The organism is Streptomyces sp. NPDC056527 (genome assembly GCF_042794475.1).
Lineage (GTDB): Bacteria > Actinomycetota > Actinomycetes > Streptomycetales > Streptomycetaceae > Streptomyces.
On sequence record NZ_JBHTTQ010000029.1, the window covers coordinates 1 to 54,865 of the forward strand.

The window sequence follows — 54,865 nt, forward strand, 5'->3', positions numbered from 1 at the left end:
CCCGGAAGGGGCGGCGGCCACGGCCGTGTGTACGGGAGGAGGGTCAGTCCTTCTTCGGCTCCTCCAGGCGCGGGAAGAGCACCGCGCCCTTCGTCACCGTCGTGCCCGCCGGGAGTCGGCCCCAGTCGCCCGCCGACTGGACCGGCTGGGTGGACAGGGCGCCCAGGGTCGCTTCCGCGCCCAGGGAGTCCCAGAGCTTCTGGGAGGTCTCCGGCATGATCGCGTTCAGCAGGACCGCGACGCCGCGCAGCGACTCGGCCGCCGTGTACAGGATCGTCGCCAGGCGGGCGCGGCCCGTCTCCGACTCGTCCTTCGCGACCTTCCACGGCTCCTGCTCCGTGATGTAGCCGTTGACCTGCTTCACGAAGTCGAAGATCGCCAGGATGCCGCCCTGGAAGTCCAGCTCCTCGCCGATCTTCTGGTCGGCCGTCGCGACGGCCTTCGCCAGGCCCTCGTGGATCGCCTTCTCCGCGTCGCCGTCGGCCGTCGCGGCCGGCAGGGCGCCGTCGAAGTACTTGCCGACCATCGCCGCGACCCGGGACGCCAGGTTGCCGTAGTCGTTCGCCAGCTCGCTCGTGTAGCGGGCGGTGAAGTCCTCCCAGGAGAACGAGCCGTCCTGGCCGAACGCGATCGCGCGCAGGAAGTACCAGCGGTACGCGTCCACGCCGAAGTGCGAGGTCAGGTCCTGCGGCTTGATGCCCGTCAGGTTCGACTTCGACATCTTCTCGCCGCCGACCATCAGCCAGCCGTTCGCGGCCACGCGGCCCGGAACCGGCAGGCCCTGGGCCATCAGCATCGCCGGCCAGATGATCGCGTGGAAGCGCAGGATGTCCTTGCCGATGAGGTGGACGTTGGCCGGGAAGGTCTCGTTGAACTTCTCCGGGTTCTCGTTGTAGCCGACCGCCGTCGCGTAGTTCAGCAGCGCGTCGATCCACACGTAGATCACGTGCTTGTCGTCCCACGGGACCGGCACGCCCCAGTCGAACGTCGAGCGCGAGATCGAGAGGTCCTCAAGGCCCTGCTTGACGAAGTTCAGCACCTCGTTGCGGGCCGACTCCGGCTGGATGAAGCCCGGGTTCGACTCGTAGAACTCGATCAGCTTCGGGCCGTACTCGCTCAGCTTGAAGAAGTAGTTCTCCTCCTTGAGGATCTCCACCGGCTTCTTGTGGACGGCGCACAGCTTCGTGCCGTCCTCGGCCTCGATGAGATCGCCCGGGAGCTTGTACTCCTCACAGCCCACGCAGTACGGGCCTTCGTACCCGCCCTTGTAGATCTCGCCCTTGTCGTACAGGTCCTGCACGAACTCCTGCACACGGTCCGTGTGCCGCTTCTCCGTCGTCCGGATGAAGTCGTCGTTCGCGATGTTCAGGTGCTCCCAGAGGGGCTTCCACGCCTCCTCGACGAGCTTGTCGCACCAGGCCTGGGGCGTGACGTTGTTCGCCTCGGCCGTGCGCATGATCTTCTGACCGTGCTCGTCCGTGCCGGTGAGGTACCACACCTTCTCGCCGCGCTGACGGTGCCAGCGCGTGAGCACGTCGCCTGCGACGGTCGTGTAGGCGTGGCCCAGGTGAGGAGCGTCGTTGACGTAGTAGATGGGGGTCGAGACGTAGAACGCCTTCGCCCCCTGCTTCTCGGATCCAGTGGCCGCCATGGTCGAAATCCTAACGGGCAGTTCAAGATCCACTCACATCGATAACCGAGGGGTGGGACGGGGCGCGGGAGCGTGGAGACCTTTCCGAAACGTTGGCCCCCGTAGAAAGAGCCGTGGCCACCGGCAGCGAGGAAGAGATCATGCGCGTACTTGTCGCCGAGGACGAGGAGGTCCTCGCCGAGCTCGTCGCCACCGGACTGCGGCGGGCCGGCTTCGCCGTCGACACCGTCTACAGCGGCGACGCCGCCCTCGCCTACCTGGGCCTGCACGACTACGACGTCGTCGTCCTCGATCGCGACCTGCCCCGCGTCCACGGCGACGACGTCGCCCGCCGGCTCGTCGCCCAGGCCGCCCGGACCCGGATCCTGATGCTGACCGCCTCCGCCTCGACCGAGGACCGTGTCGAGGGGCTCGACCTCGGCGCCGACGACTACCTCGGCAAGCCCTTCGAATTCCCCGAGCTGGTGTCCCGCGTGCGCGCGCTGCGACGGCGCAGCGCCCGTCCCGTACCGCCGCAGCTGGAACGGGCGGGGGTCGCCATGGACACCGTGCGGCGGACCGTGACCAGGGACGGCCGCGCGCTCGACCTCTCCCCGAAGGAGTTCTCCGTGCTGCAGGTCCTGCTGGAGGCGGACGGCGCCACGGTCTCCGCCGAGGAGCTCCTGGAACGCGCCTGGGACGCGCACACCGACCCCTTCACGGGAGCGGTACGGGTCTGCATGAGCAAGCTGCGCGCGAAGCTCGGCGAGCCCGCGCTGATCCGGACGGTGCAGGGCGTGGGGTACGCGCTGTGAGCGCCGGCCTCCTCGGAGCGGGATCCACGATCCGTACCCGGATCGCGCTCGTGTACGGGGGAGTGTTCGTCGTCCTCGGCGGCTGCCTGCTGGCGGTCGTCAACCTGCTGTCCCGGGCCGGTACGGACGGGGAGGCGGAGGCGATCGCCGCGCGGGTCCGGGTGGTGGCGCCGTTCGAGACGGTCACCGCGTACCGGCTGAGCGACGACGTCAGCCGGGCGGCGGGCGAGCAGTGGCTCATGTGGTCCTGCCTCGCCCTGGTCGTCATGGCCTTCGGCGCGGTCGTCGTGGGCTGGTGGACCGCCGGGCGGATGCTGCGGCCGGTCCACGAGATGACCGCGCGGGCACGGCGGCTCTCGGAGCGGAACCTGCACGTGGGGGTCCCGCCGGACGGAGCCTGGGGGAGGATCGCGGCAGTCGGGCCCGACGACGAGCTGAAGGAGCTCGGCGACACGATCGACGCGCTGCTGGGGCGTCTGGAGGCGGCGTTCGACAGCCAGCGGCGGTTCATCGCGAACGCCTCGCACGAGCTGCGGACCCCGCTCGCCACGCAGCGCACCGCGATCCAGGTCGGGCTGGACGACTCCTCCGAGGTCAAGCAGGTCCTGCTGGACAGCAACCGCCGCAGCGAGCGGCTCATCGAGGGGCTGCTGCTCCTGGCCCGGAGCGAGCGGGGTCTTGAGGCGCGGGAGGACGTACGGCTGGGGGAGGTCGTCGAGGAGGAGTGCGAGACGTACGGGGTGGGGTTGAGGGCCGGGGCGACGGCGGGGGCGGTGTCGTGGGCGGAGGCGACGGCGGAGGTCGGTGTCGTGGGCGAGGGTGGAGTGGCGCTTTCGGGGCCCGCCGCGGGTGCTTTCGCGCGGGGCGCGGCCGTGGCTTCTGAGGGGGGTGCCGGGGGTGGTGTCGCGGGTGGTGCCGCTGGGGGCGCCTCGGGCGGTGTCGCCGTGGCCTCTGGGGGCGGGGTCGTGCGCGGGAACCGGGTGCTGCTCGGGCAGCTCGTACGGAATCTCGTCGCGAACGCGGTCGCGTACAACGTGCCCGACGGGTCGGTGGAGGTGTCCGTCCGGGCAGGCGTGGTGACCGTCGTCAACACCGGGCCCGTGGTGGCGGCCGACGAGGTGCCGGGGCTCTTCGAGCCCTTCCGGCGAGGGGAGGGGCGCGACCGGATGGGGCCCGGGGCGGGGCTCGGCCTGTCGATCGTGCGGTCGATCGCGGCGGCGCACGGGGGGACGGTGGAGGCCGTGGCGCGGGGCGCGGAGGAGGGCGGGGGCCTGGTGGTGACGGTGACGTTGCCCGTCACCGTCACCACCGGGCACTGAGGCGTCGCGCCCCTGCTAGATCTGCCAGTCGGCGAGCAGCCCGCCGTAGAACGCGGAGTGCGCGGTCTCGGACGGGGTCGCGCCGGCGAGGAAGTGGCCGGTGCGAGGGGCGGTGAGCTTACGCAGGTAGTCGAAGGCCTTGTTGTCCTCCTCGCCCCAGGCCACGAACTGCCAGTGGATCGGGCGGTCGGCGGCCTCGGCGAGGGCCTGGGTGGCGGCGGTCTTCGACTCGGGGGCGCCGTCGGTCTGGAAGACGACGAACGCGGGTCGGGTCGGGTCGGCCTTCTCGTGGTGGGCGAGGACCTCTTCGACGGCGCGGTGGTAGTTCGTACGGCCCAGGCGGCCGAGGCCCGCGTTGATCTCGTCGATGCGGCCCTCGAGGCCCTGGGGGCGGAGCTCTGCGGTGCCGTCGATGTCGGTCGAGAAGAAGACCGTGGTGACGGTGGCGTCCTCGTCGAGGTGGGCGGCGAGGGCGACGGTCTGTTCGGCGATGCGCTGCACGGAGCCGTCCTTGAAGTACCCGCGCATCGAGCCGGACCGGTCGACGACGAGGTACACGGCGGCCCGCGCCCCGGCGAGCCCCTGCTTCTTGAGCACGGCCCCGGCGGCCTTGTAGGCGTCGACGAGGTGGGGGGCGTCGGCCTTGACCTCGGCGAGGGAGGTGGCGGGGGCGGCCTGCTCCTTCGGCGCGGGGGATTCGGAGACCGGAGCCTCCGCGGGCTCGGTGTCCGCGACGGCCTCCGGCTCGGGGGCGGTCTCGTCCGCGACGAGTACGGCCTCCGGCTCGGGGGCGGCGGCGTCGGCGGACGCGTCCGACTCGAACTCCGCCTCCGGCGCGGTCTCGACGGGAGCGTCGTCTGCGGCAGCCGCGACGAGCGCGTCCTGAGCCTGCGGCTCGGCCGCGTCGGCCTCGGTGTCGGTGTCGTTCTGTGCCTCAGCCTCGGGCTCGGCCGTTTCCTGCGCCGTGGTTGCCTCGGCGTCGTCCGCCGACGCCGTCTCGTCGACGGCTTCCGTCGCGAGCGGCTCGGCCTCGACCGCGACCTCGGCGGTCGGCTCTGCCGCGGTCGACGGCTCCGCCTCGGCGGCCTCCGTCGTGGGCGCCTCGGGCTCCGCCGCGGGCTCGGCCGTCTCGGCCTTCGCTTCGGCCTCGGCAGCGTCCGCAGCGAGCGCTTCCGCCTCCGGCTCGGCCACCGCCGTGGCGGGCACCTGAGGCTCCGCCTCGGGCTCCGCCGCGACTGCCTCCGGCTCGGCGTCGGCGGCAACCGTCTTCGGCTCCGTCGCTACCGCCTCAGCCTCAGCCGCTGCCGCCTCGGTCGCCTTCGGCTCCGCCTCGGCCACGACCTCCGTCTCTGCCTCGGCCGCTACTGCCTCCGGCTCCGCCTCAGCCGTGACCGGCTCGGTCGCCTTCGACTTCTCCGCCTCGGCCACCACCTCCGGCTCCACCTCGGCCTCGGCCACCGCTGTTACGGTCGCCTCAGCCTCGGCCTCAGCCGCTGCCGGCTCGGTCGCCTCCGGCTTCTCCGCCTCGGCCACAACCGCCTCAGCCGCGACCGGCTCCGTCGCCTCCGGCTCCACCTCGGCCGTGACCGGCTCCGTCGTGACCGGCTCCGTCGCGACCGGCTCCGTCGCCTCCGGCTCCGCCGACCTCGCTCCCGGGACCTTCGGGTTGTCGAAGGCCGCCGCCACGAGGTCGTCCGCCGCGCGCTGGGCCGCCGACTCCTTCGGGCGGGGGGCTGACGGCGTCGACGCCCGCGCCCGCTCCGGCTCCGCGGCCGTCCGCTCCCCGTCCGCCGGCGACGGCAGCGTCACCGATACCGGCTCGTCAGACGTCGCGCGGTCCGCCTGGGGCGGGACGGAGGTTGCCGGAGTTTCGTCGTGCTGGTCCGCACGGTCGCGTCCGAACACCTTGCGCAGCAAGCTCCGAATGCCCATGGGCGAGGCCTTTCGCATGAGTTGGGTGCGATGAATGTCCGTACTGGGAGGAATCATCCCTGGCCAGGGCGGACACGTAAGGTTAGCGGCCCCTGGTGTGTCGCCATCGGCGCCCCAAGCGGACCCACAAACGGTGCCCCAAGTGGCCTCCGGACGCCCGCCACGCGGGCCCGTGAGCCGCCCCGCGGGCCCGCCCGCCAGGCCCGCGCCCCAACCCGCTCCACCCATGGCCCCAGGCGCCCCCGGGTGCCCCGGGCCGTTCCCGCTCCCCCTCACCCGCGCCCCTGATCCGCCCCGCCTCCGCCCCCAACCGCCCCCGGTTCCCCCGCATTCATCCGACGTTCACTCCGGCGCCGCCCCCGTGCAGATGTGCACACATAACGTCACCGCGGATGGAATCCCGACACCATGTCGGGACCAAGGGGCGGCGCGGTACGCGCCGGAGGAGGACCAAGTGCGCAAACTGCTGCCGCTGCTGAGCACCAACCCGCACGGAGGCGGCCGTTCCGCCCTCACCTGTCGGTTCCGCTGTGGTGACGCCTGCTTCCACGAGGTGCCCAACACCAGCGACAACGAGTACGTCGGCGATGTCATAGCCGGCGCCTACTCCCGCCGTTCGATGATCCGCGCCGCCGCCGTCGTCACCGTCGCGGCCGCCGCCGGCGGTGCCGTGGTCGGTTCGGGCAGCGCCCCCGCCGTCGCCGCTCCGGCCGACGGCCAGGGATACGGGCACAAGCCCGGCAAGCCCACCGACGGCGCCCGTGGCCTGCGCTTCGCGCCCGTCGCGCCCAACACCGCCGACAAGGTCACGGTCCCCGCCGGTTACGAGCAGAACGTCGTCATCCGCTGGGGCGAGCCGATCCTCCGCGGTGCCCCGGCCTTCGACGCCGACAAGCAGACCGCCAAGGCGCAGGCCGGTCAGTTCGGCTACAACAACGACTTCCTGAGCCTGCTCCCGCTCCGCGGCGAGCACAACCGCCAGGTCCTCGTCGCGAACCACGAGTACACCGACGAAATCCTGATGTTCAAGGGTTACGACGCCGCCAACCCGACCCGCGAGCAGGTCGAGATCGCCTGGGCCGCCCACGGTCTCTCCGTCGTCGTGGTCCAGGAGGAGCACCGCTCCGGCAAGCTCACGCCGGTCAGCCGGCACCCGCTCAACCGCCGTCTCCACACCACCAGCGAGTTCGAGCTGACCGGCCCGGCCGCCGGCTCCGCGCTGCTGAAGACCTCCGTCGACCCGTCCGGCCGCAAGGTGCTCGGCACCCTCAACAACTGCGCCGGCGGCACGACCCCGTGGGGCACCACCCTCCACGGCGAGGAGAACTTCAACCAGTACTTCGCCAACGGATCCAGCGCCACCGACAAGCGCTACGGCATCGGCACCGGCGCCTCCGAGCGCAAGTGGGAGCGGTTCGACAAGCGCTTCGACCTCAAGCAGGAGCCGAACGAGGTCCACCGTCAGGGCTGGGTCGTCGAGCTCGACCCGTACGACCCCGACTCCACGCCGAAGAAGCGCACCGCGCTGGGCCGTTTCAAGCACGAGGCCGCGCAGCCCCGCCTCACCGAGGACGGCCGCCCGGTCGTCTACATGGGCGACGACGAGCGGTTCGACTACTTCTACAAGTTCGTCTCGTCGAAGCGGATGAAGAAGGGCGGCTCCCGCGCCGCCCGCGAGCACAACCTCACGCTGCTCGACGAGGGCACCCTCTACGTCGCCAAGCTGACCGGCGACAGCCCGGCCGCCGAGATCGACGGCACGGGCAAGCTGCCCAACGACGGTGAGTTCGACGGCAGCGGTCAGTGGATCCCGCTCGCCACCGGAGACGTCTCCCACGTGCCCGGCATGACCGCCGAGGAGGTGTACGTCTTCACCCGGCTCGCCGGTGACAAGGTCGGCGCCACGAAGATGGACCGCCCCGAGGACGTCGAGCCGTCCCCGCGCTCCGGCCGCGTCTACGTCGCGCTCACCAACAACTCCGACCGCGGCAAGGCCGGCAAGGCCGGTGCGGACGAGGCCAACCCGCGCAACCTCAACAAGCACGGCCAGATCCTGGAGCTCGCCGAGCACTGGGACGACCCGTCCTCCGACGGTTTCGCCTGGCGTCTCTTCCTCGTCGCCGGCGACCCGAACGACCCGGCCACGTACTTCGCGGGCTTCCCCAAGGAGAAGGTCTCCCCCATCTCCTGCCCGGACAACGTCGCCTTCGACCCGCACGGCAACCTGTGGATCTCCACCGACGGCAACCAGCTCGGCTCGCACGACGGACTCTTCGGTGTCGCCACGAAGGGCGAGCGCCGAGGTGAGCTCAAGCAGTTCCTGACGGTCCCGAAGGGCGCCGAGACCTGCGGCCCGATCATCCAGGACCGCCGCGTCGTGGTCGCCGTCCAGCACCCGGGCGAGATCGACGGCGCCTCCGTCGAGAACCCGAAGTCGGAGTGGCCCGACGGACCCGGCAAGATCGTCCGCCCGTCCGTCGTCGCCGTCTGGCGCAAGGACGGCGGTGACATCGGCGTCTGAGCCGGCCGAGAACGTGGTGTGGGGGGCGTGGCACCGCCCCTCACACCACCCCCAGGCCCTCCCTGAACCGTACGAACTGCTCCTCCGGATCCCCGGTGTACGACCACGGCACCCACGACGCCCGCGCCCCGAGCATCCCGAGCACCTCCCGTGCCACCTCCACCTGGCCCGCGTAACACGCCGCGTGTGCCAGGTAGTTGAGGTCGGGTACCTCCTCCGGTGCCACCGGGCGGCCCGGTTCCCGGCCGCCGATCCAGCGGGCGTGTGTCCGCCGGAGCTCCGTCACCGCCAGCTCGTGCTTCCAGTGCTGGTCGAAGCCGCGCACCGGGCCCCGGCCGAGCGCACCGTCCGCGATGTAGCGGTACTCCTCCACCCGCGCCACCTGGACCAGGATCGGCAGCGGCGAGCCCGGCGGCGCCACACCCGCCGCGTCCCGCGCGAAGTCGTACATCGCGCCGTGCGTGCCGTGCCACCGCGCCGACCAGTAGCGCAGCAGCTGCGCGTGACCCTCCGTGTTGTACGGGTCCCTCCGCCGCAACTCGTCGAACCACTGCCGTAGTTCGCGCCGCTGCACTCCGCCGTCGTAGAGCCGCGCCACCGACAGCAGCGACACCCAGGGCATCGGGTCCGCGGGCGCCGCCTGCGCCGCGCCGAGGCAGGAGTCGACCGTCGAGTCGAGCCGTCCCCGGTCCACGACGCTGCCCCGGCCGGCCGCGATGGCCGTGTCGAAGACCCGGACCACTTCGGTCGCGGCCCGCAGCACCGCCGCGTCCGGACTGTCCGGCTCGGCCGCCCGCCATGCCTCGACCGTCGAGCTCCCCGCGGCGGCGTGCGCCAGGAGCCGCAGCCGGTGCGTCCGGCGCGGCCAGTCCTCGCCCGTCGCCCGCAGCAGGTCCCGTACGCCCTGCCAGCGCCCGATGACCATGTCGTGGCGCGCCTCGGTGAGCGCACGGTCCCCGAAGTCCGGATCGAGGTCGGGCGTGAAGCGTGCCGAGCGCGACGAGCGCGACGGTCGGCGGAGAGCGGCCATCCGGGTCCTCCCTCGGAAACCAGTAGTTCAGTGACTAGTAGTTCAGTGACCAGCGGGAGTCCCGCGTCAGAAGTCCGTCGCCAAGCTCTCGTCCGCCCGCCGCGCCCGCGGCCTCGTCGGGCCGAACGGGTCCGCCGCCGCCAGCGCGCGCGCCGCGTCGAGTCGGGCCGGACGGTAGTACGCGCTCCCCTTCCGCCAGTACACGAGCATCGGGACGACCCCGGCGAGCAGTCCGCCGAGGCCGATGGTCAGGGAGGTCGTGGACAGCTCCCCCAGCGACTCCACGAACGCCCACAGCATGAACGCGGAGCCGAGGAGCGGCCAGGCGCCGCCGACGAGGAAGTTGCGTACGGAGGTCAGCAGCATCCCCTTGTACGCGACGACCGCGGCGATGCCCGCGAGGCCGTAGTAGAACGCGATCTGGAGGCCGATCGCGGAGACCGCGTCGCGGAGGATCGACGCCATGGAACCGGCGGCCGCGGCCGCGCCGAACATCACCAGCGCCGCGACCCCGACGGCGGCGATCGCCACCCATGGGGTGTTCCAGCGGCGGTGGACGGTGCCGAGCGCGGCCGGCATCGTGCGGTCGCGGCCCATCGCGAACAGCGAGCGGGTCACCTGGATGAGGGTGGTCTCCAGGGTGGCGACGGTGGACAGCAGCACCGCCATGATCAGCAGCTTTCCGCCGACGCCGGGCCAGATCTCCTGGCCGAGGACGGCCAGGACGTTCGCCCCGGCGGATTCGATCCGGCCCGCGCTGAGCAGCACGTTGACCGAGACGGTGAACGCCTCGAAGAGCAGGAAGACGACGCCGACGCCGACGAGGGCGGCGAGCCCGGCGGTGCGGCGGCTGTCGCGGGTCTCCTCGCTGAGGTTGCTGGTGACGTCCCAGCCCCAGTAGTAGAACGCGGCGATCAGCGCGCCCGAGGCGAAGCCGGCCGGGCCGTCGAAGTGCTCGAAGCCGAACCAGGACCAGTCGAAGGCGGTGGCGTGGCCGCGGTGCAGGACGACCGCGCCGACGAAGACGACGAGGATCAGCATCTCGACGCCCGACATGAGGAGTTGGGCCCGTACGGTGAGCCGGGCGCCGCCCAGGACCACGAGCAGCATCATCAGGAACCAGCCGGCGCCGACGGCGGCGGCCAGCGGGGTGTCGTCGGCGAGGTCCGGATCGATCAGGGAGAGCGTCATCGCGCCGGCGGGAAGCGAGCCGGCGACCATGAAGACGGTCGCGGAGACGACCAGGGCCCAGCCGGAGAGGAAGCCGAGGAAGGGGTGGAGGGTGCGTCCCACCCAGGAGTAGCCGGCGCCCGCGTTGACGTCGATGCGGCCGAGGCGGGAGTAGGCGAGGACGATGCCCAGCATCGGTATGGCGCAGTAGAGGAGCGCCGCCGGTCCGGCGAGGCCGACCGCGCCGAAGAGGACGGCGGTGGTGGCGGCCAGCGAGTAGGCGGGGGCGCTGCCCGCGACGGCCATGACGATCGTGTCGAACGTCCCGAGGACATTGGGCTGGAGGCCTCTGCCGGTGGTGGTGCGCATGGCGGATGTCCTTGGGGGCACGTGGGGGTGGCGCAGGACGAAGTGACCGTGTCGCCGGGTCACTTGTTCGCCGGAACGAGCACGGATCAAGGTGAATCGAGCGCATCGTAGTCGCACCTGTGGATTCCGGTAACGGCGGTATGGAGGGTTCCGTTCAGTGACCGCCGGTAAGGGCATCCGTACGCCCCGCGTCGGGTGTTTAGTCCGTCTCGCGCCGGGGAGTGGCGATGGCCCGGGCCGCGCTCACCTCTTGGCGCAGCGGGGCGAGCACCCCCTCCTCGTCGCCGTGCAGCTCCGTCCGTACCTCCACCAGGACGGCGCTGCTGCGCAGTCCGTCGGCGAGCTCCCGCAACTGCTGTTCCACTTCTTCCACTTCCGCCGGGGCGGGGGCGGGTGCGCCGTGGTTGACGCGGACCCGGGCGGCGGTCGTCGCGTCGACGATCCGTTCCACGGCGACGACCAGCGGCCACCAGGCGGAGGCGACGGTGCCGGTCGGCGGGGGTTCGGTCAGGGCGCGCTGGAACTCGGAGCGTACGGCCGACAGGTCGCGGTAGAGCCTGCGCCTGGCCCGGATCCGGGCGGCCTGGTCCGCCTGCTCGGGCGCACAGAACGCGCGGTTCACATAGGCCGCGGAGTCGGCGACGGCGTCCGCGAGCCGGTCGCCGATCCGGCTGTGCCAGGACTCGGGCCAGAGCAGATAGCCGGCGACCAGCGCGATCGCGCAACCGACGAGCGAGTCCCACAGCCGGGGGAGCACGAGGTCGAAGCCCTGGTGGTTGAGGAGGTCGGAGAGCAGCAGGATGACGGGGGTGATCGCCGCGGTCTGGAAGGCGTACCCCTTGGCGGAGAAGGCGGGGATCAGTCCGGCGAGCACCAGCATGATCGGGACGTACCACCAGCCGCGCGGGACCTCGGCGAAGACGAGGGCGGCGGTGACGAGCCCGACCGCGGTTCCGGCGGCGCGCAGCACGGCGCGGGAGAAGACGGAGCCGAAGTCCGGCTTCAGGACGAACGTGACGGTGAGGGCGACCCAGTAGGAGCGGGGTACGTCGATGAGCGAGACCAGCGCCTGGGCGAGGCCGATGCAGAGCGCGAGCCGTAGCCCGTACCGCCAGGACGCCTCGGAGAACATCACGGAGCGGGCCGTGCGGCGCACCCGCACGCGCAGGGCGGCGGGGCGTCCGAGGCGGTCGTCGACGTTGAAGGGGTTCGGTTCCGCTTCGTGGACGACGGTCGCCGCGTGGCGCAGTGCCTGGTCCACCGCCTTCTCGGACGGGCGTTCGGCCTCCGGGAGGTCGAGCACGGGGGTGCCGGTGCGGCCGCCCACCTCGATCGCGTCGGCCAGCCCGCGCACGGCGGCCGGGATCTCGGGGGGCAGCGGCCGGTGGAACCGCCGGGCCGCGAAGTGCGCGGCCGGGGCGGCCTCGACCAGCGGGATCACCACGTTGAGCTGCGCGAGCAGCCGGACGAGGGTGGGCGCGCGGCCGTGGAAGCGGGTGCGGCGGGCGAGGACGAGGTCGTAGGACTGGTTGAGGGAGGTGGTGACGGCCTGGCGCTTCTCCTCGTACGTCTCCGAGCCGGCGGCTTCGAGGACGTCGGCGACGGCCCGGTACGTGCCGGCCACCGCGGATCGCTCCGGGATGCCGCCGCGCAGTGGCCAGCCGAGCAGGGTGAGGAACAGGACCACGACCCCGCCGAGGGTGAGCAGCAGGGGCGCCTTCCACCAGGGCTCGGGCATGGGCAGGCCGGCGCCGACGACGGCGTTGAGGAGGAGCAGCAGGCCGGAGACGGAGGCGACGGCGCCGATCGAGGAGATCATCCCGGAGACGAGCGCGACGAGGGTCAGGACGATGACGGCGAGCCAGCCCTGGTCGAAGACGAGGGTGCCGAGGGTGACGCCGAGTGCGCCGAAGAGCTGGGGGACGGCGATGTTGTAGAACCGCATCCGGTACGCGTCGGCGGTGTCGCCGATGACGCCGGAGAGGGCGCCCATGGAGACGAGGGCTCCGTAGACGGGCTCGTCGATCGCGAAGCCGACGGCGAGGGGCGCGGCGAGGGCGACGGATGCGCGGGCGACGGCGGCCCAGGGGATGGGCGCAGGGCCGGGTCGTAGCCCGGCGGTGAGCCAGGGGGGCGGGGTGAGCCGGGGGGTACGCGCCATGCGACCAACTTACGGCGCGGAGCCTGCCACCCCCCGTCGTGGGCACCGCCCCAGGGGGTTTCAGCTGCGGTAGCTTTCCACCTCCGCGGCCGGGCGGAGGGCTGCCGTGTCCGGGTCCTCGCCGAATTCCGCCTTCGCTCGCCGCTGGCGCAGCAGGTCCCAGCACTGGTCCAGTTGCACCTCCAGCTCGGTGAGCCGGGTCCGCTCCTCGTCGAGCAGCCCGCCGACCCGCTGCCGCAGGGCCCGCTCCTCCTCGACGAGGGCGCCGATGTTCGCCAGGATCTGCTCGTCGTCGTACATCCGGTCCATGTAATCCAGCGTGGCCGATCAGCGGCCCGCGTGCAGGTCGAGCTCGGCGAGCACGGCCCGGTGGTCCGACCCCGCGAGGTCGAGGAAGCGCACCCCGCGCACCCGGAAGTCGTCGCTGACCAGCACATGGTCGATCTGGACGTACGGCGGCAGCGGCCCCTGTCCCTCCCGCGGCCAGGTCGGGGTCCGGGCGGCGCCCGCGAGCCGGGCTGCGTCGTGGAGCCGGCCGGCGTCCAGGACGGAGCGGAAGGCGGCGTGGTCCTGCGAGGCGTTGAAGTCGCCGGCGAGGATCACCGGCCCGCCGTCGCGCTGCGCGGCGGCGAAGTCCGCGACCCGTCCCAGTTCCCGCTTCCACGCGTCGACCTGGCGGGGGATGGGCGGCAGCGGGTGGGCGAGCCGGAGCTGTACGGTCCGGCCGCCGATCCGCGCGGTGGCGCCCGGCATCCCCATCACGGCCGGGATCGGGGGCTGCGCGGTCAGCGGGTACGCGCTGAGGACGACCGATCCCGTCGAGCCCTGGCCGTCCACGACCGCCCGGTGGGGGAGGTCGGGGCCGACGGCGGCGGTGAGGGTGCGGACACAGAGACGGTCGCACTCGGAGACGTACACGAGCTGCGGCCGCTCCCGGCGCACCGTCTCGACCAGCGCCTCCGTCCCCTGGCCGAACTCGACGTTGGCGGCGAGCACCCGGAGGCGTTCGACGACGGGACCGTGGGCGGTGGTGGTGTCCGGGCCGTACGGCAGGACGAACCAGCAGGTCGCCGCGAGGACGAGCACCGCCCAGCCCGCGAGCAGCCGCCGCCGAGCGAGCAGCGCCGGCAGCAGCGCGAGACCGGCCGGGAGGGCCAGCCAGGGCAGGAACGACAGCAACTGCGGTACGGGGGTGACCGCGTCGACGCCGATGAGCCGGCATCCGACCACCACGCTCGGCACGGCGACCAACAGCCCCGAGGCCCAGGCGGCGAGGCGCCGTCGGGGCCGTACGGGGGGAGGGAGGGGCGCGACGGCGGTACGGACGGAGGTCACGCCCTCAGTGTCGCAGCGCCTGCTGGATCTCCGCCGTCGTCTCCCCCGAGAGTGTGCGATTGCTGCGCGCCGTCCCGGTCTTGGACTTCCCCGGCTCGACGGCGTCGATGTTCAGGACGACGGCGTCGAGCAGATTGCCGGCGTCGTCACGGAAGTTGACCATGATCGTGTAGTCGGCGTTCTTGTCGAGCGGGTTGGTGGCGGTGATCTCGGCCGTGGTCCGGTCGCCGTCGACCTTGGTCGGGCCGGCCTTCACCTCGCCGGTGGCGTTCACTCCGTCCTTGACCTGGTTCATCTTCTCCTGGGCCGCCGAGGCGGCGGCCGCCGTGGCGGAGGACACGATGTCCTCCGCCGCCTGCTGGCTCTCCTCGGTGCAGCCGGTCGTGCCCGACACGGCCAGGGCGAGGAGGGCGGCGGTGGAGACGAGGGCGCGGCCGCGGATCACGCCACGCCGCTCTTCCGGAAGGAGGTGTCGTCCGTGGCCAGGGCCCAGATCACGAAGATCGAGACGGCCATCGAGAAGAGCGCCCACCAGGGGTGATACGGCAGGAAGAGGAACTGGGCGACGACGTTGAGGGAGGCCAGGGTGATGCCGCCCATCCGTCCCCACTCGGATCCCTTGAGAATGCCTGCGCCCGCGAGGCCGACGAGGATGCCGAGGATGAGGTGGACCCAGCCCCAGCTGGTGAGATCCCACTTGAAGACGTAGTCGCCGACGCGGGCGTAGACGTCGTCCTCGGCGATGGCCGCGATGCCCTGGAGGATGTCCAGGATGCCGATGACCACCATGAGGACACCCGCGAACAGGGTGCCGCTGGAGGCCGCCGTACCGCCGGAAGCGGCGTGCGGCGGACGGGGTGCGGTGTTCTGGCTCATGGGCTCATCGTCCGGCCGTTGCCCTGGAAGCGATCGTTCAGATGCGCCGATCGGGTGAGCGGAGGGCCGGGCTCACACGGCCGTCCGCTCACCGCGGCCGGGCTCGGACGGTGTCGAGGAACGCGGCGAGCGCCGCGTCGAACTCGTCGGGGCGCTCCAGGTTCGGCATGTGCGCGGCCCGTTCGACGACGACGAGCGTGGAGTCGGGAAGCAGGGCGTGCATCGCCTCCGCGTCCGCCACCGGGGTGTACGCGTCGTCGCGGCCCACGACCACCAGGGCGGGTACGGAGACGGCGCGGAGCACGTCGTCGTAGTCGGGGCGCTCGGCACGGCCGCGCAGCGCCGCCGCCGCGCCCTCGGGGTCGGTGGCGCACATCATCCGGTGGACGTGGGGCCGGGCATGGGTGTTGTACGGCGCGACCATCCGGTCGAGGACCTCGTCGGCGTACCCCTTCATGCCCTCCCGGACCAGCCGGTCGGCGAGTGCGCGGCGGCCTGCCTTCCCTTCCTCGGTCTCGGCGGAGGGGAAGGTGTCGGCGAGGACGAGGCCGCGGATGCGGTCGGGGAAGAGGCGGTGGCACTCCATGACGATCTGGCCGCCCATGGAGAGCCCGCCGAGGACGAACTCCTCGATGCCGAGGTGGTCGAGGAGCGCGGCGAGGTCCTCGGCGAAGGCGGAGAGCGGGGTGGTGCCGGGGACGACGGTGGTCGCTCCGTAGCCGCGCAGGTCGGGGGCGACGACCCGGTGCGTGGCCGAGAAGCGGTCGATCTGGGGCTGCCACATGGTGCGGTCGAAGGGATGGCCGTGGACCAGGACGAGCGCGGGGCCGGTACCCCGGTCCTCGTAGCCGATCGTGAGTCCGTTGATCTCTGCGGAGGGCATGGCCCGAGGCTAGGCAGAGCCCTTACCTCGGTGCAATGAGATCCTTTGCTCTCGGTGCAAAGAGGGAGGGAGCCGCTCTGATGGACGAGTACCGCAGGATCGCCGACCGGGTGGCGGAGCGGATCGCGGACGGGTGGCTGCGGCCCGGTGACCGACTGCCGCCGCAGAGGGTCTTCGCCCGTCGGCAGCGGATCGCCAACTCCACCGCGATCCGCGTGTACGGGGAGCTGGCGCGCCGCGGCCTGGTCGTCGGCGAGGTGGGCCGGGGCACGTTCGTCCGGGCGGCCCCGCCGCCGCCCGGTGCCGCGCTCGCGCTCGCGGAGGCGACCGGACGGGCGCCGGTCGATCTCCAGCTCAACTATCCGGTGGCGGACGGGCAGTCGGAGCTGATGGCGCGTGCGTTGACCGCCCTGGCGCGCCCCGATGTGCTGGCCGAGGCGACGAGCCGCCCGGCGGCGGCCGCGGGGACGCCGGAGGCGAGGGCGGCGGCGGTGCGGGTCCTCGCGCGGGCGGGCTGGGAGCCGGACCCCGACCGGGTGCTCTTCGCGGGCAACGGCCGCCAGGCCATCGCGGCGGCGGTCTCCGCGCTCGTACCGCCGGGCGGTGCGCTGGGTGTCGAGGCGCTGACGTATCCGCTGGTCAAGGCGGTGGCGGAGCGGCTCGGGGTACGGCTCGTGCCGATCGGGCTCGACGAGGAGGGGATGCGGCCCGACGCGCTGGCGGCGGCCCACCGCGCGGGTCCGCTCTCGGCCGTGTACGTCCAGCCGACGTTGCACAACCCGCTGTCCCTGACGGCTGGTTCGGGGCGGCGGGCCGAACTGGCGGGCGTCCTGCGGGAGTCGGGGCTCTTCGCGATCGAGGACACCACGTGGGCGTTCCTGGAGCCGGACGCCCCGGCGCCGCTCGCCGCCCATGCCCCGGAGCGGGTGGTCCTCGTGGACAGCCTGTCCAAGCGGCTCGCGCCCGGGCTGACCGTCGGCCATCTCGTCGCGCCGGAGGGCCGGGTGGAGGAGCTCGCCGGGGCGCTGCGCTCGGGCGCGTGGACGGCGGGGGGTCTGGCGCTCGCGGCGGCGACCCGGTGGGCGGCGGACGGGACCGTGGCGGAGGTCGGCGCGGCGAAGCGCGCGGACGCGGCGGCGCGGCACGCGCTGGTGCGGCGGCACCTGGGGGCGTACGAGATCCGTACGGCGCCGCACGCGTACTACTGCTGGTGGGAGCTGCCGGAGCCGTGGCGGGCGGAGACCTTCGTGGCCGCGGCGGCGGAGCGGGGCATCGCGCTGACCCCGGGCCCGGATTTCGCGGTGAGCGGGCGGACGGCGGGTCCGGGGGCGGGCTCCGGGGCGGCGGACGCCGTCCGGGTGGGGCTCGCCTCGCCGGCGCTTGAGGTCCTGGACGACGCGCTGCGGCGGCTCGCCGCGCTTGCATCCGAGATCCTGGACATCTAATATCCAGAACATGAGGATGAACGAGGGCGTCGAATGGGCGCTGCACAGCTGCCTCAATCTGGCCTGGATCGGGCCGGACCGGGCGGTCACGGCAGCGCGGCTCGCGGCGTACCACGAGCTGCCCGCCGCCTACCTCAACAAGCAGCTCCAGGCCCTCTCCCGGGCCGGGATCGTCAGCTCGGTCTCCGGCCCCAAGGGCGGCTTCCGGCTGGCGCGGCCGCTCGACCGGATCACCCTCATGGACGTCGTCACGGCGATCGAGGGCCCGGAGGAAGCGTTCCGCTGCTCCGAGATCCGGCAGCAGGGGCCCGGTGCCGGACCGGCCGGGAGTTACGCGGCCGAGTGCGCCATCGCCGGTGCGATGGGCGCGGCGGAGCTGGCCTGGAGGCGGGAGCTGGCGGCCCGCACCCTGGACGACGTACGGGAGCGGGCGGAGCTCCAGGCGCCCGCGGCCCCGGACCGTATCCGCCACTGGTTCGCCAACGCCTGAGTCCGCATCGGTTCGTTCGAGGCGCCCTCCCGGCCGGGAGGGCTTTTCAAGGGGGTTATTCTGGATGTTGGATATCCAGGTTAAGACGGAAGGGGCGTGGGCCCGGGTCGGAGCGGTCACGCTCGGCATCTTCACCGTCATGACGGCGGAGCTGCTGCCGGTCGGTCTGCTCACCCCGGTCGCGGCCGAGCTGGACGTGTCCGCCGGCACGGCGGGCCTGATGGTGACCGTCCCGGGTCTGGTGGCCGCGGTCTCCGCCCCGCTGATCGCCCTTCGGGCGGCCGGGGCCGACCGGCGCGCGACGCTCGTCGTCCTGATGGCACTCGTCGCCGCCGCGAACCTCGCCACCGCGGCCGCCGGACACTTCGCGGTCGTCCTCGGAGCCCGGGTCCTGCTCGGCGTCTCCATCGGCGGCTTCTGGGCCCTCGCGGGCGGCCTGGCACCCCGGCTCGTCCCCGCCCCCGACATCGGCCGGGCCACCGCCGTGATCTTCGGTGGGGTCTCGGCCGCCTCGGTGCTCGGCGTCCCGGTGGCCACCACGGCGGCGGAATGGACCGGCTGGCGTGGGGCGTTCGCCGCAGTGGGGGTGATGGCGGTGGTGGCGACGGGGGCTCTCGTGGCGCTGCTGCCGCGCCTGCCGGGCGGGCGGAGCGCTCCCGGACCCGGCGGCCGGTTCGGGAGGCTGCTGCGGCTGCCGCGCGACAACGCGCGCGTCCGCGCCGGGCTGCTCCTCACCCTCCTCCTCGTGACCGGCCACTTCCTCGCGTACTCCTTCGTACGGCCCGTGCTCGCCGAGCACGTCCATGTCTCCGAGGGGCTCGTCGGCGTGCTCCTCCTCGGGTACGGACTCGCGGGCGTGGCGGGGAACTTCCTCGTCGGCCCCGCGGCCGGCCGCTCCCCCCGCCGTACCCTCGCCGTCCTGTCCGCCGGACTGACCGCCGCGCTCCTCGCGCTCGCCGTCACCGGTGGCACGACCCCGGCCGGCGCCGCGCTGCTGCTCCTGTGGGGGCTCGCCTACGGCGGGGTCTCCGTCGGGCTGCAGTCCTGGTTCATGGCCGCCGCACCCGAGGACGTGGAGACGGCGACCGGCCTCTACGCCGGCGTCTTCTGCCTCTCGATCGCGCTCGGCGCCCTCCTCGGCGGGCTACTCCTCGACGCGACCACGCTCGTCGCGGTGCTCTGCACGGGCGCCGCGCTCACCCTGGCCGCCTGCCCGGCGGTCGTACTCCCCGGAAGGAAGCACACCTCATGACCGGCACCGACCAGCGCACGATCACCAACCCGGCGACGCTCCACGACCCGTCCCCCTTCGGTTACAGCCACGCCGTCTCCGCCCCCGGCGAACCGGTCTTCATCGGCGGCCAGTACGCCTCCGACGCGACCGGCTCCCCCGTCCCCGGGGACTTCGCCGCCCAGGTCGAGCTGTCCTTCACCAACCTCCGGCTCGCGCTGGAGGGCGCCGGGCTCGGCTTCGAGCACGTCGTGCGGCTCGGCTCGTACATCGTCGACCACGACCTCGCGAAGCTGGAGGTGCTGGGCAAGGCGCTGCACGGGGCCTTCGGCGACCGGCTGCCCGCGCAGACTCTCAGCGGGGTCGCGTCCCTGGCGCTGCCCGGGATGCTCTTCGAGATCGACGCGGTCGCGGTGCGACCGGCGGACTGATCCAGTTGCGGGGGCAGGGGCTTCGGGTGTGCCCTTGAGGATGGAGGGGGCGAGAGTGAAGGAGCTCCTGCCATGGCCGCACACGCAGCGGTGCCGACCCGACAGCCCATGAGTACCCACGGTCTGGGCCTGCCTGTGACGCTGGGCGTCATCTACGGCTTCTACGCGGCCTTCCTCCAGCGCGACGGCGGAGCGATCACCTGGGGACAGGTCCTGCTCGGCTTCGTCTCCGCGATCGTCCTCGCCGGGGCGACGTACGCACTGCGCCGCGGCGGTCGCGCACTGCCGCGCGAGCTGCGGGCCGCCGCATGGGCGGCGTTGGCGGGCGTCGCGATGGGGTTCCTGGTCAGCCTGTCCGACACGAGCGTGCTGTCGACGGTGATCCTGGCGCTGGTGGTGGCGGCCTGCATGGGCGGCACCGCGTTCTACTGGTTCTACACACACGAGGACACGCCCGCCCGGCCCCCGGCCCGCACGGCCTCGTAGGTCCCGTCGACCCCACCCGTACGTACGATCCCCCGTCCTCCCCCTGGCATCCCGGGCGGACCCGTCGGAGACTGGTTGAAGCGGTACCGACGCCGGGAGCCGGGAGGACAGCGCATGACCGACCTCGCCATCGAGACCGAGGGCCTGGTCAAGGTCTTCGGCGCGAACCGGGCCGTCGACGGCATCGATCTGCGCGTTCCCGCCGGCACCGTCTACGGCGTCCTCGGACCCAACGGTGCCGGCAAGACCACCGCCGTCAAGATGCTCGCCACCCTCCTCCGCCCCGACGGGGGCCGCGCCCGCGTCTTCGGCAAGGACGTCGTCAAGGACGCCGACACCGTGCGCGGCCGGGTCAGTCTCACCGGTCAGTACGCGTCCGTCGACGAGGACCTGACCGGCACCGAGAACCTCGTCCTGCTCGGCAGGCTCCTCGGGCACACCCGGCCCGCCGCCCGCGACCGCTCCGCGCAGCTGCTCGCCGCGTTCGGGCTCGCCGACGCCGCCGACAAGCAGATCAAGAACTACTCGGGCGGCATGCGGCGCCGTATCGACATCGCCGCGTCCATCCTCAACACCCCCGACCTGCTCTTCCTCGACGAGCCGACCACCGGCCTCGACCCGCGCAGCCGCAACCAGGTCTGGGACATCGTCCGCGCCGTCGTCGCCCAGGGCACCACCGTGCTGCTCACCACCCAGTACCTGGACGAGGCGGACCAGCTGGCCGCCCGTATCGCCGTCATCGACCACGGGAAGGTGATCGCCGAGGGCACGAAGGGCGAGCTGAAGGCCTCCGTCGGCTCGGGTTCGGTGCATGTACGGCTCCGGGATCCCGAGCAGCGCCAGGAGGCCGAGCGGATCCTCCGGAGCGCCCTGAAGGCCTCCGTGCAGCTCGAAGCCGACCCGGTCGCGCTCACCGCCACGGTCAACGGTCACGGCACCGACCTCGGCGCCGCCGAGCAGGCCGCGCGGGCGCTGGCGGAGCTGGCGCGGGCCGGGATCACGGTCGACAACTTCGGGCTCGGCCAGCCCAGTCTCGACGAGGTGTTCCTGGCGCTGACGGACCGGCCCGCGGACCCGACCGGCGCCGACGGAACCGAAGGAACCGACACCGACCGGAAGGGACCGACGGCATGACCACCGTCACCACCGGCAAGGACGCGCAGACCACCGACTCCCTCGACTTCGTCGCCCCGAAGGCGGACGAACTCGCGGCGCTGCTCGTGGGGCAGTCCCGTCCGCCGCGCCCCAGCGCGCTCTCCGCCTCGATGACCTTCGGCTGGCGGGCCATGCTGAAGATCAAGCACGTGCCGGAGCAGCTGTTCGACGTGACGGCGTTCCCGATCATGATGGTGCTGATGTACACGTACCTCTTCGGAGGCGCGCTGGCCGGCTCGGTCTCGGCGTACATCCAGTTCCTGCTGCCCGGCATCCTCGTGATGAGCGTCGTGATGATCACGATGTACACCGGCGTCTCGGTCAACACCGACATCGAGAAGGGCGTCTTCGACCGCTTCCGTACGCTGCCGATCTGGCGGCCCGCGCCGATGGTCGGCTATCTGCTGGGCGACGTCGTGCGGTACCTGATCGCCTCCGCGGTCATGCTCACCGTCGGCATGATCATCGGCTACCGGCCGGACGGCGGCCTCGCCGGCGTCCTGCTCGGGGTCGCGCTGCTGCTGGTGTTCTCGTTCGCGTTCTCGTGGATCTGGACCATGTTCGGTCTGATGCTGCGCAGCGAGAAGTCGGTCATGGGCGTCAGCATGATGGTGATCTTCCCGCTGACCTTCCTGTCCAACGTCTTCGTCGATCCGAGCACGATGCCGGGCTGGCTGCAGGCCTTCGTGAACAACAGCCCGGTGACGCATCTGGCGACGGCCGTACGCGAGTTGATGGCCGGGAACTGGCCGGCGGCGGACATCGCCTGGTCACTCGGTTGGTCCGCGCTGTTCGTGATCGTCTTCGGAGCGATCACGATGCGGCTCTACAACCGCAAGTAGCGCCGGCGCGAGCGGTCACCTGTCCCGCGGAGTCTTCTGCTGGACCGCCCACCGGTTGCCGTCCGGGTCGGCGAAGTAGACGAACGAGCCCCAGGGTTGGTCGTCGATCTCGCTGACCTCGATGCCCCGCGCGCTGAGGTCGGCATGCGCCTCCTCGATGTCGGTGACGACGACCTGCATGTTGTCGAGGGAGCCCGGGGCCATCGTGGTGATGCCCTTGCCGAAGGTGATCGAGCACGCCGATCCCGGCGGGGTCATCTGGATGAAGCGGATGTCGTCGTTGACGGGGATGTCGTGATCGGCGTGGAAGCCCACCTGCTCGTAGAAGGCCTTGGCCCGGTCGATGTCGGTGACGGGCACGCCGATCAGTTCGAGCTTGATGTCCATGAAGGCATCATGCGCCCGGTTCGTCCCGGGCGCATGATCTGGCGTCACCCACCGTGAACCGCTTGCGGTGGCGCACCTTTCGAGTCGGGCCGACGGGGGCCGCGAGTGGCGGCGATCAGTCGAGCCGCAGGTCGGCGAGTTGGCGCTCGAACGGCACGACCTCGTCGTCGTCCGCCTCCCCCGCCGGGCCCCGCGCCGCCACCAGGTCGGCGAGGTCGTGCCCGGCCCGGGCGATCCGCGACGGCAGCCCGTCGGTGTACTCGTCGCCGCCCGAACCCCAGTCCTCCGAGGCCGCGTACACGGCCGTCGGGACGACCAGCGCCCGCAGATAGGAGAAGAGCGGTCGCATCGCGTGGTCGAGCACGAGGGAGTGGCGGGCGGTGCCGCCGGTCGCGCCGATCAGCACCGGCTTGCCGGTCAGCGCCTCCGGGTCGATCAGGTCGAAGAAGGACTTGAACAGACCGCTGTACGAGGCGGTGAACACGGGGGTCACCGCGATGACCCCGTCCGCCCCCGTCACCGCGTCGATCGCCTCCTGGAGCTGGGCCGAGGGGAAGCCCGTCACGAAGTTCTTCGCGATGTCGACGGCGTGGTCGCGCAGCTCGACGACCCTGACCTCGACCACGTACTCCTGCTCGGTGAGCCGCTCCTGGGCCGCCTTGGCGAGCCGGTCGGCGAGCAGCCTCGTCGAGGACGGGGCGCTCAGCCCGGCGGACACGGCGACCAGCTTCAGGGTCTGCATGACTTACGCCTCCTGGGACGGGGTGCGGGTGACGGCGGGGTGGAGCGGGGCGGTCGCCGGGACGTCGGCCGGCCGCAGGTTGGCGAACTCCTTGCGGAGCACCGGGACGACCTCCTCGCCGAGGATGTCGAGCTGCTCCAGGACCGTCTTCAGCGGCAGGCCCGCGTGGTCGACCAGGAACAGCTGGCGCTGGTAGTCGCCGACGTACTCGCGGAAGGAGAGCGTGCGGTCGATGACCTCCTGCGGGGAGCCGACCGTCAGCGGCGTCTCACGGCTGAACTCCTCCAGGGACGGACCGTGGCCGTAGACCGGCGCGTTGTCGAAGTACGGGCGGAACTCCCGTACGGCGTCCTGGGAGTTCTTGCGCATGAAGACCTGTCCGCCGAGGCCGACGATCGCCTGCTCGGGGGTGCCGTGGCCGTAGTGCGCGTACCGCTGCCGGTAGAGCCGGATCATCTTCTCGGTGTGCTGCTTGGGCCAGAAGATGTGGTTGGCGAAGAAGCCGTCGCCGTAGTACGCGGCCTGCTCGGCGATCTCGGGGGAGCGGATGGAGCCGTGCCAGACGAACGGCGGTACGCCGTCCAGCGGGCGCGGGGTGGACGTGAAGCCCTGCAGCGCGCTGCGGAACTTCCCCTCCCAGTCGACGACGTCCTCCCTCCACAGCTTGTGGAGGAGCGCGTAGTTCTCGATGGCGAGCGGGATGCCCTGGCGGATGTCCTGGCCGAACCACGGGTAGACCGGGCCGGTGTTGCCGCGGCCCATCATCAGGTCGACGCGGCCGTCGGCGAGGTGCTGGAGGGTGGCGTAGTCCTCGGCGATCTTCACCGGGTCGTTGGTGGTGATGAGCGTCGTGGACGTGGACAGGATCAGGTTCTCGGTCCGGGCGGCGATGTGCCCGAGCAGGGTCGTCGGGGAGGACGGTACGAACGGCGGGTTGTGGTGCTCGCCGGTCGCGAAGACGTCGAGGCCGACCTCCTCCGCCTTGAGCGCGATGGCGACCGTGTTCTTGATCCGCTCGTGCTCGGTCGGCGTGCGGCCGGTGGTGGGGTCGGTCGTCACGTCGCCGACGGTGAAGATCCCGAACTGCATCGTGCTCACCTCTCGCTGGGGCGCCTCTGGGGCTATTGGTTGAACCTTAAACCATCATGCTCAACCGTCTGCCCGGGCCCTGTATTCCGTGGGGTCTCTCTCATTGCCCTCACCGTACCGGATAGCTATCCGTTTAACCAGGAGCTGCCGGGGCGCCCCTACTCCGGCCCGTACTCTGGTGGGCATGTCCGACTACGAGCGCTGGAAGGAGCGCGGCGTCCTGCTGCGCGTCTTCGTGTACGTCTTCGCCACGCACGCGTTCGCGGGCTTCGTCTGGCTGCTCTTCTACGTGGGGCAGAACGCCCAGAAGTAACCACGGTCACGAGGAGGGCGAACGGGCCCTCCCGTAGAGTTCGCCCACGTGAGCACCGTTCCCCCGCACGCGATATCGGTCGTCGGAATCGGCGCGGACGGCTGGGACGGCCTCCCCGAGAACGCCCGCCGGACCCTGCGCGCCGCCGAGGTCCTGATCGGCGGCCCCCGCCAGCTCCACCTGCTGCACACCGCGGAGTGCCCCGGCGAGCGCGTCACCTGGCCCTCCCCGCTGCGCCCCGCCGTCCCCGGACTGCTCGCCGCCCACGAGGGACGCAGGATCGCGGTCCTCGCCAGCGGCGATCCGACGTTCTACGGCATCGGCCGCACCCTCGCCGAGACCGTCGGCGCCGACCGGCTCCACGTCCTGCCGCACCCGTCCTCCGTCTCGTACGCCTGCGCCCGCCTCGGCTGGCCCCTGGAGGCCGTCGAGACCGTCTCCCTGGTCGGCCGGCCGCTCGCCTCCCTCACCGCCTCCCTCCACGACGGAGTCCGGCTCCTGGTCCTCAGCGAGAGCCGCCACACCCCGGCACTGGTCGCCGCCCTGCTGCGGGAGAAGGGGTACGGCGGCAGCCGGATGCGGGTGCTCGAACAGCTCGGCGGGCCCCATGAGCGGCTCGTCGACGGCACCGCCGACACCTGGTCCGACGACGATCGGCTCGACGCCCTCAACGTCCTCGCCCTCGACTGCGTACGGGCGCCCGACGCGCCGCGCCTCGGCGCCGTACCCGGCCTGCCGGACGAGGCGTACGAACACGACGGACAGCTCACCAAGCGGTACGTCCGCGCGGCCACCCTCGCGGCCCTCGCCCCCGCCCCCGGCGAACTGCTCTGGGACATCGGCGGCGGCTCCGGCTCCATCGGCATCGAGTGGATGCGCGCCGACCGCTCCTGCCGGGCGATCGCCGTCGAGAAGGACCCCGAGCGGGCCGCCCGGATCGCGCGCAACGCCACCTCCCTCGGCGTCCCCACGCTGCGGGTCGTCACCGCGGCCGCCCCCGACGGACTCGCCGGCCTCCCCACCCCCGACGCCGTCTTCATCGGCGGCGGTCTGACCGCCCCCGGCCTGCTCGACGCCTGCTGGGACGCGCTCCCGGCCGGCGGCCGGCTGGTCGCCAACACGGTGACCCTGGAGTCCGAGGCGCTGCTGGCCGAGCGCTACCGCCGGTACGGCGGGGAGCTGGTCCGGCTCGCCGTCGCCCAGGCCGTCCCGGTGGGCGGCTTCACCGGCTGGCGCCAGGCGATGCCGGTCACGCAGTGGTCCGTAACGAAAGCAGGAGTTGGAGCATGACCGTCTACTTCATCGGCGCGGGCCCGGGCGCGGCCGACCTGATCACGGTGCGGGGCGCCCGCACCCTCGCCGCCTGCGGCGTCTGCCTGTACGCGGGTTCGCTCGTCCCGCGCGAGCTGCTCGCCGAGTGCCCGCCGGACGCGCGGCTGGTCGACACGGCGGACCTGGACCTGGACCAGATCGTGGCCGAGATCGTCCGCGCCCACGAGGCCGGACAGGACGTGGCCCGGCTGCACTCCGGCGACCCGTCCGTCTTCAGCGCCGTGGCCGAGCAGATGCGCCGGCTCGACGCGCTGGACATCCCGTACGAGGTCGTGCCGGGCGTCCCGGCGTTCGCGGCGGCCGCCGCGGCGCTCAAGCGGGAGCTCACCGTCCCGACCGTGGGCCAGACCGTCATCCTCACCCGTATCGCCCAGCAGGCCACGCCCATGCCCGAGGGCGAGGACCTCGCCACGCTCGGCCGCAGCGGCGCCCTGCTGGTCCTGCACCTGGCCGCCCGCTACGTCGACCGGGTCGTGTCCGAACTGCTGCCCCACTACGGCGCCGACTGCCCGGCCGCGGTCGTGGCGATGGCGAGCCGCCCGGACGAGATCGTGCTGCGGGGCACCCTGGAGGACATCGCGGCGCAGCTGAAGGAGGCCGGCATCACCAAGACGGCCGTGATCCTGGTCGGCCGCACGCTGGCGGCCTCGCAGTTCCGCGACAGCCACCTCTACGACCCGGCGCGGGAGCGGCACGTCTGCTGATCTCCTGCCGCCCGGCGCCCTGCGGATGGGGCCCGACGCCCCCGTGACGCGCCCGGGCCGGACACCCGACAGGTGTCCGGCCCCGGTTGCTAGGCGTTCGGCCGCTTGCCGTGATTCGCCTTCTTCTTCTTGCGGGCGCGCTTCTTGTTGCCTCGCTTCGCCATCGGGCACATCCCTCTCTCGTGGGGGCCTTGCCCTCGCAAGCCTAGGTTCGCGCGGGAGACGGCGCATCCGGTGTCCGTGGGATGCGGCGGAACGGGCGTGTGACCGCACACGACATGGCACGCGCGCCGCCGGGCACGGTCAGGCGGGGCCCGGTCCCGCCGCCGATGAACGGCCCACCACCGTGCCCGCGCGGTCGATGCAGACGACGTCGACCGCCACCGGGGCGCCGCGGAGGACCGCGAGGGCCTCGTCCCGGGAGCGGGCGGCCACCAGGTCGCCCAGGGGGACCCCGGCCGCCTCGCAGAGACGGAGGGCCGCGAGGCCCGTGTTCGCCGTCGCGATCTCCTCGGCGAGAGCCTCCGACGCGCCGCCCGTACGGGCCAGGTCCGCCAGGAAGCCCTTGTCGACCTGCGAGCGGGCCGAGTGGAGGTCCAGATGGCCCGCCGCCAGCTTGGAGAGCTTCGCGAAGCCGCCGCAGATCGTGAGCCGGTCGACCGGATGACGGCGGATGTACTTCAGGACCGCCCCCGCGAAGTCCCCCATGTCGAGCAGCGCGATCTCCGGCAGGTCGTAGAGCGTCGACACCGTCTTCTCGGAGGTGGAGCCCGTACACCCCGCCACATGGGTCAGACCCGCCGCCCGCGCCACGTCCACCCCGCGGCGGATGGAGTCGATCCAGGCCGAGCACGAGTACGGCACGACGATGCCCGTCGTCCCCAGGATGGACAGCCCGCCCAGGATGCCGATCCGGGGATTCCAGGTGGAGCGGGCGATCTCCTCGCCGTGGTCGACGGAGACCGTGATCTCCACATCGCCCGTACCGCCGTGCGCCGCCGCGACCTCCGCCACGTGCGCGCGCATCATCTGCCGCGGGACCGGGTTGATCGCCGGTTCGCCCACCTCCAGGGGCAGGCCGGGCAGCGTCACCGTACCGACGCCCTGTCCCGCCCGGAAGACGACACCGGACCCGGCCGGCAGGATCCGCACCGTCGACCGGACCAGCGCGCCGTGCGTCACGTCCGGATCGTCGCCCGCGTCCTTCACGATCCCCGCCATCGCCGCGCCGGAGCCCAGCTCCTCTGCCGCCAGCGCGAACGCCGGACGCCCGCCCTTGGGCAGCGTGATCGTCACCGGGTCGGGAAACTCGCCGGTCAGCAGCGCCGTGTACGCGGCCGTCGTCGCCGCCGTCGCACAGGCACCGGTCGTCCAGCCCGGTCGCAGACCCGTGTGCTTGAGTTGGGCGTCGCGCCCGCCGCCCGGACTGCCGCCGGCACTCATGAATGGACTCCCGTGCACGTACTCATTCTCGGCGGGACCACCGAGGCCCGCGTCCTCGCCGGACTGCTGCACGGCGAGGTCCGGGTCACCAGCTCGCTCGCGGGCCGGGTGGCGAGCCCCCGGCTGCCGGCGGGCGAGGTTCGGATCGGCGGGTTCGGGGGCGTCGACGGTCTCGTGGAGTGGATGGCGGGGCACGCCGTGGACGCGGTCATCGACGCCACCCATCCCTTCGCCGAGCGGATCAGCTTCAACGCGGCCCGGGCGGCCGCCACCGCCCATGTTCCCCTGCTGGCGCTGCGCCGTCCCGGCTGGGTCCCGGGAGAGGGCGACGACTGGCGTCCGGTGGCGTCGCTGGAGGAGGCGGCCCGTGCCCTGGAGGGCCTGGGCGACCGGGTGTTCCTGACGACAGGCCGCATGGGCCTGGCGGCCTTCGCGGCCTGCCCGCAGTGGTTCCTGGTCCGTTCGGTGGACGCCCCGGACGCCCCGATGCCGGCCCGCACCGAGATCGTCCTGGACCGGGGCCCGTTCACCCTGGACGGCGAGCGGGAGATCCTGGCCCGCCACCGGATCGACGTCGTGGTGACGAAGGACAGCGGCGGCGCGGCGACCGCCCCGAAGCTGACGGCGGCCCGCGAGGCGGGCGTCCCGGTGGTGGTCGTCCGCCGCCCCCCGGTCCCCTCCGGCGTCCCGGTGGCGGCGACCCCGGAGGAGGCCGCCGCCTGGGTGGCTATGGGGTGACGGGCGTGCCGAGTTCGGTGACCTCGGCCCAGTTCAGGCTCGGGTCGTCGGCCCGGAGCATGTTCTCCCACTGGTCCACGGCGATGACGGTGTACATCACGTTCTCGCCGTCCGCCTCGCTCGGGTGCAGGAACGAGGTGGCCGTCTTGTAGAGGTACTCGACGCGGTGGGCGAGCCAGATGGTGCCGCCGTCGCCGTCGTCGTACTTCTCGGCCCGGTAGACCTCGTACCGCTTGAGGTCGGGCTCCGTGCTCGCGTCCCACTCGACGAGCACGCCGTCCTCGCGCGGCGTCGCCTTGAGGCCGGTGACGGGCGCCGGGGCGATCAGGTCGCCCTCGGTCGTGACCACGGCCTCGGCGGAGGCCGGGGACTCGTGGCCGGCCCGGTCGACCGCCGTGACCGTGTACCGGTACGTCGTGCCGTGCCAGAGGCCGTTCTGGTCGGTGTACGAGGGGGAGGAGGCGGTTCCGAAGAGGGAGCCGTTGCGGTAGACACGGTAGGAGGCCACGTCGGTGTCCGCCGGGGCGGTCCAGCGCAGGGCGAAGCTCCGGATGTGGCTGCCGGTGTCCACCGCGGTCAGGCCCGTGGGGGCCCCGGGCGCGTAGTCGCCGCGCGTGGCGGTGACGGCGGTGCGGGCCGAGGTGTTGCCGGCGGCGTCGACGGCCGAGACCCAGTAGGTGTAGCCGGTCCGCTCGGTGGCGGTGGTGTCCTTCCAGGTGGTGGCGGTGACACCGGTCGCGACCTGGGCGACGGGGTCGGTGGTGCCGGTGCGCTGCCGGTGGACGGTGTACGTCGCCGCGCCCGTGACCGGCTGCCACGCCAGGACGACGCCGGTGTCGCCGTCGGACGCGGCAACGCCCGTCGGGGCGGCGGTCGGGGTCCTGTCCACGGACACGACGGTCAGGTCGGCGCCGCCCGGGGACTCGTTGCCGGCCTTGTCGACGGCGCGGAGCTCGTACAGGTACGTCTGGCCGGTCGCCGGCGGGGAGTCGACGTACGAGGCGGCCGTGACCGGGGCGGTGGCGCTGCTGACCCTCGTCCAGGCGGTGGAGGTGCCGAGGCGCCGGTAGACGCGGTAGCCGGCGAGGTCCATCTCCTTGTTCGCCGCCCAGCGCAGGGTGACCTTGCCGAGGGCCTTGTCGTACGCGACGGTGGCGCCGGTCGGCGCGAGCGGACGCACCTTGTCCACGGTCGCCGAAGTGCGGGGTGCGTAGCCGAACTTGACGTTCGCGGCGCCGGTCCAGGCCGCGTAGTACACGGTGATGGTGTGGCGGCCGGCCGGAACGGTGAGGTCGACCGTCTTCGTCTGGGTGGTGGAGACGTTCCGCCACAGGTCGATCTTGCGGACGCCGTCGAGGTTGACGCGGATGCCGTCCTGCGCCGCGGCGGTGAAGGTGAAGGGACCGCCGGAGCCGAAGTCGCGGGTCACCGACCAGCGGACGGAGAAGTTGTCCCGCGGCAGCCTGCCGCCCGCCGGATCGCCGTAGCCGTAGTTCTCGGCGATGGCGCTGTCGCAGGAGGTCAGCTTGGGGGTGCCGCTGAACGTGGAGTTGGCGAAGAACTCCGCCTTCCACACCGGGGCCGTGCAGGTGACGGCCGCGGCGGCCGGGGTGGCGGTGAGCAGACCACCGGAGGCGGCGAGGGCGGCCGTGACGGCCAGGGCGCTCAGCCGGGTACGAGTCATCACAGGGGGAGGGCCCTTTCCGGACCTATGTGGAGCATGTGAAACGGGGGAACCCCTGTGTGACTCCTGAGGTGGGGGAAGGGTTGTGCCCGCCCCCCACCTCGGATCTCGCGCCCCGAATCTCAGCCGTACCGCCGCGGCGTCCACGTGATGGTGCGGCCGTCGCCCCGCTCGACCGCCCGCGTCTGCGAGGAGCCGATCAGGAGGAGGGTGCGCATGTCGACCTCGGAGGGGTCCAGGGTCTTGAGGGTGAGGACCCGGACCGACTGCTCGGGGCCGCCGACGTCGCGGGCGACGACCACCGGGGTCTCGGGGGAGCGGAGTTCGAGGAGGAGGTCGCGGGCGGCGGCCACCTGGTGGGTGCGGGACTTCGAGCCCGGGTTGTAGAGCGCGATGACCAGGTCGGCGGAGGCGGCGGCGCGGAGCCGGGCCTCGATGACGTCCCAGGGCTTGAGCCGGTCGGAGAGGGAGATCGTCGCGTAGTCGTGGCCGAGGGGGGCGCCGGCCGCGGCGGCGGCCGCGTTGGCGGCGGTCACCCCGGGGAGGACCCGTACGGGCACGTCCGCGTACTCCGGCTCGCAGGCGACCTCCAGGACGGCCGTGGCCATAGCGAAGACGCCCGGGTCGCCGCCGGAGACGACCGCGACCTTCCGGCCGCGCCGGGCCAGGTCGAGGGCGAACTCGGCGCGCTCGGACTCGACCTTGTTGTCGGAGCCGTGCCGGATCTGCCCGGGGCGCAGGACCGGCACCCGGTCCAGGTAGGTCGTGTAGCCGACGAGGACGTCGGCGTTGACGAGGGCGCCGCGCGACTCGGGGGTGAGCCAGGGCGCCCCGGCGGGGCCGGTGCCGACGACGGTGACCTCGCCCGTCTCCCGTACGGGAGGTTCCTGGTCGACACGGGAGGGGAGGACCGCGACGGAGAAGTACGGGACGGAGGCCGGGTCGACCTCGGACAGGACGCCCGTCCGCTCGCCCGCCATGAACGCCCGCTCCACGTACCGCGCGTCCTCCAGGCGGCCGGCGCGCTCCAGGGCGCGGCGGACGGTCGGGAAGGTGCGGCCGAGCTTCATCACGACCGCCGAGTCCGTGCCCGCGAGGCGGGCCGTCAGCTCGTCCTCCGGCAGCGTGCCGGGGATGATCGTCAGGACCTCCTCCGCCTCGCACAGCGGCTCACCGAGGCGCGCGGCGGCCGCGCTGACGGAGGTGACGCCGGGGATGACGGTGGTGTCGTAGCGGTCCGCGAGCCGCTTGTGCATGTGCTGGTACGAGCCGTAGAAGAGCGGGTCGCCCTCGGCGAGCACGGCGACGGTGCGGCCGGCGTCCAAGTGGGCGGCGAGGCGGGCCGCGGCCTCCTCGTAGAAGTCGTCGAGCGCGCCGCGGTAGCCGCCGGGGTGGTCCGTGGCCTCCACCGTGAGCGGGTACATCAGCCGCTCCTCGATGTGGTCCTCGCGGAGGTGCTCGGCGGCGATGGAGCGCGCGATGGACCGGCCGTGGCGGGCCGAGTGGTAGGCGACCACGTCGGCGGACGCGATGGCCTTCACGGCGGCGACCGTCATCAGGTTCGGGTCGCCGGGGCCGAGGCCGACTCCGTACAGCTTGCCGGGGGCGATGGCGCTCATGCCTGGATCTCCGCTTCCGTCGCGATGGCGTTGATCGCGGCCGCGGTCATCGCGCTGCCTCCGCGCCGGCCCCGTACGACGAGGTAGTCGAGGCCCAGGGTCTGGGCGGCGAGGGCGTCCTTGGACTCGGCGGCGCCGATGAAGCCGACCGGTATCCCGAGGACGGCCGCCGGGCGGGGCGCGCCCTTCGCGATCATCTCCAGAAGGTGGAAGAGGGCGGTGGGCGCGTTGCCGATGGCGACGACGGAGCCTTCGAGGCGGTCGCGCCAGAGTTCGAGGGCGGCGGCGCTGCGGGTGGTGCCGAGCTCGGCGGCGAGGGCGGGCACGGCGGGGTCGGAGAGGGTGCAGACCACGTCGTTGTCGGCGGGCAGCCGCTTGCGGGTCACTCCGCTGGCGACCATCTGCGCGTCGCAGAGGATCGGTGCGCCGGCGCGCAGGGCGGCGCGGGCGCGGGAGACGACCTGCGGCGAGTAGGCGAGGTCGCGGACGAGGTCGGTCATGCCGCAGGCGTGGATCATGCGGACGGCGACCGTGGCGACGTCGGCGGGCAGATCCGCGAGGTCCGCCTCGGCGCGGATCGTGGCAAAGGACTGGCGGTAGATCTCCGCGCCGTCCTTCTCGTAGGCGAACATCGTGTCGTTCTCGCTCATCTCGTTGTGCGGGCCGTTGCGACTGCTTCGGTCAGGGAGGTACGGGGGGTGGGGCGGCCGTTCACGAGGTAGGCGCCCTCGGCGGTGGCGAGGACGTCGACCCAGGTGCCGGGGGCGCCCGGGGGGTGGCCGCACCGGCGCTCGCACCCGGAGAAGTGGACGGGGAGGCCCGGAGTGCCGGGTACGGCGTCCGCGCGGACGTCGGCGAGGGACTTGGCGCAGCCGGGGCGTCCGGTGCAGGCGCCGACGCCGGCCCAGGGGTCGTCGGGGCGGGTGATCAGCCCGGCCGCGTCCAGCTCGGGAAGCCGTGTGCGGGAGGCCCCGACGACGACGGCTCCGCGCCAGGGCGTGAGCCGTACCTCGTCGGCGGGCAGCAGCGCGCGGAGCTGGGCGGCGGTCATCCGCCCGAGCGGCGCGAGCACGTGCAGCGCGTCGCTGCCGAGCGCTCCGGGCCGGGGCGGCGCGGCGTGCGGCAGCTGGGGTGCGGGGGTGACGGGATGGGCGTCGACCCCGGCCCGCGCGAGCGCGGCGGCGAGGTCGAGCAGGCCGGTGGCGGGTGCGGGTGCGGGTGCCGTGGGGCCGCCGACCGTTCCGGGACGGCCGGCGGTGCCCGGCAGCTCCTTCACGCGCCAGGCGCCGTTCCCGGCGGTCCGGGCGGCTCGCAGGAACGCGTCGGCCGCGGCGAGCGCGGCGCGCGGCGCGTCGGCGTCGGCGACGCGGAACGCCTGCGCGCCGACGTACAGAAGGGCGCCGCCACCGTCCGCCCAGGACCCCGCTGCGATCAAGGTCACATCTGCGCCCAGCCGCGCCACGTCGCCCCGGCCGTCGTCCAGGGCGAAGAGGAAGCGGCCCGACAGGGCGGCCGTCCAGGGGGCCGCGCAGAGCAGCTCGTCCAGTTCGCGGGACCACAACTGCACGTCCGCGTGGCCGAGTCCGTCCACTCCCGCCGTCGGGGAGGCGACGATGTTGCGGACGCGTTCGTGGGTGGTCGAGGGAAGAAGACCGGCTTCCGTCAGCCGGTCCGCCAGCTCCGCCCCGCAGCCCTCTCCGAGGCCCCGCAGCTCCACGTTCCCCCGGGACGTGACCGTGACCCGGCCGTCGCCCAAGGACTCCGCGGCCGACGCCAGGACCTCCACCTGATGTGACGTCAACAAGCCTGCGGGCAGGCGCAGTCGGGCCAGGCCGCCGTCGTCGGCGGGGTGCAGGCGCAGCGCGCCGGGGCAGGCATCGCCACGGTCCCGTATGGGAGGTTCGCCCCGGTTGGGCGTTGTGGGTGGGGTGGGCGACATGGCGGCGAGCATACCCACGTGGATCCGGGCGACCCCTGGGGACGACCCCTGCCCGCCGTGCGCACGATCTACTATGCAGACGGCATGGGGTCCCAGGACCCCGGGGAGGAAGCCCGGTGAGAATCCGGCGCGGTCCCGCCACTGTGAGCCAGGTCGCACCAGCGGCCCGGTGAGTCAGGAACTCCTGCCGTCCATACGACCACCCGGGGCGCGGACAACCCCGAGGAAGGCCTGCGCACGCATGCGAATTCTGTTGCTGTCGCACTCCGACACCGACCTGCTCAGCGCCCGCGCGGCCGGCGGCCCCGTCGAGTACCGGTTCGCCAATCCCTCCCGCCTCGCCCTGGACGACCTGCCCGGGCTCCTCGACGGCGCCGACCTCGTCGTCGTCCGTCTCCTCGGCGGTCTGCGCGCCTGGGAAGAGGGCCTGCAGGCGCTGCGGGCGGCGGAGATCCCGCTGGTCGTGCTCTCCGGCGAACAGGCCCCCGACGCCCAGCTCATGGAGACCTCCACCGTCCCCGTCGGCGTCGCCACCGAGGCCCACGCCTACCTCGCGCACGGCGGCCCGGCCAACCTGGAGCAGCTGGCCCGCTTCCTCTCCGACACCGTGCTGCTCACCGGCCACGGCTTCGACGCCCCGGCCGCCGCGCCGACCTGGGGCCCGCTGGAGCGCACGCCCCGGACGACCGACGGCCCGACGGTCGCCGTGCTCTACTACCGCGCCCACCACATGAGCGGGAACACCGCCTTCATCGACTCCCTCTGCGAGGCGATCGAGGACAAGGGCGCCCGGGCCCTGCCCCTGTACGTCGCGTCCCTGCGCGCCCCCGAGCCCGAGCTGCTCGACCGCCTGCGCGGTGCCGACGCGATCATCACGACCGTCCTCGCGGCCGGCGGCACCAAGCCCGCCGAGGCCCAGGCCGGCGGCGACGAGGAGGCCTGGGACGCGGGCGCGCTCGCCGCCCTCGACGTACCGATCCTGCAGGCGCTCTGCCTCACCGGTTCGCGTTCGGCCTGGGAGGAGAACGACGAGGGTCTCTCCCCGCTGGACGCCGCCAGCCAGGTCGCCGTCCCCGAGTTCGACGGCCGGCTCATCACCGTCCCGTTCTCCTTCAAGGAGATCGACGAGGACGGGCTGCCCGCGTACGTCGCCGACACCGAGCGCGCCGCCCGCGTCGCCGGGATCGCGGTCCGCCACGCGCGGCTCCGCCACATCCCGAACGCGGAGAAGAAGCTCGCCCTGGTCCTCTCCGCCTACCCGACCAAGCACTCCCGGATCGGCAACGCGGTCGGCCTGGACACCCCCGCCTCCGCCGTCGCGCTGCTGCGCCGCCTCCGTGAGGAGGGGTACGACTTCGGTCCGGTCGAGGAGATCCCCGGCCTGGTCTCCGGCGACGGCGACGAGCTGATCTACGCCCTGATCGAGGCCGGCGGCCACGACCAGGACTGGCTGACCGAGGAGCAGCTGGCGAAGAACCCCGTCCGCATCCCGGCCGCCGACTACAAGCGCTGGTACGCGCAGCTCCCGGCCGAGCTGCGCGAGGCCGTCGAGGAGCACTGGGGCCCGGCGCCCGGCGAGATGTTCCTGGACCGGTCCCGCAACCCCGAGGGCGACATCGTCCTCGCCGCCCTGCGGCGCGGGAACCTGCTGATCCTCATCCAGCCGCCGCGCGGCTTCGGCGAGAACCCGATCGCGATCTACCACGACCCCGATCTCCCGCCGTCCCACCACTACCTGGCCGCCTACCGCTGGATCGCGGCGCGCGCCGAGGACGGCGGCTTCGGGGCGGACGCGATGGTCCACCTCGGCAAGCACGGCAATCTGGAGTGGCTGCCCGGCAAGAACGCGGGCCTGTCGGCCGCCTGCGGTCCGGACGCGGCGCTCGGCGACATCCCTCTGATCTATCCGTTCCTGGTCAACGACCCGGGCGAGGGCACGCAGGCGAAGCGTCGTGTGCACGCGACGCTCGTCGACCACCTGGTGCCGCCGATGGCGCGCGCCGACTCGTACGGCGACATCGCGCGTCTGGAGCAGCTGCTCGACGAGTACGCGCAGATCTCCTCCATGGACCCGTCCAAGCTGCCCGCGATCCGCGCGCAGATCTGGACGCTGATCCAGGCGGCGAAGCTCGACCACGACCTGGGCCTGGAGGACCGCCCGGAGGACGACGGCTTCGACGACTTCCTGCTGCACGTCGACGGCTGGCTGTGCGAGGTCAAGGACGCGCAGATCAGGGACGGTCTGCATGTGCTCGGCGGTGCCCCGACCGGTCCCGAGCGCGTGAACCTGGTCCTGTCGATCCTGCGCGCCCGGCAGATCTGGGGCGGTACGCAGGCCCTGCCGGGTCTGCGTGAGGCCCTGGGTCTGGACGAGTCGGCCGCGACCCGCACCACCGCCGACGAGGCGGAGGCGAAAGCGCGCGAGCTGATCGAGGCGATGGAGGCGGCGGACTGGTCCGTGGACGCGGTCCCGGCGGTCGCCGGCGCGTACGGCACCGACGTCCAGGCCGTGCTCCGCTTCGCCTGCGAGCAGGTCGTCCCGCGGCTCTCCGCCACGACCGACGAACTCACCCACGCCGTCCACGCGTTGAGCGGCGGCTTCGTGCCGGCCGGGCCGTCCGGCTCGCCGCTGCGCGGTCTGGTGAACGTGCTGCCGACCGGCCGCAACTTCTACTCCGTCGACCCCAAGGCCGTCCCCTCCCGCCTCGCGTGGGAGACCGGCCAGGCACTCGCCGACTCGCTCCTGGAGCGCTACCGCTCCGACAACGGAGAGTGGCCGACCTCCGTCGGTCTGTCCCTGTGGGGGACGAGCGCGATGCGCACGGCGGGCGACGACGTGGCCGAGGCGCTTGCCCTGCTGGGCATCCGCCCGACCTGGGACGACGCCTCGCGCCGGGTGAACGGCCTGGAGGCGGTCCCGCTCGCCGAGCTGGGCCGTCCGCGCATCGATGTGACGCTGCGCATCTCGGGCTTCTTCCGGGACGCGTTCCCGCACGTCATCGGGCTTCTCGACGACGCCGTACGGCTGGCGGCCTCGCTGGACGAGCCGGCCGAGGACAACTTCGTACGGGCGCACGCGCAGGCCGACCTGGCCGAGCACGGCGACGAGCGGCGGGCGACCACCCGGATCTTCGGCTCGCGGCCGGGCACGTACGGTGCGGGCATCCTCCAGCTGATCGACTCGCGCGACTGGCGGACGGACGCGGACCTCGCCGAGGTGTACACGGTGTGGGGCGGGTACGCCTACGGACGCGGTCTCGAAGGCCGTCCGGCGCGCGCCGAGATGGAGACGGCGTACAAGCGGATCGCGGTGGCCGCGAAGAACACGGACACGCGCGAGCACGACATCGCCGACTCCGACGACTACTTCCAGTACCACGGCGGCATGGTGGCGACCGTCCGCGCGCTGACGGGCACGGCCCCCGAGGCGTACATCGGCGACTCCACCCGCCCCGAGACGGTCCGCACGCGGACCCTGGTCGAGGAGACCTCGCGGGTCTTCCGCGCCCGGGTGGTCAACCCGAAGTGGATCGAGGCGATGCGCCGCCACGGCTACAAGGGCGCGTTCGAGCTGGCGGCGACGGTCGACTACCTCTTCGGCTACGACGCCACGACCGGTGTGGTCGCCGACTGGATGTACGACAAGCTCACGGAGACGTACGTCCTCGACCCGGAGAACCAGGCCTTCCTGAAGGAGGCCAACCCCTGGGCCCTGCACGGCATCGCCGAACGCCTCCTGGAGGCGGAGTCCCGCGGCATGTGGGAGAAGCCGGACCCGGAGACCCTGGCGGCCCTGCGCCAGGTGTTCCTGGACACGGAGGGCGACCTGGAGGACGACGGCGAGGGCTAGACCCTCGCCGGGTCGGGGGCCAGTTCGAGCCGGCGGCCCCGGAAGCCGGCTCGGATCCGGCGGTCGTGGGTGACGATCACCAAGGTGCCCGGGTAGGTGGCGAGGGCGGCCTCCACCTCCTCCACCAGGCCGGGGGCCAGGTGGTTGGTCGGTTCGTCGAGGAGGAGCAGGTCGGACGGGCGGGTGACCAGACGGGCCAGCTCCAGCTTGCGGCGCTGGCCGGTCGACAACTCCCGTACCGGAGTGGCCAGATCGGCGGCACGGAAAAGCCCGAGCCGTAGCAGCTCCTCCTCCCGGTCCTCCCCGAACGCGGCGGCGACCGTACGCGGGTCGTCCGGCAGCTCGGTGTCCTGGCGGAGCATCCCGACCCGGGGCGGGGTCGTCACCGTCCCGCCGTCCGGGGGCAGTTCGCCCGCGAGGACCTTGAGGAGCGTGCTCTTGCCGGCGCCGTTCGGGCCGGTGACCAGGAGCCGTTCGCCGGGGGCCAGGTGCAGGGAGTCGAGCCGCAGCCGGCCCTCCACCCGTACGTCGGTCAGTGCGACCGCGCCCGCCGAGCCCTCGATGTCCGCCGTGAACCGCAGCGGGTCCGGCGGCGCCGCCACCGCGTTCTCGGTGAGCCGCTGGAGCTTCTCGCGGGCGGCCCGGATCCTGCTCATCGCGCCGTGCGCCCGTGACCGGGCCCGGAAGGCGCCCGCCCCGCTGAAGGACGCCGGTGCCTTGCGCGGGATGGCGGAGAAGCGGTCGATGTTCGCGTCGGCGAGCGCCGCGTAGCGGGCGGTCCCGGCGCGCCAGTCCTCGTACTCCCGCTCCCACCGGGCCCGTTCGGCGGCCCGGCCGGTCAGAAAGCCGGCGTAGCCGTTGCCGTATCTGCGGACCGTGCGCAGCTCGTCGTTCACCTCCAGGACGGCGGTCGTGACCCGGTCGAGGAAGACCCGGTCGTGGGTGACGGCGACGACCGTCCCCCGGTGGGTGCGCAGCCGTTCCTCCAGCCAGGTCACCGCCTCGTCGTCGAGGTCGTTGGTCGGCTCGTCGAGCAGCAGCAGTTCGGGGTCGGCGGCCAGGGTCGCGGCGAGCGCGAGCCGGGAGCGCTGCCCGCCGGAGAGCGTGCCGAGCGGACGGTCGCGGTCGAGCGGCTCCCGCTCGCCGAGCTGTCGCAGGGTCGTCTCGACCCGGCGGTCGGCGTCCCGCCCGCCGCGTGCCTCGTACGCGGCGAGGAGGGCTGCGTACCCTCCCTCCAGGGCTTCGCCCTGCGGGGACCCCCATTCGGTCGCCGGTAGTGCGGAGAGCTCCGCCTCGGCGGACCGGATCGCCCGCTCCAGCTTCCGTACGTCGGCGAGCGCGAGGTCGACCGCGTCGCCGACGCGTGCGGTGCCGGGGAGGTCGAGGGTCTGGGCGAGGTGGCCGAGACCGCCGGGGGAGTCGACGTCGACGGTGCCGTTGTCGGGCCGCTCCAGGCCGGCGAGGAGCCGGAGGAAGGTGGACTTCCCGGAGCCGTTGTCGCCGACGACGCCGAGGCGTTCGCCGGGCCGGACGGTGAGGGAGACCCGGTCGAGGACGAGCCGGTCGTCGTAGCGCTTGGTGACGTCGGTGAGTTGGACACGGAACAAGGGCGGATCCTTTGCCTGGGAGACACGATACGAGACGTCTCGTCTCGCGTCCCTCGAACATAAGGGGTCGTCCGTCATTCCGCAAGACGTTCCGTCTCGTCAGGTCGGGGATCGCTCGCCCAGGATCCGCACGGCCTCCACGATCAGGTCCCAGAACCCCGGCACGTCGACCTCCATGCCCACCTCCGCGTTGGGCGGGCGGCCCGTCACGCCGTCCAGGTCCACGACGGTCGCCCCGCGCGTGTGCGTACCCGTCAGCTCGATCGTCACCGCCGCCCGCACCAGGCTGATCAGCGAGGGGTCGATCAGATGTGCCACGGTCAGCGGATCGTGCAGCGGTGGTGCGTCGAAGCCGTAGACCTCGCGGTAGGTGGCGGCGAAATAGGTCAGCAGCTCGATGCAGAGCTTGGCGAGCGGTGTGCCCAGCGCGGCGATGCGGGAGATGACGTCCGGGCTCGCCTGGGCCTGATGGGTGGCGTTGAGTCCGAACATCGTGATCGGCACCCCGCTGTCGAAGACGATGTCCGCCGCCTCCGGGTCGCACAGGATGTTGAACTCGGCGGCCGGCGTGGTGTTCCCGCGTCCGGTCGACCCGCCCATCATGACGATCCGTTCGATCCGCTGCGTGAGCTCCGGATGGGCCAGCAGCAGTGTCGCGATGTTGGTCAGCGGGCCGGTCGGGACGAGCGTCACCGGCGCGGGCTGGGTGAGCAGGATGTCCCGGGTGAGGGTGAGGGCGTCGCGCGGATCCTGCGGGACGTCCGGCTCCCCGTCGCCGAAGCCGGGTCCGTCGAGCCCCGAGCCGCCGTGGATGTTCTCGGCGACCAGCGGCGCGCCGTGCAGCGGCCGGGACCGGCCGGCCGCGATCGGCACCCCGCGGATGCCGGAGACCGCGCACACGCGACGGGCGTTGAGGGTGGTCTTCTCCACCGTCTGATTGCCCGCCACCGTGGTGATGGCCAGCAGGTCGACGGCCGGATGGGCCGCGGCCAGCAGGATGTTGAAGGCGTCGTCGTGACCGGGATCGCAGTCGAGGATCACGGGTACCGGCATACGTCCACCGTCCCACACGGCCGCCCACCCGTCACTCGTCCACGCGGGCCCGGCGCTGAGCACATTGTTCTAGTAGAGTGCTAACAACTTCACTGTCTGGGAGGTTTCCGTGAACCGTGTCCCGACCCGCCTGCGTGTCCTCGCCGCCCTGCCCTTCCTGCTCGCGCTCGCCCTCCATCTGACCCTGCTCGGGCTCTCGGGCAACCGGCTGCCCGACCCGCTCGCCACGCACTTCTCCCCGAGCGGCCACGCCGACGGATGGACCGGCCTGGCCGCGTTCGCCCTCATCAGCTCCGTACTGCTCCTCGCGCTGGGCGCGGGCTGGGTCGCGCTCGTACGACGGCGCGCGCTCTGGGGTGCGTGGCTGACCGCCGGAGCCATGGGCACGCTGCTGGTCCTGCTCGTACGGGACAACCTCGACGCGGCCCGCGCCGCCGACGTCGTCTCGCCCCTGGTCAACCTGACGGTGGCGGCGGGTGTCGGCGGTGTCGCAGCCCTCGTGGGATGGGCCCTCGCCCGGCTCGTACCGGAGGAGGCGGGAGGGGAGCGCCCCGCCCGAGAGCAGGACGAGCACGTGGAGACGCTTCCGCTCTCGCCGGGCGAGGTCGCCGGCTGGTCGCGCGGCACGGGCTCGCGTCCGATGACCGTCCTGGGCGCGGTGCTCGTGGCCGCCGGTCCGGCTCTCCTGCTCCTCGCGCCGTGGCCGGTCGGGATCGTCGTGTGCGCGGCCGGAGCGCTGGTCCTGGTCCTGGCCCAGGTCCGTGTCACGGTCGACCGGCGCGGGCTGACCCTGCGCCCCGCTCTCGCGCCCTGGCCCCGCGTCCGGGTGCCGCTCGACGAGGTCGCGAGCGCGAGCGCGCGGGAGATCGACGCGCTCGCGGAGTTCGGCGGCTGGGGCTACCGCGTCCGTGCGCACCGCACGGGCATGGTGATGCGCTCGGGCGAGGGTCTGGTCGTACGGCGGGACGGCGGCCGGGAGTTCGCGGTCACCGTGCCCGACGCGCGGACGGCCGCGGCCCTGTTGAACACCCTGGTCGAGCGGCGTGGGAGGGTCTGACCATGCTCTTCCGGGTCGACCCCGCCTCCGCCGTGCCCCTCGGCGACCAGATCGCCGCCTGTGTGCGCGGGGCCCTCGCCGACGGCTCGGCGAACCCCGGCGAACGCCTTCCGGCCGCCCGGGAGCTCGCCGACTCCCTGGGGGTCAACGTCCACACCGTGCTGCGCGGCTACCAGCGCCTGCGCGAGGAGGGCCTGATCGAACTCCGCCGCGGCAGGGGCGCGGTCATCGTGCCGGGCGCCCCGGCCCCGGACCGCGCCCGCCTGGTCGAGCGCGTCCACGCGGTCGTGGCGGAGGCCCGGACGCTGGGCCTCACGGACGACGAGCTCCTGTCCCTGGTCCGAACGAGCCTCGCGGCCCCGTAAGCCGCCGCCGCCGGCGTCCCTGCCCCGGCGGCCGTCCGCTGGCGTCCCTACCCGGCGTCCCGGCCACACCGCCTGACCCTGCGTCCGTGCCGACGCCCCTGGCACCGGCCGGGCGTCCGTACCGACTCCGTCCGGCCGGCGGCCCTACCCGGCGGCCGTCCCCCGGTGCTCCCGCCGGGTACGCCGCGGCCGTCCCCCGGCGGCCCTACCCCAGCGTCCGTACCGGCGTCCCCGCCAGGTACGCCTCGATGTCCTCGACCGCCTGGCCGAAGTAGCGGGCGTAGTTGCCCTCCGTCACGTACCCGAGGTGCGGCAGCGCGAGGACGTTCGGCAGCGTGCGCAGCGGGTCGTCGGCGGCGAGCGGTTCGGTGGCGAAGACATCGAGCCCCGCCCCCGCGATCCGGCCCTCGCGCAGCGCCCGCAGCAGCGCCTCGCCGTCCACCAGGCCCGCGCGGGAGGTGTTCACCAGGTACGCGGACGGCCGCATCGCGTCGAGTTCGGCCTCGCCGATCAGCCCCTGGGTGCGGTCGGACAGGACCATGTGCAGCGAGACGATGTCGCTGCGCTCCATCAGCTCCCGCTTGCCCGGCGCGAGGGCGACGCCGCACTCCGCGGCCCGCTCCCGCGTCAGGTTCGGGCTCCAGGCGAGGACGTCCATGCCGAAGGCGAGCCCGATGCGGGCGACCCGGCCGCCGATCTTGCCGAGGCCCACGAGCCCGAGGGTCCGGCCGGCCAGGTCCGTCCCGACCGTCGACTGCCAGGGCCCGCCCTCGCGCAGCGCCTGCGCCTCGGTCCGTACCTGTCGCGCCAGGCCCAGGATCAGGGCCCAGGTGAGCTCGGCGGGCGGCTCGGAACTGCTGGCCGTGCCACAGACGGTGATACCCAGTCCGGCCGCGGCGGTCAGGTCGATCGAGGCGTTGCGCATCCCGGACGTGACGATCAGCCGCAGTCGTGGCAGCCGCTTCAGCAACTCGGCGTCCATCGGCGTCCGCTCCCGCATCACGACCACGATCTCGCAGTCCTCGATCGCGGCGACGAGCGCGTCCCGGTCGGTCAGGTGCTCGCGAAGCACGCGTACGTCGACGCGGTCCGCGAGCGGACTCCAGTCGGCGGAGGAGCGGGCGACGCCCTGGTAGTCGTCGAGTACGGCGCAGCGCTGCTTCATGACCATGCCCCCATGATCGCGCGGACGGCCGATCGTACGACAGGGGTCCGTGGCCCGCCCTCCGGTGCTGCGGCACCCGGGTGACGGGGCGCGATCGGCCCAACCCGGAGCGACAAACACCCCACCCGCTCGGAGAATTGGCCTGATTCATAGCGATATCGGCGATGCTCGGGAAAGCGGAGTGATGAACACACCGGACTCCGACCGCGAACTGGAGACGCTGCGGGCGCGGGTCGCCGCCCTGGAGGCGGAGGCCGGGCGACCGCCCGTGCGCCGCCACAGACTGCGCTCCTTCTTCGCCGCGCTGTTGATCGTCCTCGGCTGCGTGCTCGCCCCGCTGGGCATCGTCGCCGCCTGGACGGCCGACATCGTCGGCGACACCGACCGCTACGTCTCCACGGTGAAACCGCTCGCCTCGGACCCGGACATCCAGGCCGCCGTGGCGAACCGGGTCACCGGCGCGGTCATGGAACACATCGACCTGCAGGACCTCCTGGAAGGCGTCGCCCCGGAACAACGCCCGCTCCTGGCACGGGCACTGGGCCGTCTGGGTGACTCCCTGGAGAGCGCGGTGCAGAGCTTCGTCCACGAGAAGGCGGAGGAGATCGTCTCCTCGGACGCCTTCGAGACGGTGTGGACCGACGCCAACCGCGCGATCCACACCTCGCTCGTCCGCGCCCTGACCGGCAGCGGCGAGGGCGCGGTGGAGATCAAGAACGACACGGTGACGCTCGACCTCGCGCCCGTCATCGAGCGGGTCAAGCAGCGTCTCGTCGAGTCCGGCCTCACGGTCGCCGAGAAGATCCCCGAGGTGCACACCGACTTCACCATCCTCAAGGCCGACGACATCGGGAAGGTGAAGACCGGCTTCCGGCTCCTCGAACTGATGGGCTTCTGGCTGCCGGTCATCGCCATCCTGCTCGCCGCGGCCGGTGTGCTGCTCTCCACCCACCGGCGCCGCTCCCTGGTCGCCGCGGCGCTCGGCTTCGTCGCCGCGGCCCTGGTCCTCGCCCTCGGCCTGACCGTCTTCCGCACGGTCTATCTCAACGCCCTGCCCGACACCGTCTCGCAGGCGGCCGCCGAATCCGTCTACGACGCCCTGGTCCGCCTCCTCCGTACGACGATCAGGATGGTCGTGGTCCTCGGGGTGGTCCTCGCGCTCGCGGCCTGGCTCTCCGGCCCCGGCCGGTACGCCACGGTGGTCCGCGAGCTGTGGCACTCGGGCATCCGGGCCATGCGTCAGACGGCCGACCGCGTGGGCATGCGGACGGGCCCGGTCGGCCCGTTCGTCAGCCGGCACCGGACCTGGATCACCTGGATCCTGGTGGCCGCGGCGATCGTCGTGTATATCCTCTGGAGCCATCCGACGGGCTGGGTGGTCCTGGGCCTGGCCCTGGCGCTGTTGTTCGCGCTGGCGGTGGCGGAGTTCCTCGCTGAGGACGAGAAGGCGGGGGAGGGCGGGGAGAAGGAGCCGGAGCGGGAGCCCGTCTGAGTCCCCTTCGCGTTCAGTCCCCCACCCGGACGAGTGCGAGGGTGATGTTGTCCGGTCCGCCGGCCTCGATGGCGGCCTTCCACAGCTCGAAGGCCGCCTTGCCGTCGTCGTGCACCCGCAGCAGGTCCTCGATCTCCTCGTCGGGCACCGGGTCGGTGAGGCCGTCGCTGCACACCAGATAGCGGTCGCCCAGGGAGAGCGGGAAGCTCGCGACATGGGGCGTGACGGCGTTGTACGTGTGGCTGCCGCCGAGGGTCTGGAGTACGGCCGAGGTGGTGCGCTGCCCCGGCGGGGGCGGCGGGCTGTCGTCCACGCTGACCTGGCGCAGCCCGGCCCGCGCCGCGTTGTACACCTTGCTGTCGCCGACGTTGAACGACAGCAGCGACCCCTCCAGGACGAGCGTGCCCGCCACCGTGGTCCCCATGGTGGCCAGGTCGGGGCGGCCGTCGGCGGCCGCGTACACGGCCCGGTTGCACAGTTCCAGGGCCTCGCCCATCGCCTCCGTGCCGACCAGCGCCGGGCCGAGCGCGGCGAGCCGGCGCACGACCAGCCCGCTGGCCACCTCACCGGCCGGCTGCCCGCCCAGCCCGTCGGCGACGGCGACGAGAAGCGGCCGGTCGAGGGGGAACAGCATCGTCTGGGGGCTGTCGGTCACCGTTCCGCAGAGCGTCCACGGCCCGACGACGAGACTGTCCTCGTTGTGGTCGCGCAGCAGCCCCGCATGGCTCAGGGCGGTCACGGCTATGTACGGCGTCACGGCGTCCGCCTCCTCATGCCCTCCGTGTGCGCTCCCCGGCCTCTCCTCGCGTCCTCCCCGCGCCCTCCTCGTCCCTATTGTCCCGCGCTGACATGCGGGGCGCGGTCCGTCGTCGCACGCTGGTGCTGAGCTGCCTGGCCGCCGAGGAAAGGACGTCCGTCGATGTACGCGAGGCTGAGCACGTACCAGGGATCACCCGTACCGCCGGAGGGCGACCTGGCCGCCAGGTCGGAGGTGATCGTCAAGTTGGTGGAGACCCTTCCGGGCTTCCGTGGCGCGTACTACCTCGTCGACCGCGCCACGGGGAAGGCCACGTCGCTGACCCTCTGGGAGAACGAGGAGGCGATGGTGGGCAGTGAGGACCGGGCGGCCGAGGTACGGGACGAGTCGTCGCAGCGCGAGGGGCAGCGGGTCGTGTCCGTGGAGCACTTCGAGGTGGCGTTCAGCCGGCTGGCGCCGTAGAAGAACCTGGCAGTGGATCCCATATCTGGGATAGGTTCTCAGATATGGGATCAGTGGGATCGGGTGCCGAATCCGGGCCGACCGCGCTCGACAGCCGCCTGGCGGGCCGCCTCGCCGAGCTGCGGACGGAGCGCGGCTGGTCGCTGGACGACCTGGCCGGCCGTACGGGAGCGAGCCGGTCGACCCTGTCGCGCCTGGAGCGGGTCGAGCTGAGCCCGACGGCCGTCCTGCTGGGCAGGCTGTGCGCGGCGTACGGGCTGACGATGTCCCAGCTCCTCGCCGAGGTGGAGTCCGAGCCGCCGCTGGTGGTCCGCGCCGAGCACCAGGAGGTGTGGCGGGACGAGTCCGTGGGGTTCACCCGCCGCTCGGTGTCGCCGCCGCATCCGGGGCTGCGCGGCGAGCTCGTCGAGGGGGTGCTGCGGCCCGGGGCGGACATCGCGTACGACGGGCCTCCGGTCGCGGGTCTCGAACAGCACATCTGGGTCCTCGACGGCGCCCTGGAGGTGACCGAGGGCGGCCGCGCGCACGAGCTGGCGGCGGGGGACTGTCTGAGGTTCCGGCTCTGGGGACGCTCGCGCTTCCGCTGCCTGGGCGCGGATCCGGTGCGGTACGCGCTGCTGATCGTGCTGCCCTGAGCGTTCCGCTCCGAGAACCCGGAAGAAGCGAGGAACCGACGCCATGACCACCATCACCCACCTCTCCCCCGAGGCGTTCGGCGGCGCCGTCGACGGTCTGGCCGACGTCCTGGCCGACGCCGTCGCGAGCGGCGCGTCGCTGGGCTTCCTCCAGCCCTTCGGCCACGAGGCCGCGGTCGCCTGGTGGCACACCCGGCGCCTCGAGCCCAAGGCCAACGGCCGCCACCGCGCCGAGATCGTCAAGCTGATGGTCCACCGGAGGGCCCGGGGACACGGCCTGGCCCGCCGTCTGCTGTCCACGGCCGAACAGGCCGCCCAAGAGGCGGGCGTCACGCTGCTGTTGCTCGACACGGAGACCGACAGCACGGCCGACCGCCTCTACGCGACGACCGGCTGGACCCGCTTCGGGGAGGTCCCCGCGTACGCCACCGACCCCACGGGCGCCCTCCAGGACTGCAGCTTCTTCTACAAGGCGCTCATGCCCTCCTGAGCCTTCTCAGGGCCTCAGCGACCCGCGCCGTACGCCCTCCAGGACCGCGTCGGTCAGCACCGTCCCCTCGGTCCTCGCCGCGATCAGCACGGCCTCCGACAGATCCGCCCGCGAGAGGTCGGCGTCGGTGAGCTCGGCGCCGACGAACTTCGCCCGACGCAGGGAGGCACCGCGCAAGGTGGCGCCGACCAGCCGCGCGCGGGAGAACGTCGCGTCGTCCGCCCGGGCGCCGCTCAGGTCGGCGCCGGTGAGGTCGCAGAGGCCGCCGTTCACCCGCGTCAGCGTCGCGTCCACCAGGGTGGCTCCGCCCAGGTCGGCGCCCGTCAGGAACGCGTCGGTGAGGTCGCAGCCGCTCAGATCGCAGCCCCGCAGGTCGGCGTGGCTCAGATGAACGCCCGTCAGGTCCGCGCCCGCGAGGTCGACCCCCGCCAGCGGGATGCCCGCGAGGTCGTTGTCGTTGCCCCACGGCTGTGTCCACGCGCCCACCAGGGACCGCCAGTCGCCGTCGCCGGCAAGGGCGTCGCGCAGTCCGGCGAGAACGGAAGCGTTCTCCGGCCGCGCCCACCGGTCCCGTACCTCGGCCTCGTGGCTGCTCTCGTCGGTCATCCGCGTGACGTTCCGTTCCGGTCTCTTCGCGCCCCCCGCTTCGAGAGGAGAACACGCCTGCGCGGGGGGTCCGGTTCCGCGAGGACGGATTGACGTGCCGTCAGCAGCGACTCACCGGGCCGAGGCCGTCACGGTGTCGTCGAGGACGTGATCGAGCGCGGCTCCCAGCCGGCGTACTCCTTGCGTCAGCTCCGCATGGTCGGCCGTGGCGGCGAACCCGAGGCGCAGGTGGGCCGCCGGTGGCTCCGTGGCGAAGTAGCGGCTGCCGGGACTCACGGCGACGCCATGCTGCCGGGCGGCGCTCGTGAGGATGGTGTCGTCCACGCCGGGCGGCAGACGGACCCACAGGTGAAGGCCACCGGTCGGCGGCCCGGACAGGGTCGCGCCCGGGATCTCCTGGGCGACCGCGGCGGACAGTACGGCGCAGCGCTCGCGCAGCGCCGTACCGAGGGAGCGGACGTGCCGGTCCCAGGACGGGGAGCTGAGCACTTCCAGCGCCGCCTCCTGCAGCGGGCGCGTGACGAAGAAGTCGTCGACCAGGCGCACCGCACGCATACGCTCCATGACCGGTCCTCGGGCCACGAGCGCACCGATCCGCAGGCTCGGCGCCGCGGGCTTGGTGAGTGAGGTGACGTGGACGACCGTGCCGTCGCGGTCATCGGCGACCAGCGGCCGCGGTACGGCGCCGCCGTGTCCGAGGTGCCGTGCGAAATCGTCCTCGATCACGAACGCGCCCGAGGCGCGCGCCACATCGAGGATCTGGCGGCGTCGCTCGGACGCCAGCACCGTTCCGGTCGGGTTCTGGAAGGCCGGCTGGCAGTACAGCAGCCGTGCGCCCGTCATCGCGAACGCGTCGGCCAGCAGGTCGGGCCGCAAACCGTCGGCGTCGAGCGGGACCGGCACGGGCCGCAGCCCCGCCGCGCGGGCGGCGGCCAGGGCGCCGGGGTAGGTGGGCGACTCCACCAGCACCGGGCTGCCGGGTCCGGCGATGGCCCGGAACGCGATCGACAGGGCGCTCTGACCGCCGGCGGTGACCAGGACGTCCTGGGCGGCCACGCTGCCGCCGACGATGCGGGCGAACACGGTCCGCAGCGCCGCCAGTCCGCCGGCCGGGGCGCGGTCCCAGGCGTCCGGACGGCGTGCCGCGCGCGCCAGCGCCGCGCTCAGGGCCCGGGTGGGCTGGAGCGAGCGGTGCACATAACCGCCGTCCAGGGCAATGGTCCCGGCCGGTGGCGGTCCGAGCGGGTCGGCGATCGGGTGCGTGTCGACGGCGCGGTCCGTGAGGGCGACCGTCTGCCAGTCGGTGCCGGTGTCGGAGCCCTCCTCGCGGGTGCGGGTGCGCTGAGCCACGTACGTCCCACTGCCCGGACGGGTCACCACCGCGCCCTCCGCGGCCAGTGCGGCGATGGCCCGCGCCACGGTCGCGGGGCCGACCCGGTACTCCTTGATCAGTTCACGACTGCTCGGCAGCCGGTCACCGGGCGAGAGCCGGGAGAGCAGTGGGCGAAGCCTGTCGGCCAACTCCCCAGAAGTGCTACCGTCATTCATGAGAGACGAGAATAGCGCTACCGGCCCTGGTCCAGAAGCACTTCAGCTGGACGTCGCCGCTCTGCGAGCCGTCACCCCGGGTTGTCGGAACGTCATCCACTTCAACAACGCGGGCTGCGGGCTGCTGGCCTCCCCCGTACTCGACGCGATGGTCGGGCATCTGAACCTCGAAGCGCGGATGGGCGGTTACGAGGCATCGGCCGCCCGCGCCGCCGAAGTGCGCGCGTTCTACACGGAGATCGCCGCGCTCATCAACACCACGCCCGAGAACATCGCCTTCGCGGGCAGCGCCACCCACGCCTACGCCAACGCCCTGTCCTCGATCCCCTTCGAGGCCGACGACGTCATCCTCACCACCCGCGACGACTTCGTCTCCAACCAGATCGCCTTCCTGTCCCTGCGCAAGCGGTTCGGCGTGCGCATCGTCCACGCCCCCGACACCGTCGACGGGGGCGTCGACGTGGAGGCGATGGCCGCGCTGATGCGGACCCACCGGCCCCGCCTGGTGTCCGCCACCCATGTCCCCACCAACTCGGGACTGGTCTCACCGATCGCCGAGATCGGCCGGCACTGCCGGGAGCTGGACCTGCTCTACCTGGTGGACGCCTGCCAGTCGGTGGGCCAGTTCGTCATCGACGTGGAGGAGATCGGCTGCGACCTCCTCACCGCCACCTGCCGCAAATTCCTCCGCGGCCCGCGCGGCTCCGGATTCCTGTACGTATCCGATCGTGTCCTGCGAGCGGGCCACGAACCGCTGTTCATCGACATGCACGGGGCCCGCTGGACCGGGCCGAGCACCTACGAACCCGTCCCGACGGCAGCCCGGTTCGAGGAATGGGAATTCCCCTACGCCACGGTGCTCGGCAGCGCGGCCGCGACGCGGTACGCCCGCGAGGTCGGCATCGAGGCGATCGAACGGCGGACACCCGCGCTCGCGGCCCGGCTGCGCGACCGGCTCGAACCCGTGCCGGGGGTACGGGTGCTCGACCGTGGTCCGCGGCTCGCCGCGCTCGTCACCTTCGCGGTGGAGGGCTGGCAACCGCAGCCTTTCAAGGAGGCCATGGACGCCCGGAGCATCAACTCGGCACTCAGCTTCCGCGAGTTCGCCCAGTTCGACTTCGGGGACAAGGACGTCGACTGGTGCCTGCGCCTGTCGCCGCACTACTACAACACCGAGGAGGAGGTGGACCACGTCGCCGCCACGGTCACCGACCTCGCCCGTCAGGCCCCCGACCGCGGCCGGCGACGGCGCTGACACCGGCCATCGCCACGCGGACGGTCATCTCGGAGACGGCGGGCGGCTCCCCGGCCCGACCTGACGACGAAGGAGGCCCAGGTCGGTGACCTGGGCCTCCTCGGGAAGGACCGTGGCGGAACGGGACCGGCGCGCACCTGCGACGCAGCGCACCCCGTCCGCCGACACCCGCGGTTCGGCCGTGGCGAGGTCAGGCCGCCGCCCCCACCCGTGCGCGGCTCGTGGTCTCCTGCCGCACGACACGCCGGCGGCGGGACGGCAGGCCCGCTGTCGGGTTGGCGACGCCCCAGGCCGCGCCCTTGCAGATCACTTCCTTGTAGAGGGCGGCCATGCGGCCCGTCAGGGCCCTGTCGACCGCTCGGTCGTCGGCGGTGACGAACTGGATCAGGCCCTCCTCGCGGCCGAGGGAGATGCACTGCTGGAAGTAACGGATGGAGACGTGGGGGACCTTGGTGCCCGCGAGACGCGCGGCGATGGCGTCGGCGGCCTGCCAGGCCATGGGGACGCCCGAGGCGCACGACATGCGCAGGGGCTTGCCTTCGGGGCCCATCGCCATCGCCGCGTCGCCCACGGCGTACACGTCCGGGTGGGAGACCGAGCGCATCGTGGTGTCGACCACGATCTGGCCGCGGTCGGTGAGCTCCAGAGCGGTGGCCTGCGCGATCGGGTGGACGGCGAAGCCGGTGGTCCAGACGGTGACCTCGGCGGGGATGGTCCGGCCGTCGGCGGTCGTCACGCCGTCCGTCTCCACGGCGTTGACCGCGGCGTGTTCGTGGACCGTGATGCCGAGCTTGTCCACCACCTTCCGCAGGTGGGCGCGGCCCTTCTCCGCGAGCCAGTCGCCGAGGGCGCCGTGGGCGGCCAGGGCGACGTCGAGGTCCGGGCGGGCCTCGGCGATCTCGGTCGCGGCCTCCAGGCCGGTCAGGCCGCCGCCGACCACGACCACGCTCCGGCCGGCGTCCAGGGCGGCCAGTCGATCGCGGAGGCGGAGGGCGCCGGGGCGGCTGGAGATCTCGTGGGCGTGCTCGCCGGTGCCGGTGACGCCCCCGTCGTTCCAGCCGCTGCCGAGGGCGTAGACCAGCGTGTCGTAAGCCAGCTGCTCCTGCTCGGGGCCGTTCGCGGCGGTGACCGTCACCGTCTTGCGGTCCACGTCCACGGAGGTGACCTTCGCGAGCTTCAGCTCTACGCCCGTGCCCGCGAACATCTCGTCGAACGGCCGGGACTTGAGGTCCTGGCCGGCCGCGAGCTGGTGCAGCCGGACGCGCTCGACGAAGTCGGGCTCGGGGTTGACGAGGGTGATGGTGACGTCCTCGTGGTGCAGCCGCTTGGCGAGGCGGCCGGCGGCGACGGCACCGGTGTAGCCGGCTCCGAGGACGACGATGCGGTGCTGCATGTCCGTGCTCCTGTCTGGACGGGGGCTGCCGTGTCCGGCGTGGTTACGCACCTTGAACCGGACAGCCCGCCGTTCCCTGACAGGATCGGAATGTGACCTGCGTCACATTGCCTCAGAGGGTGAGGAGCGCCTCCCCGTGGTCCGCGGCGGCCCATTGCGCGGTCGCGCGGACGAGCTTGTCGGGGTTGACCTGGTTGCGGATTGCGGTGATGCCCTCCGCGGTGACCTCCAGGCAGGTGATCGCGACGACCCGGCCGTCCACGACCGCCACGATGGCGGGCTCGCCATTGGCGGTCGTCGCGTAGATCGCGGGCGCGCCGCCGACGAGGGCCCGCTTGGCCGGGCTGGGCTTGAACAGACCGCGCATGAACGTGGCGACCGCGAGCGCGCCCTCGAACGCCTTCGCGCGCGCCGGCACCTTCCCGCCGCCGTCACCGACCGAGAAGGCGTCCTGGGTGAGCAGGCGTACGAGGGGTTCGGTACGGCCCGTGGTCGCCGCGGCCAGGAACTCCTCGACGATCTTCCGGGCGGCGGCAGCGTCGATCTCGGTGCGCGCCTTGCCGTCCGCGATGTGCTTCTTGGCCCGGTGGTAGGTCTGCTGGCTGGCGGCCTCGGTGATCTCCAGGATCTCGGCGATCTCCCGGTGCGGGTGGTCGAACGCCTCGCGCAGCACGTACACCGCCCGCTCGTTGGGCGACAGGCGCTCCAGCAGGACCAGGACGGCGTACGACACCGAATCGCGCTGCTCGGCGGTGTCGGCAGGGCCGAGCATCGGGTCGCCGGCGAGCAGCGGCTCGGGGAGCCACCGTCCCACGTACGTCTCGCGCCGGGCACGTGCCGAAGTGAGCATGTTGAGACACCAGTTGGTGAGGACCTTCGTCAGCCAGGCCTCAGGCACCTCGATCCGCTCGACGTCGGCTGCCTGCCAGCGCAGGAACGTCTCCTGCACGGCATCCTCGGCCTCGCTCGCCGAACCGAGCAGCCGGTAGGCGATGGCCTCCAGCCGGGGCCTCGCCGTCTCGAACCGGTCCACGTCACTCATGATCAGGGCCATGCCGGCGATCCTAGGCGCCCTGGGGCGGAACGGCAGGGGAGACGCTGCTCTCCGGCAGGGCGCCGCACGGTCGGGGCGGTGTCTTACCTGGCCGGAGACACCGCGGGCGACGCGATCGCTGACGGCTGCTCGGCTGACCATGATCGGCCCGTGGACAGCACGTTCGAGATCCGACAGGATCGGCGGATGTCGAGGTGGGAGCGGCCGGTGGTGGTCGCCGTATGCGGGTCCCCGGGAGCCGGGAAGACCACTGTTGCTCGGGCAACGGCGCGCCGCCTCGGTGTGCCGTTCCTGACCCGGGATGAGATCAAGGCCGGTCTCGGGCTGTCCTCCGCTTCCGTCGCCGAGGACGGCGGTGTTCAGCTCAACCCGGACTTCCACGTCGCCGGCGGCCCATTGAGCCTCCGAGCCGAGGCCGTGATGGTCGACGCCGCCCGGCTGCTCGCCTCCTTGGGGGTGAGCTTCGTCGTGGAGTCCTCCGTGTTGTCGCGCGAGCTGCTGGACGCGCTGCTCGCATGTGACGCCCGAGTGCTCGCTGTTCACGTCGTCGCCCGCGAATCGGTCGTCGACGAGCGCCTCCGCGCCCGGGCGGCCGAAGGCGGGGCGGTGGACCGACAGCTCGCGTCCCAGTTCCAGCGAGGCGAGATGAAGCGGTCGATCTTCGATCCGCCGAGTGGAGTCGATGCCGTCATCGAAGTCGACACCTCGGACGATGCCGATCCGGACATCGACCCCATCGAGGCAGCGGTCGTCGCCCTGATGCGGTGACCCGCAGGGGCCAGGTGGTGCGCGGCGCCTGGGGAGGTCTGGACAACGACGAAGGCTTACATGGCTGCTGTACCGCAACGCTGCCGACAAACCGCCTCATGCGTACCGCAGCAGCCCTTGTGTCACCGCCTTGGGAGTGTCGCACCTGGAGTGTCAGCCGCTCCGGGGTAGACGTCTGAGGATGAACAATCCCGACACCTCCGGTGAGCTGCCGCGGGGGGTGATGCTGTTCGGTCCGCCCGGAACGGGCAAGAGCAATGTCGCGCACGCGATCGCCAGCCGCCTGGGATGGCCGTGCTTCGAACTGTTCCCCGCCGGCCGGCCGCCGAGTACGGGCTGGCCGGTGGGCTGAACCGGCGCTTCGACGAGATCGCCCGGCTCGACCACGTCCTGGTCTTCATCGACGAGGTCGAGGAGATCAGGAGCGGATGGCGGGAGCCCGTGTCGAAGCAGGGCTCGGCGGTGTCGACGGGCTCACTCGACTCAGTCCGGGGAAGGCGGAGGGGATGATTCGGCGGCGCGGCGGTACTCGGCGTTGATGCGCTGGGCTTCTTCGAGCTGGTCTTCGAGGATGATGATGCGGCAGGCGGCCTCGATCGGGGTGCCCTGGTCGACCAGCTCCCGGGCGCGGGCGGCGATGCGCAGCTGGTAGCGGGAGTAGCGGCGGTGGCCGCCGCCGGAGCGGAGCGGAGTGATGAGGCGCGCTTCACCGAGGGCGCGCAGGAATCCCTGGGTGGTGCCGATCATCTCGGCGGCCCGGCCCATCGTGTAGGCGGGGTAGTCGTCGTCGTCGAGACGGTCGAAGGAGTCGCCTGCTGTCACTTGCACCTCTCTGGTGAAGGCGTGGAGGGGCCCTGGCGCCGTACTGGCACCAGGGCCCCGAAGGAACTACTACACCATCTGCCGCTCCTGATACCGCACCGGCCTTCTGTTTCCGCCGACCCGACCGAGACGCTGTCGGGCACGCAGCGCCGCCGGGGAAACCCGTCGGTACGCGGGAGGGCCCGACCGGCACGTGTGCTGGTCGGGCCCTCCCGGCTGTTTCGGTGGCGGCTCGCGCCGGTCCCGTCGCTCAGACGGCGACCGGGGTGCTGAGCATCGCGGATGCCTGCTGGACCGGGGTGAGGCCGGGTGCGTCGGCGTCGGGAAGCCCGCGGCAGGTGAAGCCGAGCCGGGTCATGGCCCTCAGGACTTCGC

General features: G+C 72.7%; 53 protein-coding genes and 1 riboswitch (1 of these 54 cut by a window edge). Of the genes, 24 read left to right on the plus strand and 29 right to left on the minus strand.

Features of this window, described 5'->3' with window-relative positions; genetic code table 11:
- Positions 1-43 precede the first annotated feature (43 nt).
- The gene (gene metG, locus ACFQ7Q_RS16720; protein ID WP_383555224.1) at positions 44-1,651 is read right to left on the minus strand and encodes a methionine--tRNA ligase; all 1,608 of its coding nucleotides are present in this window, start codon (positions 1,649-1,651) and stop codon (positions 44-46) included.
- Between the two features lie 140 nt (positions 1,652-1,791).
- Here metG and ACFQ7Q_RS16725 point away from each other — a divergent pair, with 140 nt between their 5' ends.
- Together ACFQ7Q_RS16725 and ACFQ7Q_RS16730 are read left to right on the plus strand one after the other, a co-directional pair.
- Positions 1,792-2,445, plus strand: coding sequence for a response regulator transcription factor (locus ACFQ7Q_RS16725; protein WP_383555227.1), 654 nt, complete (start codon positions 1,792-1,794; stop codon positions 2,443-2,445).
- Positions 2,442-3,764, plus strand: coding sequence for a sensor histidine kinase (locus ACFQ7Q_RS16730; RefSeq protein WP_383555230.1), 1,323 nt, complete (start codon positions 2,442-2,444; stop codon positions 3,762-3,764). Before ACFQ7Q_RS16725 ends, ACFQ7Q_RS16730 begins: the two co-directional genes overlap by 4 nt.
- Before the next feature lie 15 nt (positions 3,765-3,779).
- Here ACFQ7Q_RS16730 and ACFQ7Q_RS16735 read toward each other — a convergent pair whose 3' ends face one another.
- On the minus strand, positions 3,780-5,696 hold the full coding sequence (locus ACFQ7Q_RS16735; protein ID WP_383555233.1) for a VWA domain-containing protein: 1,917 nt from the start codon (positions 5,694-5,696) through the stop codon (positions 3,780-3,782).
- A gap of 454 nt (positions 5,697-6,150) precedes the next feature.
- Here ACFQ7Q_RS16735 and ACFQ7Q_RS16740 point away from each other — a divergent pair, with 454 nt between their 5' ends.
- On the plus strand, positions 6,151-8,217 hold the full coding sequence (locus tag ACFQ7Q_RS16740; protein WP_383555235.1) for a PhoX family protein: 2,067 nt from the start codon (positions 6,151-6,153) through the stop codon (positions 8,215-8,217).
- A 40-nt stretch (positions 8,218-8,257) separates the two neighbouring features.
- Here the strand turns inward: ACFQ7Q_RS16740 and ACFQ7Q_RS16745 are convergent, their stop codons facing one another.
- The 8 genes from ACFQ7Q_RS16745 to ACFQ7Q_RS16780 form a co-directional block, all read right to left on the minus strand.
- On the minus strand, positions 8,258-9,247 hold the full coding sequence (locus ACFQ7Q_RS16745) for a hypothetical protein (protein ID WP_383555238.1): 990 nt from the start codon (positions 9,245-9,247) through the stop codon (positions 8,258-8,260).
- 66 nt (positions 9,248-9,313) lie between these two features.
- Positions 9,314-10,786: an APC family permease gene (locus ACFQ7Q_RS16750; protein ID WP_383555241.1), complete on the minus strand. Its 1,473-nt coding sequence runs from the start codon at positions 10,784-10,786 to the stop codon at positions 9,314-9,316.
- Between the two features lie 199 nt (positions 10,787-10,985).
- Entirely contained in the window at positions 10,986-12,947 is a 1,962-nt protein-coding gene (locus ACFQ7Q_RS16755; protein ID WP_383555244.1) for an FUSC family protein, read from the minus strand.
- Positions 12,948-13,007: 60 nt separating this feature from the next.
- Positions 13,008-13,247: a DUF2630 family protein gene (locus ACFQ7Q_RS16760; protein ID WP_383555390.1), complete on the minus strand. Its 240-nt coding sequence runs from the start codon at positions 13,245-13,247 to the stop codon at positions 13,008-13,010.
- 27 nt (positions 13,248-13,274) lie between these two features.
- Positions 13,275-14,282 (minus strand): endonuclease/exonuclease/phosphatase family protein, encoded by a 1,008-nt coding sequence (locus tag ACFQ7Q_RS16765; protein WP_383555246.1) that lies wholly within the window; start codon positions 14,280-14,282, stop codon positions 13,275-13,277.
- Positions 14,283-14,286: 4 nt separating this feature from the next.
- Positions 14,287-14,727, minus strand: a complete 441-nt coding sequence (locus ACFQ7Q_RS16770) for a hypothetical protein (protein ID WP_383555248.1) — start codon at positions 14,725-14,727, stop codon at positions 14,287-14,289.
- Entirely contained in the window at positions 14,724-15,158 is a 435-nt protein-coding gene (locus ACFQ7Q_RS16775) for a hypothetical protein (protein ID WP_383555250.1), read from the minus strand. Before ACFQ7Q_RS16775 ends, ACFQ7Q_RS16770 begins: the two co-directional genes overlap by 4 nt.
- A gap of 88 nt (positions 15,159-15,246) precedes the next feature.
- On the minus strand, positions 15,247-16,041 hold the full coding sequence (locus tag ACFQ7Q_RS16780) for an alpha/beta fold hydrolase (protein ID WP_383555253.1): 795 nt from the start codon (positions 16,039-16,041) through the stop codon (positions 15,247-15,249).
- Positions 16,042-16,121: 80 nt separating this feature from the next.
- On the opposite strand from ACFQ7Q_RS16780, the gene ACFQ7Q_RS16785 reads away from it, so the two are divergent.
- The 7 genes from ACFQ7Q_RS16785 to ACFQ7Q_RS16815 all read left to right on the plus strand — a co-directional run bounded on the left by ACFQ7Q_RS16785 (position 16,122) and on the right by ACFQ7Q_RS16815 (position 22,121).
- Positions 16,122-17,486 carry a PLP-dependent aminotransferase family protein gene (locus ACFQ7Q_RS16785; RefSeq protein WP_383555255.1) on the plus strand — a complete coding sequence of 455 codons (1,365 nt, stop codon included), beginning with the start codon at positions 16,122-16,124 and terminating at the stop codon, positions 17,484-17,486.
- Positions 17,487-17,502: 16 nt separating this feature from the next.
- Positions 17,503-17,976 (plus strand): RrF2 family transcriptional regulator, encoded by a 474-nt coding sequence (locus tag ACFQ7Q_RS16790; protein ID WP_383555393.1) that lies wholly within the window; start codon positions 17,503-17,505, stop codon positions 17,974-17,976.
- Between the two features lie 64 nt (positions 17,977-18,040).
- Positions 18,041-19,228: an MFS transporter gene (locus tag ACFQ7Q_RS16795; RefSeq protein ID WP_383555258.1), complete on the plus strand. Its 1,188-nt coding sequence runs from the start codon at positions 18,041-18,043 to the stop codon at positions 19,226-19,228.
- Complete coding sequence (locus ACFQ7Q_RS16800; RefSeq protein ID WP_383555260.1) at positions 19,225-19,638, plus strand: RidA family protein; 414 nt, start codon at positions 19,225-19,227, stop codon at positions 19,636-19,638. Before ACFQ7Q_RS16795 ends, ACFQ7Q_RS16800 begins: the two co-directional genes overlap by 4 nt.
- Positions 19,639-19,710: 72 nt before the next feature.
- Entirely contained in the window at positions 19,711-20,124 is a 414-nt protein-coding gene (locus ACFQ7Q_RS16805) for a hypothetical protein (RefSeq protein WP_383555262.1), read from the plus strand.
- 114 nt (positions 20,125-20,238) lie between these two features.
- Positions 20,239-21,258: an ATP-binding cassette domain-containing protein gene (locus ACFQ7Q_RS16810; protein ID WP_383555264.1), complete on the plus strand. Its 1,020-nt coding sequence runs from the start codon at positions 20,239-20,241 to the stop codon at positions 21,256-21,258.
- Positions 21,255-22,121: an ABC transporter permease gene (locus tag ACFQ7Q_RS16815; protein ID WP_383555267.1), complete on the plus strand. Its 867-nt coding sequence runs from the start codon at positions 21,255-21,257 to the stop codon at positions 22,119-22,121. Before ACFQ7Q_RS16810 ends, ACFQ7Q_RS16815 begins: the two co-directional genes overlap by 4 nt.
- Before the next feature lie 15 nt (positions 22,122-22,136).
- Here ACFQ7Q_RS16815 and ACFQ7Q_RS16820 read toward each other — a convergent pair whose 3' ends face one another.
- From ACFQ7Q_RS16820 to ACFQ7Q_RS16830, 3 genes are all read right to left on the minus strand, one after another.
- A complete protein-coding gene (locus ACFQ7Q_RS16820) occupies positions 22,137-22,508 on the minus strand; it encodes a VOC family protein (protein ID WP_383555270.1) in 372 nt (123 codons plus the stop codon).
- Between the two features lie 115 nt (positions 22,509-22,623).
- On the minus strand, positions 22,624-23,250 hold the full coding sequence (locus tag ACFQ7Q_RS16825) for an FMN reductase (protein ID WP_383555272.1): 627 nt from the start codon (positions 23,248-23,250) through the stop codon (positions 22,624-22,626).
- Between the two features lie 3 nt (positions 23,251-23,253).
- A complete protein-coding gene (locus tag ACFQ7Q_RS16830) occupies positions 23,254-24,339 on the minus strand; it encodes an LLM class flavin-dependent oxidoreductase (RefSeq protein ID WP_383555274.1) in 1,086 nt (361 codons plus the stop codon).
- Positions 24,340-24,523: 184 nt separating this feature from the next.
- Here ACFQ7Q_RS16830 and ACFQ7Q_RS16835 point away from each other — a divergent pair, with 184 nt between their 5' ends.
- Genes ACFQ7Q_RS16835 through cobM form a run of 3 tightly spaced genes read left to right on the plus strand, consistent with a single transcriptional unit; the run spans position 24,524 to position 26,688 of the window.
- Positions 24,524-24,652, plus strand: a complete 129-nt coding sequence (locus tag ACFQ7Q_RS16835) for a DUF6126 family protein (RefSeq protein ID WP_329118674.1) — start codon at positions 24,524-24,526, stop codon at positions 24,650-24,652.
- Positions 24,653-24,700: 48 nt separating this feature from the next.
- On the plus strand, positions 24,701-25,942 hold the full coding sequence (gene cbiE, locus ACFQ7Q_RS16840) for a precorrin-6y C5,15-methyltransferase (decarboxylating) subunit CbiE (RefSeq protein WP_383555277.1): 1,242 nt from the start codon (positions 24,701-24,703) through the stop codon (positions 25,940-25,942).
- On the plus strand, positions 25,939-26,688 hold the full coding sequence (cobM, locus tag ACFQ7Q_RS16845) for a precorrin-4 C(11)-methyltransferase (RefSeq protein ID WP_383555280.1): 750 nt from the start codon (positions 25,939-25,941) through the stop codon (positions 26,686-26,688). The genes cbiE and cobM overlap by 4 nt, the downstream gene beginning before the upstream one ends.
- A gap of 89 nt (positions 26,689-26,777) precedes the next feature.
- Here cobM and ACFQ7Q_RS16850 read toward each other — a convergent pair whose 3' ends face one another.
- Both ACFQ7Q_RS16850 and ACFQ7Q_RS16855 read right to left on the minus strand, forming a co-directional pair.
- Positions 26,778-26,852, minus strand: coding sequence for a 50S ribosomal protein bL37 (locus tag ACFQ7Q_RS16850; protein WP_099895366.1), 75 nt, complete (start codon positions 26,850-26,852; stop codon positions 26,778-26,780).
- Positions 26,853-26,991: 139 nt separating this feature from the next.
- Positions 26,992-28,131 (minus strand): cobalt-precorrin-5B (C(1))-methyltransferase, encoded by a 1,140-nt coding sequence (locus tag ACFQ7Q_RS16855; RefSeq protein WP_383555283.1) that lies wholly within the window; start codon positions 28,129-28,131, stop codon positions 26,992-26,994.
- 12 nt (positions 28,132-28,143) lie between these two features.
- Here ACFQ7Q_RS16855 and ACFQ7Q_RS16860 point away from each other — a divergent pair, with 12 nt between their 5' ends.
- Entirely contained in the window at positions 28,144-28,869 is a 726-nt protein-coding gene (locus ACFQ7Q_RS16860; protein WP_383555286.1) for a cobalt-precorrin-6A reductase, read from the plus strand.
- Here ACFQ7Q_RS16860 and ACFQ7Q_RS16865 read toward each other — a convergent pair.
- The 4 genes from ACFQ7Q_RS16865 to ACFQ7Q_RS16880 form a co-directional block, all read right to left on the minus strand.
- Positions 28,859-30,553 carry a fibronectin type III domain-containing protein gene (locus ACFQ7Q_RS16865; RefSeq protein WP_383555288.1) on the minus strand — a complete coding sequence of 565 codons (1,695 nt, stop codon included), beginning with the start codon at positions 30,551-30,553 and terminating at the stop codon, positions 28,859-28,861. The genes ACFQ7Q_RS16860 and ACFQ7Q_RS16865 overlap by 11 nt on opposite strands.
- Before the next feature lie 122 nt (positions 30,554-30,675).
- The gene (gene cobJ / locus ACFQ7Q_RS16870; protein WP_383555290.1) at positions 30,676-32,172 is read right to left on the minus strand and encodes a precorrin-3B C(17)-methyltransferase; all 1,497 of its coding nucleotides are present in this window, start codon (positions 32,170-32,172) and stop codon (positions 30,676-30,678) included.
- Entirely contained in the window at positions 32,169-32,804 is a 636-nt protein-coding gene (locus ACFQ7Q_RS16875; protein ID WP_383555396.1) for a precorrin-8X methylmutase, read from the minus strand. Before ACFQ7Q_RS16875 ends, cobJ begins: the two co-directional genes overlap by 4 nt.
- A gap of 14 nt (positions 32,805-32,818) precedes the next feature.
- Positions 32,819-34,123 (minus strand): cobalamin biosynthesis protein CobG, encoded by a 1,305-nt coding sequence (locus ACFQ7Q_RS16880; protein ID WP_383555293.1) that lies wholly within the window; start codon positions 34,121-34,123, stop codon positions 32,819-32,821.
- A 51-nt stretch (positions 34,124-34,174) separates the two neighbouring features.
- A riboswitch (cobalamin riboswitch) is annotated at positions 34,175-34,318 on the plus strand.
- Positions 34,319-34,352: 34 nt separating this feature from the next.
- On the opposite strand from ACFQ7Q_RS16880, the gene cobN reads away from it, so the two are divergent.
- The gene (gene cobN / locus ACFQ7Q_RS16885) at positions 34,353-37,961 is read left to right on the plus strand and encodes a cobaltochelatase subunit CobN (RefSeq protein WP_383555296.1); all 3,609 of its coding nucleotides are present in this window, start codon (positions 34,353-34,355) and stop codon (positions 37,959-37,961) included.
- Here the strand turns inward: cobN and abc-f are convergent.
- On the minus strand, positions 37,958-39,568 hold the full coding sequence (gene abc-f, locus ACFQ7Q_RS16890; protein WP_383555299.1) for a ribosomal protection-like ABC-F family protein: 1,611 nt from the start codon (positions 39,566-39,568) through the stop codon (positions 37,958-37,960). The genes cobN and abc-f overlap by 4 nt on opposite strands.
- 99 nt (positions 39,569-39,667) lie before the next feature.
- On the minus strand, positions 39,668-40,621 hold the full coding sequence (locus ACFQ7Q_RS16895) for a nucleoside hydrolase (RefSeq protein WP_383555302.1): 954 nt from the start codon (positions 40,619-40,621) through the stop codon (positions 39,668-39,670).
- A 109-nt stretch (positions 40,622-40,730) separates the two neighbouring features.
- On the opposite strand from ACFQ7Q_RS16895, the gene ACFQ7Q_RS16900 reads away from it, so the two are divergent.
- The gene (locus ACFQ7Q_RS16900) at positions 40,731-41,678 is read left to right on the plus strand and encodes a DUF1648 domain-containing protein (protein ID WP_383555305.1); all 948 of its coding nucleotides are present in this window, start codon (positions 40,731-40,733) and stop codon (positions 41,676-41,678) included.
- Between the two features lie 2 nt (positions 41,679-41,680).
- Entirely contained in the window at positions 41,681-42,043 is a 363-nt protein-coding gene (locus ACFQ7Q_RS16905; protein WP_383555307.1) for a GntR family transcriptional regulator, read from the plus strand.
- Positions 42,044-42,248: 205 nt separating this feature from the next.
- On the opposite strand, the gene ACFQ7Q_RS16910 is transcribed toward ACFQ7Q_RS16905, so the two are convergent.
- Positions 42,249-43,208: a D-2-hydroxyacid dehydrogenase family protein gene (locus tag ACFQ7Q_RS16910; RefSeq protein WP_383555398.1), complete on the minus strand. Its 960-nt coding sequence runs from the start codon at positions 43,206-43,208 to the stop codon at positions 42,249-42,251.
- A 184-nt stretch (positions 43,209-43,392) separates the two neighbouring features.
- Here ACFQ7Q_RS16910 and ACFQ7Q_RS16915 point away from each other — a divergent pair, with 184 nt between their 5' ends.
- Positions 43,393-44,700: a hypothetical protein gene (locus ACFQ7Q_RS16915; RefSeq protein ID WP_383555310.1), complete on the plus strand. Its 1,308-nt coding sequence runs from the start codon at positions 43,393-43,395 to the stop codon at positions 44,698-44,700.
- Positions 44,701-44,713: 13 nt separating this feature from the next.
- On the opposite strand, the gene ACFQ7Q_RS16920 is transcribed toward ACFQ7Q_RS16915, so the two are convergent.
- The gene (locus tag ACFQ7Q_RS16920; protein WP_383555313.1) at positions 44,714-45,457 is read right to left on the minus strand and encodes a PP2C family protein-serine/threonine phosphatase; all 744 of its coding nucleotides are present in this window, start codon (positions 45,455-45,457) and stop codon (positions 44,714-44,716) included.
- A gap of 162 nt (positions 45,458-45,619) precedes the next feature.
- On the opposite strand from ACFQ7Q_RS16920, the gene ACFQ7Q_RS16925 reads away from it, so the two are divergent.
- Genes ACFQ7Q_RS16925 through ACFQ7Q_RS16935 form a run of 3 tightly spaced genes read left to right on the plus strand, consistent with a single transcriptional unit; the run spans position 45,620 to position 47,044 of the window.
- Entirely contained in the window at positions 45,620-45,919 is a 300-nt protein-coding gene (locus ACFQ7Q_RS16925) for a hypothetical protein (RefSeq protein WP_383555315.1), read from the plus strand.
- Positions 45,920-45,963: 44 nt separating this feature from the next.
- Positions 45,964-46,554: a helix-turn-helix domain-containing protein gene (locus tag ACFQ7Q_RS16930; RefSeq protein ID WP_383555318.1), complete on the plus strand. Its 591-nt coding sequence runs from the start codon at positions 45,964-45,966 to the stop codon at positions 46,552-46,554.
- Positions 46,555-46,597: 43 nt separating this feature from the next.
- Entirely contained in the window at positions 46,598-47,044 is a 447-nt protein-coding gene (locus ACFQ7Q_RS16935; RefSeq protein WP_383555320.1) for a GNAT family N-acetyltransferase, read from the plus strand.
- A gap of 6 nt (positions 47,045-47,050) precedes the next feature.
- Here ACFQ7Q_RS16935 and ACFQ7Q_RS16940 read toward each other — a convergent pair whose 3' ends face one another.
- Positions 47,051-47,650 (minus strand): pentapeptide repeat-containing protein, encoded by a 600-nt coding sequence (locus ACFQ7Q_RS16940; RefSeq protein ID WP_383555323.1) that lies wholly within the window; start codon positions 47,648-47,650, stop codon positions 47,051-47,053.
- Positions 47,651-47,761: 111 nt separating this feature from the next.
- Positions 47,762-49,198 (minus strand): PLP-dependent aminotransferase family protein, encoded by a 1,437-nt coding sequence (locus tag ACFQ7Q_RS16945; protein WP_383555325.1) that lies wholly within the window; start codon positions 49,196-49,198, stop codon positions 47,762-47,764.
- On the opposite strand from ACFQ7Q_RS16945, the gene ACFQ7Q_RS16950 reads away from it, so the two are divergent.
- Complete coding sequence (locus tag ACFQ7Q_RS16950) at positions 49,197-50,453, plus strand: aminotransferase class V-fold PLP-dependent enzyme (protein ID WP_383555328.1); 1,257 nt, start codon at positions 49,197-49,199, stop codon at positions 50,451-50,453. The two genes, ACFQ7Q_RS16945 and ACFQ7Q_RS16950, sit on opposite strands and share 2 nt — an antisense overlap.
- A gap of 190 nt (positions 50,454-50,643) precedes the next feature.
- On the opposite strand, the gene ACFQ7Q_RS16955 is transcribed toward ACFQ7Q_RS16950, so the two are convergent.
- Positions 50,644-51,846, minus strand: a complete 1,203-nt coding sequence (locus ACFQ7Q_RS16955) for an NAD(P)/FAD-dependent oxidoreductase (RefSeq protein ID WP_383555331.1) — start codon at positions 51,844-51,846, stop codon at positions 50,644-50,646.
- Between the two features lie 112 nt (positions 51,847-51,958).
- Entirely contained in the window at positions 51,959-52,900 is a 942-nt protein-coding gene (gene sigJ, locus ACFQ7Q_RS16960; RefSeq protein ID WP_383555333.1) for an RNA polymerase sigma factor SigJ, read from the minus strand.
- A 150-nt stretch (positions 52,901-53,050) separates the two neighbouring features.
- Between sigJ and ACFQ7Q_RS16965 the strand changes: the two genes are divergently transcribed.
- A complete protein-coding gene (locus tag ACFQ7Q_RS16965; RefSeq protein WP_383555336.1) occupies positions 53,051-53,668 on the plus strand; it encodes an AAA family ATPase in 618 nt (205 codons plus the stop codon).
- Positions 53,669-53,849: 181 nt separating this feature from the next.
- On the plus strand, positions 53,850-54,020 hold the full coding sequence (locus tag ACFQ7Q_RS16970; protein ID WP_383555339.1) for an AAA family ATPase: 171 nt from the start codon (positions 53,850-53,852) through the stop codon (positions 54,018-54,020).
- A 131-nt stretch (positions 54,021-54,151) separates the two neighbouring features.
- Here the strand turns inward: ACFQ7Q_RS16970 and ACFQ7Q_RS16975 are convergent, their stop codons facing one another.
- Positions 54,152-54,490 carry a MerR family transcriptional regulator gene (locus tag ACFQ7Q_RS16975; protein ID WP_383555342.1) on the minus strand — a complete coding sequence of 113 codons (339 nt, stop codon included), beginning with the start codon at positions 54,488-54,490 and terminating at the stop codon, positions 54,152-54,154.
- A gap of 250 nt (positions 54,491-54,740) precedes the next feature.
- Positions 54,741-54,865, minus strand: the final stretch of a protein-coding gene (locus tag ACFQ7Q_RS16980) for an SCO5918 family protein (protein ID WP_383555344.1). The gene runs 181 nt beyond the window's last position; 125 of the gene's 306 nt are visible here — the last part of the coding sequence; the start codon falls outside the window, past its right edge; its stop codon occupies positions 54,741-54,743.

Coding starts and splice junctions, on each gene's coding strand:
- metG (WP_383555224.1), bottom strand. CDS start 1,651: ATGGCGGCCACTGGATCCGAGAAGCAGGGGGCGAAGGCGTTCTACGTC.
- ACFQ7Q_RS16725 (WP_383555227.1), top strand. CDS start 1,792: ATGCGCGTACTTGTCGCCGAGGACGAGGAGGTCCTCGCCGAGCTCGTC.
- ACFQ7Q_RS16735 (WP_383555233.1), bottom strand. CDS start 5,696: ATGGGCATTCGGAGCTTGCTGCGCAAGGTGTTCGGACGCGACCGTGCG.
- ACFQ7Q_RS16745 (WP_383555238.1), bottom strand. CDS start 9,247: ATGGCCGCTCTCCGCCGACCGTCGCGCTCGTCGCGCTCGGCACGCTTC.
- ACFQ7Q_RS16750 (WP_383555241.1), bottom strand. CDS start 10,786: ATGCGCACCACCACCGGCAGAGGCCTCCAGCCCAATGTCCTCGGGACG.
- ACFQ7Q_RS16755 (WP_383555244.1), bottom strand. CDS start 12,947: ATGGCGCGTACCCCCCGGCTCACCCCGCCCCCCTGGCTCACCGCCGGG.
- ACFQ7Q_RS16760 (WP_383555390.1), bottom strand. CDS start 13,247: ATGTACGACGACGAGCAGATCCTGGCGAACATCGGCGCCCTCGTCGAG.
- ACFQ7Q_RS16775 (WP_383555250.1), bottom strand. CDS start 15,158: ATGAGCCAGAACACCGCACCCCGTCCGCCGCACGCCGCTTCCGGCGGT.
- ACFQ7Q_RS16780 (WP_383555253.1), bottom strand. CDS start 16,041: ATGCCCTCCGCAGAGATCAACGGACTCACGATCGGCTACGAGGACCGG.
- ACFQ7Q_RS16785 (WP_383555255.1), top strand. CDS start 16,122: ATGGACGAGTACCGCAGGATCGCCGACCGGGTGGCGGAGCGGATCGCG.
- ACFQ7Q_RS16790 (WP_383555393.1), top strand. CDS start 17,503: ATGAACGAGGGCGTCGAATGGGCGCTGCACAGCTGCCTCAATCTGGCC.
- ACFQ7Q_RS16795 (WP_383555258.1), top strand. CDS start 18,041: ATGTTGGATATCCAGGTTAAGACGGAAGGGGCGTGGGCCCGGGTCGGA.
- ACFQ7Q_RS16800 (WP_383555260.1), top strand. CDS start 19,225: ATGACCGGCACCGACCAGCGCACGATCACCAACCCGGCGACGCTCCAC.
- ACFQ7Q_RS16805 (WP_383555262.1), top strand. CDS start 19,711: ATGGCCGCACACGCAGCGGTGCCGACCCGACAGCCCATGAGTACCCAC.
- ACFQ7Q_RS16810 (WP_383555264.1), top strand. CDS start 20,239: ATGACCGACCTCGCCATCGAGACCGAGGGCCTGGTCAAGGTCTTCGGC.
- ACFQ7Q_RS16815 (WP_383555267.1), top strand. CDS start 21,255: ATGACCACCGTCACCACCGGCAAGGACGCGCAGACCACCGACTCCCTC.
- ACFQ7Q_RS16820 (WP_383555270.1), bottom strand. CDS start 22,508: ATGGACATCAAGCTCGAACTGATCGGCGTGCCCGTCACCGACATCGAC.
- ACFQ7Q_RS16825 (WP_383555272.1), bottom strand. CDS start 23,250: ATGCAGACCCTGAAGCTGGTCGCCGTGTCCGCCGGGCTGAGCGCCCCG.
- ACFQ7Q_RS16830 (WP_383555274.1), bottom strand. CDS start 24,339: ATGCAGTTCGGGATCTTCACCGTCGGCGACGTGACGACCGACCCCACC.
- ACFQ7Q_RS16835 (WP_329118674.1), top strand. CDS start 24,524: ATGTCCGACTACGAGCGCTGGAAGGAGCGCGGCGTCCTGCTGCGCGTC.
- cobM (WP_383555280.1), top strand. CDS start 25,939: ATGACCGTCTACTTCATCGGCGCGGGCCCGGGCGCGGCCGACCTGATC.
- ACFQ7Q_RS16855 (WP_383555283.1), bottom strand. CDS start 28,131: ATGAGTGCCGGCGGCAGTCCGGGCGGCGGGCGCGACGCCCAACTCAAG.
- ACFQ7Q_RS16865 (WP_383555288.1), bottom strand. CDS start 30,553: ATGACTCGTACCCGGCTGAGCGCCCTGGCCGTCACGGCCGCCCTCGCC.
- cobJ (WP_383555290.1), bottom strand. CDS start 32,172: ATGAGCGCCATCGCCCCCGGCAAGCTGTACGGAGTCGGCCTCGGCCCC.
- ACFQ7Q_RS16875 (WP_383555396.1), bottom strand. CDS start 32,804: ATGTTCGCCTACGAGAAGGACGGCGCGGAGATCTACCGCCAGTCCTTT.
- ACFQ7Q_RS16880 (WP_383555293.1), bottom strand. CDS start 34,123: ATGCTCGCCGCCATGTCGCCCACCCCACCCACAACGCCCAACCGGGGC.
- cobN (WP_383555296.1), top strand. CDS start 34,353: ATGCGAATTCTGTTGCTGTCGCACTCCGACACCGACCTGCTCAGCGCC.
- ACFQ7Q_RS16895 (WP_383555302.1), bottom strand. CDS start 40,621: ATGCCGGTACCCGTGATCCTCGACTGCGATCCCGGTCACGACGACGCC.
- ACFQ7Q_RS16905 (WP_383555307.1), top strand. CDS start 41,681: ATGCTCTTCCGGGTCGACCCCGCCTCCGCCGTGCCCCTCGGCGACCAG.
- ACFQ7Q_RS16910 (WP_383555398.1), bottom strand. CDS start 43,208: ATGAAGCAGCGCTGCGCCGTACTCGACGACTACCAGGGCGTCGCCCGC.
- ACFQ7Q_RS16915 (WP_383555310.1), top strand. CDS start 43,393: ATGAACACACCGGACTCCGACCGCGAACTGGAGACGCTGCGGGCGCGG.
- ACFQ7Q_RS16925 (WP_383555315.1), top strand. CDS start 45,620: ATGTACGCGAGGCTGAGCACGTACCAGGGATCACCCGTACCGCCGGAG.
- ACFQ7Q_RS16930 (WP_383555318.1), top strand. CDS start 45,964: ATGGGATCAGTGGGATCGGGTGCCGAATCCGGGCCGACCGCGCTCGAC.
- ACFQ7Q_RS16935 (WP_383555320.1), top strand. CDS start 46,598: ATGACCACCATCACCCACCTCTCCCCCGAGGCGTTCGGCGGCGCCGTC.
- ACFQ7Q_RS16940 (WP_383555323.1), bottom strand. CDS start 47,650: ATGACCGACGAGAGCAGCCACGAGGCCGAGGTACGGGACCGGTGGGCG.
- ACFQ7Q_RS16950 (WP_383555328.1), top strand. CDS start 49,197: ATGAGAGACGAGAATAGCGCTACCGGCCCTGGTCCAGAAGCACTTCAG.
- ACFQ7Q_RS16945 (WP_383555325.1), bottom strand. CDS start 49,198: ATGAATGACGGTAGCACTTCTGGGGAGTTGGCCGACAGGCTTCGCCCA.
- ACFQ7Q_RS16955 (WP_383555331.1), bottom strand. CDS start 51,846: ATGCAGCACCGCATCGTCGTCCTCGGAGCCGGCTACACCGGTGCCGTC.
- sigJ (WP_383555333.1), bottom strand. CDS start 52,900: ATGGCCCTGATCATGAGTGACGTGGACCGGTTCGAGACGGCGAGGCCC.
- ACFQ7Q_RS16970 (WP_383555339.1), top strand. CDS start 53,850: ATGAACAATCCCGACACCTCCGGTGAGCTGCCGCGGGGGGTGATGCTG.